This window comes from Arthrobacter sp. Bi26 (assembly GCF_918697925.1).
Lineage (GTDB): Bacteria > Actinomycetota > Actinomycetes > Actinomycetales > Micrococcaceae > Arthrobacter.
This window is the reverse complement of sequence record NZ_CAKKMF010000005.1, coordinates 1-57,671: the sequence shown is the minus strand read 5'-3', so window position 1 is coordinate 57,671 and position 57,671 is coordinate 1. Positions and strand designations below refer to the sequence as shown.

At 63.7% G+C, this 57,671-nt stretch carries 48 protein-coding genes and 4 pseudogenes (1 of these 52 running past the window's edge); 27 read left to right on the top strand and 25 right to left on the bottom strand.

Annotated elements, in window-relative coordinates; translation table 11 throughout:
* Together LQV16_RS02185 and LQV16_RS02175 are read left to right on the top strand one after the other, a co-directional pair.
* A protein-coding gene (locus tag LQV16_RS02185) for a wax ester/triacylglycerol synthase domain-containing protein (protein ID WP_229992301.1) crosses the window boundary here: on the top strand, positions 1-691 show its 3' portion. Its footprint begins 653 nt before the window's first position; only the last 691 of its 1,344 coding nucleotides appear in the window; its start codon lies beyond the left edge, outside the window; the stop codon is at positions 689-691.
* Positions 692-1,570: 879 nt separating this feature from the next.
* Positions 1,571-2,746 carry a glutamate--cysteine ligase gene (locus tag LQV16_RS02175; protein WP_229992299.1) on the top strand — a complete coding sequence of 392 codons (1,176 nt, stop codon included), beginning with the start codon at positions 1,571-1,573 and terminating at the stop codon, positions 2,744-2,746.
* Positions 2,747-2,897: 151 nt separating this feature from the next.
* Here LQV16_RS02175 and LQV16_RS02170 read toward each other — a convergent pair whose 3' ends face one another.
* The 8 genes and pseudogenes from LQV16_RS02170 to LQV16_RS02135 form a co-directional block, all read right to left on the bottom strand.
* Positions 2,898-3,779 carry a response regulator transcription factor gene (locus LQV16_RS02170; RefSeq protein ID WP_229992298.1) on the bottom strand — a complete coding sequence of 294 codons (882 nt, stop codon included), beginning with the start codon at positions 3,777-3,779 and terminating at the stop codon, positions 2,898-2,900.
* 286 nt (positions 3,780-4,065) lie between these two features.
* Positions 4,066-4,848, bottom strand: coding sequence for an SRPBCC domain-containing protein (locus tag LQV16_RS02165; protein WP_229992297.1), 783 nt, complete (start codon positions 4,846-4,848; stop codon positions 4,066-4,068).
* Between the two features lie 151 nt (positions 4,849-4,999).
* Positions 5,000-5,386 (bottom strand): PLD nuclease N-terminal domain-containing protein, encoded by a 387-nt coding sequence (locus LQV16_RS02160; RefSeq protein WP_229992296.1) that lies wholly within the window; start codon positions 5,384-5,386, stop codon positions 5,000-5,002.
* Positions 5,387-5,482: 96 nt separating this feature from the next.
* Positions 5,483-5,929: a hypothetical protein gene (locus LQV16_RS02155; protein WP_229992295.1), complete on the bottom strand. Its 447-nt coding sequence runs from the start codon at positions 5,927-5,929 to the stop codon at positions 5,483-5,485.
* A gap of 380 nt (positions 5,930-6,309) precedes the next feature.
* Entirely contained in the window at positions 6,310-6,468 is a 159-nt protein-coding gene (locus tag LQV16_RS02150; RefSeq protein ID WP_229992294.1) for a hypothetical protein, read from the bottom strand.
* 20 nt (positions 6,469-6,488) lie between these two features.
* Complete coding sequence (locus tag LQV16_RS02145) at positions 6,489-6,764, bottom strand: hypothetical protein (RefSeq protein ID WP_229992293.1); 276 nt, start codon at positions 6,762-6,764, stop codon at positions 6,489-6,491.
* A gap of 167 nt (positions 6,765-6,931) precedes the next feature.
* Positions 6,932-7,093 (bottom strand): annotated as a pseudogene (locus LQV16_RS02140) (IS110 family transposase); the annotation flags it as partial.
* Positions 7,094-7,753: 660 nt separating this feature from the next.
* Positions 7,754-8,452: a maleylpyruvate isomerase family mycothiol-dependent enzyme gene (locus LQV16_RS02135; protein WP_229992292.1), complete on the bottom strand. Its 699-nt coding sequence runs from the start codon at positions 8,450-8,452 to the stop codon at positions 7,754-7,756.
* Positions 8,453-8,760: 308 nt separating this feature from the next.
* On the opposite strand from LQV16_RS02135, the gene LQV16_RS02130 reads away from it, so the two are divergent.
* The 4 genes from LQV16_RS02130 to catC all read left to right on the top strand — a co-directional run bounded on the left by LQV16_RS02130 (position 8,761) and on the right by catC (position 12,620).
* Positions 8,761-10,146, top strand: a complete 1,386-nt coding sequence (locus LQV16_RS02130; protein ID WP_229992291.1) for an aromatic acid/H+ symport family MFS transporter — start codon at positions 8,761-8,763, stop codon at positions 10,144-10,146.
* Between the two features lie 130 nt (positions 10,147-10,276).
* Entirely contained in the window at positions 10,277-11,179 is a 903-nt protein-coding gene (locus LQV16_RS02125) for a LysR substrate-binding domain-containing protein (RefSeq protein ID WP_229992290.1), read from the top strand.
* 33 nt (positions 11,180-11,212) lie between these two features.
* A complete protein-coding gene (locus LQV16_RS02120; RefSeq protein ID WP_229992289.1) occupies positions 11,213-12,316 on the top strand; it encodes an enolase C-terminal domain-like protein in 1,104 nt (367 codons plus the stop codon).
* A 25-nt stretch (positions 12,317-12,341) separates the two neighbouring features.
* The gene (gene catC / locus LQV16_RS02115) at positions 12,342-12,620 is read left to right on the top strand and encodes a muconolactone Delta-isomerase (protein ID WP_229992288.1); all 279 of its coding nucleotides are present in this window, start codon (positions 12,342-12,344) and stop codon (positions 12,618-12,620) included.
* 39 nt (positions 12,621-12,659) lie between these two features.
* Here catC and LQV16_RS02110 read toward each other — a convergent pair whose 3' ends face one another.
* Genes LQV16_RS02110 through benA form a run of 5 tightly spaced genes read right to left on the bottom strand, consistent with a single transcriptional unit; the run spans position 12,660 to position 19,994 of the window.
* The gene (locus tag LQV16_RS02110; protein WP_229992287.1) at positions 12,660-15,491 is read right to left on the bottom strand and encodes a LuxR family transcriptional regulator; all 2,832 of its coding nucleotides are present in this window, start codon (positions 15,489-15,491) and stop codon (positions 12,660-12,662) included.
* A gap of 59 nt (positions 15,492-15,550) precedes the next feature.
* On the bottom strand, positions 15,551-16,378 hold the full coding sequence (locus LQV16_RS02105; RefSeq protein WP_229992286.1) for a 1,6-dihydroxycyclohexa-2,4-diene-1-carboxylate dehydrogenase: 828 nt from the start codon (positions 16,376-16,378) through the stop codon (positions 15,551-15,553).
* On the bottom strand, positions 16,378-18,015 hold the full coding sequence (gene benC / locus LQV16_RS02100) for a benzoate 1,2-dioxygenase electron transfer component BenC (protein ID WP_229992285.1): 1,638 nt from the start codon (positions 18,013-18,015) through the stop codon (positions 16,378-16,380). The genes LQV16_RS02105 and benC overlap by 1 nt, the downstream gene beginning before the upstream one ends.
* 23 nt (positions 18,016-18,038) lie before the next feature.
* On the bottom strand, positions 18,039-18,575 hold the full coding sequence (gene benB / locus LQV16_RS02095) for a benzoate 1,2-dioxygenase small subunit (RefSeq protein WP_229992284.1): 537 nt from the start codon (positions 18,573-18,575) through the stop codon (positions 18,039-18,041).
* 36 nt (positions 18,576-18,611) lie between these two features.
* Entirely contained in the window at positions 18,612-19,994 is a 1,383-nt protein-coding gene (benA, locus tag LQV16_RS02090; protein WP_229992283.1) for a benzoate 1,2-dioxygenase large subunit, read from the bottom strand.
* A gap of 326 nt (positions 19,995-20,320) precedes the next feature.
* Here benA and catA point away from each other — a divergent pair, with 326 nt between their 5' ends.
* Entirely contained in the window at positions 20,321-21,205 is an 885-nt protein-coding gene (catA, locus tag LQV16_RS02085; protein WP_229992282.1) for a catechol 1,2-dioxygenase, read from the top strand.
* Between the two features lie 108 nt (positions 21,206-21,313).
* Positions 21,314-22,600, top strand: coding sequence for a benzoate/H(+) symporter BenE family transporter (locus LQV16_RS02080; protein WP_356815657.1), 1,287 nt, complete (start codon positions 21,314-21,316; stop codon positions 22,598-22,600).
* Positions 22,601-22,765: 165 nt separating this feature from the next.
* Here the strand turns inward: LQV16_RS02080 and LQV16_RS02075 are convergent, their stop codons facing one another.
* Together LQV16_RS02075 and LQV16_RS02070 are read right to left on the bottom strand one after the other, a co-directional pair.
* Positions 22,766-22,915, bottom strand: a complete 150-nt coding sequence (locus LQV16_RS02075; RefSeq protein WP_229992281.1) for a hypothetical protein — start codon at positions 22,913-22,915, stop codon at positions 22,766-22,768.
* Entirely contained in the window at positions 22,912-23,589 is a 678-nt protein-coding gene (locus LQV16_RS02070; RefSeq protein WP_229992280.1) for an iron-containing alcohol dehydrogenase, read from the bottom strand. The genes LQV16_RS02075 and LQV16_RS02070 overlap by 4 nt, the downstream gene beginning before the upstream one ends.
* Here LQV16_RS02070 and LQV16_RS02065 point away from each other — a divergent pair.
* Both LQV16_RS02065 and LQV16_RS02060 read left to right on the top strand, forming a co-directional pair.
* A pseudogene (locus LQV16_RS02065) lies at positions 23,539-24,831 on the top strand (glycoside hydrolase family 32 protein); the annotation flags it as partial. The gene LQV16_RS02070 and the pseudogene LQV16_RS02065 overlap by 51 nt on opposite strands.
* Before the next feature lie 234 nt (positions 24,832-25,065).
* A pseudogene (locus tag LQV16_RS02060) lies at positions 25,066-25,131 on the top strand (DUF1097 domain-containing protein); the annotation flags it as partial.
* 16 nt (positions 25,132-25,147) lie between these two features.
* Here LQV16_RS02060 and mmuM read toward each other — a convergent pair.
* Positions 25,148-26,125 carry a homocysteine S-methyltransferase gene (gene mmuM, locus LQV16_RS02055; protein WP_229992279.1) on the bottom strand — a complete coding sequence of 326 codons (978 nt, stop codon included), beginning with the start codon at positions 26,123-26,125 and terminating at the stop codon, positions 25,148-25,150.
* 326 nt (positions 26,126-26,451) lie between these two features.
* On the opposite strand from mmuM, the gene LQV16_RS02050 reads away from it, so the two are divergent.
* Genes LQV16_RS02050 through LQV16_RS02040 form a run of 3 tightly spaced genes read left to right on the top strand, consistent with a single transcriptional unit; the run spans position 26,452 to position 28,458 of the window.
* Entirely contained in the window at positions 26,452-26,901 is a 450-nt protein-coding gene (locus LQV16_RS02050; protein ID WP_229992278.1) for a hypothetical protein, read from the top strand.
* A complete protein-coding gene (locus LQV16_RS02045) occupies positions 26,898-27,650 on the top strand; it encodes a cyclase family protein (protein WP_229992277.1) in 753 nt (250 codons plus the stop codon). Before LQV16_RS02050 ends, LQV16_RS02045 begins: the two co-directional genes overlap by 4 nt.
* 31 nt (positions 27,651-27,681) lie before the next feature.
* Positions 27,682-28,458 (top strand): IclR family transcriptional regulator, encoded by a 777-nt coding sequence (locus tag LQV16_RS02040; protein ID WP_229992276.1) that lies wholly within the window; start codon positions 27,682-27,684, stop codon positions 28,456-28,458.
* On the opposite strand, the gene LQV16_RS02035 is transcribed toward LQV16_RS02040, so the two are convergent.
* The 3 genes from LQV16_RS02035 to LQV16_RS02025 form a co-directional block, all read right to left on the bottom strand.
* Positions 28,455-29,255 (bottom strand): IclR family transcriptional regulator C-terminal domain-containing protein, encoded by an 801-nt coding sequence (locus tag LQV16_RS02035; protein WP_229992275.1) that lies wholly within the window; start codon positions 29,253-29,255, stop codon positions 28,455-28,457. The genes LQV16_RS02040 and LQV16_RS02035 overlap by 4 nt on opposite strands.
* Positions 29,256-29,292: 37 nt before the next feature.
* Positions 29,293-30,456, bottom strand: a complete 1,164-nt coding sequence (gene alr / locus LQV16_RS02030; protein WP_229992274.1) for an alanine racemase — start codon at positions 30,454-30,456, stop codon at positions 29,293-29,295.
* A 68-nt stretch (positions 30,457-30,524) separates the two neighbouring features.
* Positions 30,525-31,964, bottom strand: a complete 1,440-nt coding sequence (locus LQV16_RS02025) for an amino acid permease (protein ID WP_229992273.1) — start codon at positions 31,962-31,964, stop codon at positions 30,525-30,527.
* Positions 31,965-32,265: 301 nt separating this feature from the next.
* Here LQV16_RS02025 and LQV16_RS02020 point away from each other — a divergent pair, with 301 nt between their 5' ends.
* The 3 genes from LQV16_RS02020 (at position 32,266) to LQV16_RS02010 (ending at position 36,234) form a co-directional block, all read left to right on the top strand.
* A complete protein-coding gene (locus tag LQV16_RS02020) occupies positions 32,266-33,318 on the top strand; it encodes a homoserine dehydrogenase (protein WP_229992272.1) in 1,053 nt (350 codons plus the stop codon).
* The gene (locus LQV16_RS02015; protein WP_229992271.1) at positions 33,311-34,723 is read left to right on the top strand and encodes an aldehyde dehydrogenase family protein; all 1,413 of its coding nucleotides are present in this window, start codon (positions 33,311-33,313) and stop codon (positions 34,721-34,723) included. The genes LQV16_RS02020 and LQV16_RS02015 overlap by 8 nt, the downstream gene beginning before the upstream one ends.
* A 101-nt stretch (positions 34,724-34,824) precedes the next feature.
* The gene (locus LQV16_RS02010; protein ID WP_229992270.1) at positions 34,825-36,234 is read left to right on the top strand and encodes an aspartate ammonia-lyase; all 1,410 of its coding nucleotides are present in this window, start codon (positions 34,825-34,827) and stop codon (positions 36,232-36,234) included.
* A gap of 6 nt (positions 36,235-36,240) precedes the next feature.
* On the opposite strand, the gene LQV16_RS02005 is transcribed toward LQV16_RS02010, so the two are convergent.
* Entirely contained in the window at positions 36,241-36,708 is a 468-nt protein-coding gene (locus LQV16_RS02005) for an Lrp/AsnC family transcriptional regulator (protein ID WP_229992269.1), read from the bottom strand.
* A 127-nt stretch (positions 36,709-36,835) separates the two neighbouring features.
* On the opposite strand from LQV16_RS02005, the gene LQV16_RS02000 reads away from it, so the two are divergent.
* Together LQV16_RS02000 and LQV16_RS01995 are read left to right on the top strand one after the other, a co-directional pair.
* Positions 36,836-37,513 (top strand): HAD hydrolase-like protein, encoded by a 678-nt coding sequence (locus LQV16_RS02000; RefSeq protein ID WP_290369311.1) that lies wholly within the window; start codon positions 36,836-36,838, stop codon positions 37,511-37,513.
* Positions 37,514-37,902: 389 nt separating this feature from the next.
* Positions 37,903-38,466, top strand: a pseudogene (locus tag LQV16_RS01995) (dihydrofolate reductase family protein).
* Positions 38,467-38,864: 398 nt separating this feature from the next.
* Here the strand turns inward: LQV16_RS01995 and LQV16_RS01990 are convergent.
* Together LQV16_RS01990 and LQV16_RS01985 are read right to left on the bottom strand one after the other, a co-directional pair.
* Entirely contained in the window at positions 38,865-39,764 is a 900-nt protein-coding gene (locus LQV16_RS01990) for an EamA family transporter (protein ID WP_229992327.1), read from the bottom strand.
* 44 nt (positions 39,765-39,808) lie between these two features.
* Positions 39,809-40,345: a TetR/AcrR family transcriptional regulator gene (locus LQV16_RS01985; protein ID WP_229992268.1), complete on the bottom strand. Its 537-nt coding sequence runs from the start codon at positions 40,343-40,345 to the stop codon at positions 39,809-39,811.
* Positions 40,346-40,855: 510 nt separating this feature from the next.
* Between LQV16_RS01985 and LQV16_RS01980 the strand changes: the two genes are divergently transcribed.
* The gene (locus LQV16_RS01980; protein ID WP_229992267.1) at positions 40,856-41,257 is read left to right on the top strand and encodes a hypothetical protein; all 402 of its coding nucleotides are present in this window, start codon (positions 40,856-40,858) and stop codon (positions 41,255-41,257) included.
* Positions 41,258-41,560: 303 nt separating this feature from the next.
* On the opposite strand, the gene LQV16_RS01975 is transcribed toward LQV16_RS01980, so the two are convergent.
* Positions 41,561-43,123 (bottom strand): amino acid permease, encoded by a 1,563-nt coding sequence (locus LQV16_RS01975; RefSeq protein ID WP_229992266.1) that lies wholly within the window; start codon positions 43,121-43,123, stop codon positions 41,561-41,563.
* A gap of 1,194 nt (positions 43,124-44,317) precedes the next feature.
* Between LQV16_RS01975 and LQV16_RS01970 the strand changes: the two genes are divergently transcribed.
* The 5 genes from LQV16_RS01970 to LQV16_RS01950 all read left to right on the top strand — a co-directional run bounded on the left by LQV16_RS01970 (position 44,318) and on the right by LQV16_RS01950 (position 49,389).
* Positions 44,318-45,721: a DUF6421 family protein gene (locus LQV16_RS01970; RefSeq protein WP_229992265.1), complete on the top strand. Its 1,404-nt coding sequence runs from the start codon at positions 44,318-44,320 to the stop codon at positions 45,719-45,721.
* Positions 45,718-46,476, top strand: coding sequence for an SDR family NAD(P)-dependent oxidoreductase (locus LQV16_RS01965; protein ID WP_229992264.1), 759 nt, complete (start codon positions 45,718-45,720; stop codon positions 46,474-46,476). Before LQV16_RS01970 ends, LQV16_RS01965 begins: the two co-directional genes overlap by 4 nt.
* Positions 46,477-46,546: 70 nt before the next feature.
* Positions 46,547-46,930 (top strand): SDR family oxidoreductase, encoded by a 384-nt coding sequence (locus LQV16_RS01960; protein ID WP_229992263.1) that lies wholly within the window; start codon positions 46,547-46,549, stop codon positions 46,928-46,930.
* Between the two features lie 545 nt (positions 46,931-47,475).
* A complete protein-coding gene (locus LQV16_RS01955; RefSeq protein ID WP_229992262.1) occupies positions 47,476-48,474 on the top strand; it encodes an NADP-dependent oxidoreductase in 999 nt (332 codons plus the stop codon).
* Positions 48,475-48,522: 48 nt separating this feature from the next.
* Positions 48,523-49,389 (top strand): alpha/beta hydrolase, encoded by an 867-nt coding sequence (locus LQV16_RS01950; RefSeq protein ID WP_229992261.1) that lies wholly within the window; start codon positions 48,523-48,525, stop codon positions 49,387-49,389.
* A 305-nt stretch (positions 49,390-49,694) separates the two neighbouring features.
* On the opposite strand, the gene LQV16_RS01945 is transcribed toward LQV16_RS01950, so the two are convergent.
* Both LQV16_RS01945 and LQV16_RS01940 read right to left on the bottom strand, forming a co-directional pair.
* On the bottom strand, positions 49,695-50,408 hold the full coding sequence (locus LQV16_RS01945) for an SDR family oxidoreductase (RefSeq protein ID WP_229992260.1): 714 nt from the start codon (positions 50,406-50,408) through the stop codon (positions 49,695-49,697).
* Between the two features lie 67 nt (positions 50,409-50,475).
* Positions 50,476-51,549 (bottom strand): alkene reductase, encoded by a 1,074-nt coding sequence (locus LQV16_RS01940; RefSeq protein WP_229992259.1) that lies wholly within the window; start codon positions 51,547-51,549, stop codon positions 50,476-50,478.
* Between the two features lie 169 nt (positions 51,550-51,718).
* Between LQV16_RS01940 and LQV16_RS01935 the strand changes: the two genes are divergently transcribed.
* The 3 genes from LQV16_RS01935 to LQV16_RS01925 all read left to right on the top strand — a co-directional run bounded on the left by LQV16_RS01935 (position 51,719) and on the right by LQV16_RS01925 (position 57,460).
* Entirely contained in the window at positions 51,719-52,321 is a 603-nt protein-coding gene (locus tag LQV16_RS01935) for a TetR/AcrR family transcriptional regulator (RefSeq protein WP_229992258.1), read from the top strand.
* Between the two features lie 390 nt (positions 52,322-52,711).
* Positions 52,712-55,978 (top strand): BTAD domain-containing putative transcriptional regulator, encoded by a 3,267-nt coding sequence (locus tag LQV16_RS01930; RefSeq protein ID WP_229992257.1) that lies wholly within the window; start codon positions 52,712-52,714, stop codon positions 55,976-55,978.
* Between the two features lie 75 nt (positions 55,979-56,053).
* A complete protein-coding gene (locus LQV16_RS01925) occupies positions 56,054-57,460 on the top strand; it encodes an FAD-binding oxidoreductase (RefSeq protein WP_229992256.1) in 1,407 nt (468 codons plus the stop codon).
* Positions 57,461-57,671: the final 211 nt, after the last annotated feature.

The window sequence follows — 57,671 nt, the reverse complement described above, 5'->3', positions numbered from 1 at the left end:
GACCAGGGCTGCCCGCACTTCACTCAACCGCCCGACGGGTCCGCAACGGACGCTTGCCGTCCTCCACTGCGAGGTGGAAGAAGTCAAAACCGCCGCACACCTGCAGGGAGCGACAGTCAACGATCTCATCCTCGCCGCCGTCTCGACCGCCCTGCACCGCCTGATGCTGGGACGGGGCGAATATGTCGAAGAGTTCGTGATCTCCGTATTATTCTCGGCACGCCGCCACACATCAGTCACCTACCTGGGCAACCGTAGCGGAATAATCCCTGTACGCGTTCCCGCGGTCGGTCCGGCCAAGACACAGCTGGCGGCACTTGCCGCAACAATGAGGATTGCCAAGCAGCAGCCTCCCGGAGCCTCCGCTGCACTCATCGGCCCCATATCTCGGACCCTCGCCCGCCTTGGCGCCTACCGATTCTTCATAGACCACCAACACCTTGTCCATACCTTCGTCACGAATCTGCGGGGGCCCGAACATGCCTTGGTGATCGCGGGCAGGCCGGTAACCGGGATCATTCCGGTCGGAGCGATCAGCGGTAACGTAACGGTTGCGTTTGCAGTCCTCTCCTACGCCGGCGTGCTGACCATCACCACAATCGCCGACCCCGAGACATGCCCGGACCTGACAAGACTGCATGAGGAACTTGCCAGGGCCCTCCACGCTCTGACGGTGACTGGACCTCCATGAACTTCGACCCGAGAATTCCGCCCTCAATCAATTCGATTCAGGTCGATCCATTCTGCGAGAGCAGACGGTTTCCGTCGGCGTCGATCACGACGCAGTGGTGGTGGGCTTTGCCGGCGTCGATACCGGCCCACAATTTCGCCAAAACAGCCTCCAGTCTGTCGGATGGGTTAGGGCCCAGCAGATAACCGCGCCGTCGTGTCCTTATCCGGCGATCATGTCGCGTCTCTCAATCAGCGGTCGGGTCATCGCGGGGCGGCGGGCGGCCAATCCTACGGAGCCCTCACGACACGAGTCTTCCGGCCACAGCAACAAATTCATACCCGCCCCTCCCCCGGGCAGCACGACCCTACAACGGCCACGGAACCACCCGTCAACACCATAAGGACAGCAACCAAAAAACGTCGTAGACATAAAGGGCCAGGGATGGCCGGAGCCCTGCGACGGACAGCACTGGACCCAACAGCCGGCCGCGCCAGCGGACGCCCGAACGGGTGCGAGCCCTGTAAGCAGGCTCTGCCCAGCTCTTCCCAAGATCCACGCATACGACCCGGGGTGGGGGTTTTCAGTCTGTTCGTGTCCTCTGTCAGGACCCGCGGCCGGTGCGGAGGGACGCCCCTCCGGCAATCCCGCATCACTGCCCCGCCCGCGCTACGCGTCCCGTTCCCCGGAAGGTATGGGCGATGGGGCACGTGTGTCTGGATGACCGTCTTATAGGCTTTTCCTTCCGGCAGGCTGTTTTCGGGGATATTCTGGGGAAATCAGCAGCGCGAGCGGGCCGGTGATCATGGCTCGTTGAGGGGGCTGTATAGCTTCATTGGCAGCCGCCCTGCAGTGGCAGGGCTGGAGGCCTTCCGGTTAGGAGCTGCCTTGAATTCTTCAATGACGAGACCACCCAACCGTTCTGGCGGCGGGGTTCAAAGGACGTTCGGCGTCGAGGAGGAATTCCTGCTCGTCGATGCCGCGACGGGCCAGCCCGTACCCGCCGCGGAAGCGTGCTTGGCCAAGGCCCCGCAGCGCCCTGAACCCAGTGGCGGCCCATTCTTGGCTTTGGAGGTCCAGCAAGAGCAGCTTGAGGCCGTTGGCCCTGTCTGTTCCACGCTGCAGGAAGTGATTGCGGGCGTCCGAGAGGGCCGGCGGCTTGCCGATGAGGCGGCCCGTTCGGTGGGCGCACGAGCGGTCGCCGTGGCCACCAGTCCCGTCCCGGCCACTCCTACCCTCGTACCGCAGCCCCGTTTCCTGAGCATGGCAACACGGTTCGGTTTGACGCTCCGGGAGCAACTCACCTGCGGCTTCCATATTCATGTCCGTATCACCGACGGTGAGGAAGGAGTGGCAGTCCTGGACCGAATCCGCGTCTGGTTGCCCGTGCTGCTGGCGCTCAGCGCGAACTCCCCTTTCTGGCAGGGTGCCGACACCGGATACGCAAGCTTCCGCTACCAGGCTTGGACCCGCTGGCCGACCGCCGGGCCCTGCGAAAGGTTCGGATCGGAACGGGAATACCTCCGGTACGTGCAATCCCTGCTGACAACGGGCGTACTCCTCGACGAAGGCATGGTGTACTTCGACGCGCGCCTCTCCCGGAACCATCCGACGGTGGAGGTGCGCATTGCCGACGTGTGCATGGAGGCCTCACATGCGGCCGCGATTGCCGCGATGGTGCGGGGACTCGTTGAACGGGCCGCCCAGGAATGGCGCGCCGGGATTTCTGCGCCCCGCCTGTCCGCCGGTCAACTGCGCCTGGCGGCGTGGAAGGCAAGCCAATCAGGAGTCGACGACACCCTCCTGCACCCCCTGTTGAACATTCCATGCCCGGCCGGAGAAGCGGTCCAGGTCCTCCTCTCACATGTCCGGCCAGCCCTGGCCGACAGCGGGGACGAGGAGCAAGTGACCGCGGAAGTGGCCCGGATCCTGTCCTCCGGCACAGGTGCGCGCCGACAGCGCGAGATCATGATGAGCACCCAGAGCCTGCCCGCCGTGATGCTCGAGGCCGTCGGACACACCCACGGGACCGCCCCGGCCCCGCATCGCCGGTCCCGGCGCCTGCAAACTAGCTGACTGACCCGACAGTACAGCCACGACAGCGTTCGGTGGACGCCCTATTGGGTGCGGGCCCTGCGAGCATGCACCACCCTGGGCTCTCCCCGGGGAGATGGCGGGCTCACCAGCTTTACTGAGCCGGGAACGCCGTTCCCGGGATCCGGGGTTCTTAAGTCCGGCCGGGCAGCAGGTGGGGTCCCATCCGGTCGGTCCGGGTCGCGGTGAGTGCGTCGGTAAGCCGCCGGACGTCCCTTGCCCGCACTTCGTCTGTGGGTGGCACGGTGTAGGACTCGCTTGTGCAGGTCAGCAGCGCTGCCGTGACCTCCGCGATCAGAGCCGGGGATGGGCTAAACCGGTATCCGCCGTCGGCAGGGTCTTCAGAAGAATTCAGCGCCCTGGTGATGAACACGGCGGCCTGAGTCCTGCTCGCCATGCCGAGTTTCCTCGGAACGGTTGAGGTCAGATTCTTCACGGTCTTTTCCGCCAGCGACATCTCCTGGCTGATCTGGCGGTTGGTCAGCCCTCTCCCCAGTCGGATGGCGGTATTCATTTCCTGTCTCGTGAGGGTCAGGAGTCTCCTATCCAGGGACTGGGTTGCGGGCCCGACGAGCGGGGTCTGGAACCGGCCGCTGTACGCGGTGTGCCCGGCCAGGGCGCGGCGGATGAGCCTGAGCTGTTCGCTGCTGCCATCCTGTTTGGACAGGCACCCCCACGCGCCGGCCAGAATGGAGTTGATCAGCAAGGCTTCGTCGGCATCTCCGGTCATCAGCAGGCACCGGATGGTCGGGTCCGCCGCGGCGATGGCCCTGCACACGTCGGCACCGGAACCGTCGGGGAGGTCATCGTCAAGGATGACCAACTCCGGGCGGAGGGCAGGGATTCGCCGGAATGCTCGGTGCGCGGACCCTGATTCTCCGGCGATGCTGAGACCATCGGACTCCAGCAGATGGCGCAGGCCCCGTCTCACGACCTCGTGGTCGTCCAGCAGATATACGCCCCGGCCGGCCAAAGGGTGCCGCGGGTGGATTTTCGGTTCAGCCATCATCGCCATGAAGTTCCTTCGCATTTCAGGCACCGAAGGCGTGCTGGATGATGCCGTCCGGTCCCCATCCAGCGCGCATTCATGCGCACGCTGCCCGACAGACCCCAGAGTAAACCGATAGTGTCCACCCAACAAGAGCCCGCGGGGATGCATCCGTGGCATCTCTGAAGGTGTCCCGCAGACAACCGGTGTCGCAACCTCAGGCCGCCGCTAGAGGCCCGTCGCGAAGCATGGCCCAGAACACGCTCAGGCGGCGTCGGGCGCTCTTGTACGCTGCGCGCTGCTCCGATGGCGCTCATGACCCCGTGGTTCGAAGGTGTCGGCCGAGGATTTCAGCGCGTTTCCTGACAGCGCTAACGTAATCGATGAAAGCCTGCTGCGTGTCGGACACGAACTCCCACAGCAGCAGCCCGCAAAGCGGGCCAGTGAACTCTTCTTTTACGAGCAGGTGCGTCATGCCGCCCAGCGGTTCAAGCCTGAAGGTGCGCACCCCGGTGAGCAGGCCCAGAGGCAGGCCCTGGGTCCAGGTCATCACCTCGCCGGGCATCTGCTGGACGCGCAGCCGGAAGGTGCGCTCCCCTCCGATGTGAGTTCGGATTCTGATGGTGCCACCGTTGCGCAGCTCGCCCCGGATGCGCGTGATGCCGGATTCCCAGACGGTGAAGTTCCGTGCATCGGTGATGACGTGCCAGACAGTGGAGCTTCGGGCGTTGATCAATGTCTCAGCCTCGACGGAGCGCATGGACCTAGCTGGTCCCGCGCTTGGAGGGCGTCGGGTTATCGGCACATGGTTCGTCGACAACAGCCCGCAACCCGAGGCATTTGCAGCGGGACCGGCCCGCCGCTGCGACCATTCAGGCTGCGGCCGGCCCTCATGACCGATGGCGCCGGCCAGGCGCAGCGCCGGGTTCTGGACGCCCCTGACGCTGCAGCCCTCCGCCGCCGACAGGTCGTGCATCACCGGCACGACGTTCCTTGCTGATTCTTCGGACAACAGGTTCTCCCTTTCAAAACGGAAGTACGAGCCGGACACCAGCCCGGCTCCCAGCGCGCAGCCAGAGACCATTTGACGGTTCACGCCCCTCAGCCTCCGACCGCCGAATGGGACATCCAGCGACAGCCCGGGAGGTGTTGCGCTGAATGACACCGAACTCCAAGCGAGGACTAAAACAACGCTGCGTCCAGAGTCATTGCGTCTGCTGCCTCGCGGTACCGGGTCCCTGGCGCTCTCAGACCAGTGCTTTGCTCTTGATCCTTTCAAATTCGTCAGCGCTGATGGTTCCAGAGTCCCGAAGAGCCGTGGCTTTGGTGATCTCCTCGCTTAGACTGGTTGTCGCGACGCTGCGGATGTACGCATCCGAGGCTTCGCGGTGCGCCCGCGCCCGATCCATGGACCGCTCAGCCATGCCCTTACCCCGGGCAATGAGGTACACCAGCAGACCCAAGAAGGGCACGAAGGCCAGGAAGAGGATCCAGAGGGCTTTCCGCCAGCCACTCAGCTTGTCATCGCGGAACAGGTCGCCGATGACGGCGAACAACAACCAGAGGAAGGCGACGAATGCATACACGAAGAAGAACCACCAAAAAATATCCCAAAAGTTTTCCCAGAAACTCATGTCAACTTCCCTGCTTTCGATAGGAGCGATGTTGTAGGGGACAGCAGCCTGGGCAGACCGAGGCTGGCTGCAGGCCTGCCCGGAGGGTCCTTGAGGTCAGCATTTGGTCGCCGTCTGGAGGTCACTGACCGCGGCCTGGACGTTGGCGGCGTCGTCCCGCAGGGAGGCGGCCGCCTGGGTCAGGGTGGCGTCATTCGGGACGGCTCTGACGGCTGCGTCGAACTTGTTTTCGGCCGTTTTTACGGCGTCCATCTCGTCTTTGGCTACGTCCTGGCTGGCCTTGACCAGGTCGTCGTAGGTCTTCGCGACCTGTTCCCGTGCCGATTTGATCTGTTCTATCGTGGCACCAGGTTTAAGTGTCTGTTTGAAATTTGTCAGGGCTCCGGCGAAGGCGCTGGCAGCAGCGCATGCTTGTGAAACGTTCTTCTCGGCTCTGGCGCTGCTGACGCTGGTGCCGGGGGTGGAGGGGCTGCAGCCCGTGAGCAGTGCGATGGCTGCCCCGGCTGCGATCGATCCTGCAAGGATCGGGTGTGGTCTGGACACTGGAGGCCCCTTTCCGAAATGGATTGCGGCAGGGAACCCTGCCACCCGCAAGTCCGACCATTGTCTGCCCGTACCGCGGGTGTGGGCCTCATCCGGGGAAGGTGATGCGTAGTGCCAGCACCCGGAATCCCACGGCGCCCCGCCACGAAATGGCCGCCAACCGCGGGACCTCGTACCGACAGTTGGCTGCAGCAGCAGATCCCGGCCATTCTGGGCTGACCGTCCTTCAAACAGAACGGGGTGCTGGTCAGCCGGCCCGGCGCTACCCGGGGATCCGGCACTCCTCGGCCATGAGGTGCCAGGCCTTGCCGGTAGTGCTGACCGTGAGCGCGTACGTACCCGGATTCAGCGTGACGCCGGTCATCCCGGCACGCGCCTTGTCAGGGAAAGAACTGTAGGGCCGGCCCCTTCGCCGGTTGAAGGTAGACGCCGGTAGGCCCGGTATAGGCGTACTCGATGTGGAGCTTGCCGGTGACGGTCACGACGGGGCCCGCGGGTTTGGTGCCGGCGGCCTCCGCGACAGTGATCCACTCGTTCATCGGTGCCGGCGGCGCCGGGTTCAGCAGTCATTCATGGCAGTGACGGTGGCGGTGAGGGTCCCGGTGACAGGAGCCGCGATGGCGCAGAACACCGCACCCCCGAGGGCGGAGGCCAAGACGGTCGAAGCCATACGCAGGCCGCGGCGCAGGGAGTCGGTGCCGGCGGCCAACGGCATGGAAGCACCGTCAGCGGCGTATTCCTTGGTGATCCGGAACAGGTCAGAGAGCCACCAGATCCCAAACCCGCCGGGCGTCAGCAGGCCGGCGGAGGAAGGACCGGTCCGCGCCGGTGACACCCAGGAGCAATGCCAGCAGCCAGGCGGTGCGCATGGAGCGCATCAGCAGCAGCCCACCTTCGAAGAATGCCTATACTGCCCGTCGGGGGGCACATTCCGATTCTCGAACAGCCACGCGGGGATGCCCACGGTCTTTCGGCGCAAGTGGAACGCCGCAAGCGCCCTGATTAGGCGGCCATGGATGGCGCCCCGGCGGACACGCGGATGAAGGTGTTGCCGTCACGGAGCACGGCCCAAAGGACGTTCAGGCGGCGCCGGGCCACGGCAAGCATCGCCTGGATGTGAGATTTGCCGTCGGTGCGTTTGCGGTCGTAATAGGTCCGTGAGGCGGCAAGGACATGACGAGAGTTTCCCAGGAGTTCCGGCCGCCGACCGGGATGAACACGAGGATTTGATCTCCAAGTCGCAGCAAGTCATGCAGTTCCAAACGCTCCCAGCCATGAAGGTGTACCCAGCAACACCGCTGTCCACGTCAAAAGAAGGAGCCGCCAGACCGCAACGGCCACCAACAAAAATGGGCCCGCAGGGGCCCATAAGAGGAGATTTGTACACATTCAGAGGCTCACAAGCCCCTGAACAGTGAAAACACGTGCCCGAGGTGGGACTCGAACTGCATTCCAGCCCTTGCAAACACTGGGCTCCCGCGGAAACATGCGGAATCCGGGCCAGTCCGGCCCCAGTACGACTCGATCCGCAGCCCAAAGTGCGCACAATGTACACACGCCAAATTGCCCAGTTCAAGGGATTGCGGCCCCGCCCCCCAATCCGGGGTGCAGCTGTTCTGTATTCTGCGCCAGGAGCCGTCCGGAACGGAATTACGGTCAGCCGCAGCATCAGGCGCCTCTGCCGCGGCGGACAGAAGATCCGTCATCGGCGTTCAGGAACGACGTATGGCGCGGGTCACCGTCACGGGCTGCCTGCCTTCTATTTGCAGCACCGTGACATGAAGGCGCCGCGGTCGCTGGGATGAATTTGCCCAACTTCGCCGTTCACCAGGACGGCAGTGCCGGCACCGGGCCGTCCATTTCAACATGCTCGGCGTCCCCACGCGCCAACCACTGGAGCAAGCCCTCACGATCAGACACAACCCGCAGGGCGCCGTTGCCAATGACCCACTCGTCACGCTCTTCGGTCACCAGCGTCATTCCCGGGGCGCCCTTAGCCCGCAAGGACCGCACCACAGCTTCGAGGGCATTCAAGAGCGAATCCGGGTCCGCCTCCTCGATGGTCCAAGCGGTGCCGAGGTCCTGGTGATGCACCACCACCTCGGCAATTCGAAGCGCCACGATGGATGTGGCGGGGAGGCCCTTGCCGTTCACCTGGACTTCCGGGGCCGCGAGGTCCCCGCCCAGCCGCTGGGCCTGTTCGGCAAAGTTTCGGGCAGACTCCCGGAGTTCCCCAATGAGCTCCTGACGGGGAAGGGCGGCGACGGCCGAGATCGCTTGCGAGCGGGCTTCGCGTGATGCATATAGGGGCCGCTCCTCGCCGGAGGCAGCCCATTCGATGAGGTTTACCAGTGCCCGGCCGCTCGAAGCAACGTGGGCGATGACATCGGCCCGTGTCCACCCCTCGCACAGTGAGGCGACGGTCATCTCATCGTCGGACAGGGAATCGACGGTGGCCAAGAACATCTCGGTTTCCCTGCCCAGGCGGGACAGGTCCGAGTGCAGGCGTGCGGCGTTGATCATCCTGCCAGCCTATCCGCGGGCCCGGGGCCGAACCACTCTTAGGTGCCTGCTGGTCGATATCCAGATCATATGGATTGAGACGGCACCTTCGCTGCCCGATGCTCCCCTGACGCCTTGCACCGCGGGGAACCACATATGTGGCGCTTTGATACTTCAGGAATATGAATCCCACCCGGGCAGGAACCCGGGTATTTGCCGTATATGGCTCACGTCACACCTCTGTAAGGCTGGGAAGCAGCTGGAGGACGGCCGCCTCGTCCTCCCGAGGCACAGCCCCTCCACATACTGTCCAGAGAGGACTTGGGATCATGACACAACCACAAACCGTTATCGCCGAAAATCCGCGAAAGGAGGCCCGCACGGCCAACTGGGTGGCATTGATCATCTGCACCGCCCTCGTGTTCGACGGTTACGATCTCGTCGTTTACGGCACAGTGCTACCCGGGTTGCTCGCGGACCCCAGCCAAATCGGGTCGTTTGATGCAGCCGCAGCCGGCCTTCTCGGTTCATGGGCCCTCATCGGAGTACTCGTGGGCTCGCTCACCTGCGGCGCCGTGGGCGACTTTTTCGGCCGGCGCCGGCTGATGCTCCTGGGCATCGCCTGGTTCTCCCTCGGAATGTTCGTTACGGCGCTGGCCACCACCGTCCCTGCCTTCGGTGCCATGCGCTTCGTCACCGGACTTGGCCTGGGAGTGGTCATTGCCACTGCCGGCGCCACCATGGCGGAGTTCGCACCCGCGGGACGGCGGCAGTTCTACAACGCAGTTGTGTACTCAGGCGTCCCAGCCGGCGGTGTGCTGGCTTCCGTCCTGGGCATCCTGTTCCTTGACAGCACCGGCTGGCGTGGGCTCTTCATCATCGGCTCCCTGCCGCTCGTCATTCTCCTGCCTCTTGCCTGGCGCAAGCTGCCGGAATCACCGCGGTGGTTGCTCGCCCGGGGCCGTGAACAGGAAGCCGTGGCCGCTGCAGAGCGCACCGGCGTTCCGCTCATCGAGGAGCGGGAAATCTTGCAGGCCGGAGCGGCGCCGCAGAAGTCAGGCTTTGCAGCCGTCTTCTCCCGTCAGTTCGCGGTGGCATCCATCCTGCTGGGCCTGATGTCCTTCTCAGGCCTCCTGCTGACCTATGGACTCAACACGTGGCTGCCGAAAATCATGGAGGGATACGGCTACGGACGGACGTACGCCCTGTTTTTCCCGCTGGCACTGAATCTCGGAGCCGTGGCGGGCGGATTGCTCGCCTCCCGTCTGGCGGACAGGAGCGGTCCCCAGCGCATCATCGCCGCCACATTCGGGCTAGCCACCATCTCCCTGGCGCTCATGACCTTCAGCTTTCCGCTGCCGCTGCTTTTTGCCTTCATCGCTTTGGCCGGCGTAGGCACCCTGGGCACCCAGGTACTGGTGTACGGGTTCCAGTCCAACTATTTCACCACCAATGCCCGGGCAGCCGGTGTCGCGTGGTGTGCCAGCGTGGGGCGGTTGGGCGGGGTGCTCGGGCCGATCATCGGCGGCTGGCTGGCTGCTGCCGGAATCGGCGGATCCACTGCTTTTTACATCTACGGGGCTGTTGCACTGGTCGGCGCCGTAGTCACTGTCCTGGTCCCCCGTCAGCGCAAGCTGGAGGAGGCGGAGCACAAAGTCGAGCAGATCGCGGAAGGCCTTACCGAGAAAGCCCTTTCCGCTGCCCGGCTTGAGTAGCCGGCGCGGATTTGCCCGGCCCAATTCTGTCAGCAAAATGTACTAGTGGAGCCATTTGTGGTTATTCTATGAATAAATCATCGGCTCTGGGCAGCACGCACGGACCTGACCGGGCGAAGGGCGGCACCGTATGGAAATCCGGCAGTTGAACTACTTCATTGCGGTCGCGGAGGAGCGTCACTTCGGCCGGGCGGCGAAGCGGTTGCACATGGCCCAGCCGCCTCTGTCCCAGCAGATCCGCCAGTTGGAAGAGCAGTTGGGAGCCCGATTGCTTAACCGCACCACCCGCCGGGTTGACCTCACAGCGGCGGGCCAACTCCTGCTGGACCGCGGACGGCAGATCGTCAACGACGTCGAAACGCTCCGGGCCGACGTCTATCAGGTGGGCAAAGGCGCCACCGGGGTGCTTCGCGTGGGTTTCTCGGGCTCAGCCACGTACGGCCTCATGCCCCAGATCGCCCGCCTTGCCAAACAAGTCATGCCGGGCCTGTCCCTTGCCCTGAACGGCGAAATGCTCACGCCCTCCATGGAGGCGGGGCTGCGGGACGGAACCCTGGACGCCGCGTTGCTGCGCCCGCCCGTCGCATCACAGGAGATCGACTACCGCGTCGTGACCCAGGAACCGCTCGTCGTCGCGATCCCGTCGTTCAGCGCCCTTGCCGTGGATCGGACCGTGGCAATGCACGAACTGCAGGACCAGGACTTTATCGCCTACGCGCCCGAATCCGTGCTCTACCGCACCACCTCAGACCTCTGCCGTCAGGCGGGCTTCCAACCCCGCATCACCCAAGTGGTCGGCGAGACGTCCACCATGCTCGCCTTCGTGGCCGCCGGGGGCGGTGTGGCAGTCATGCCGGCCAGCGTGCGGGCCTTCCAGCTCGAAGGCGTCGCTTACCGCGAGATCGAAAACGTCCCACCGGTGGAACTCGCTGTGGCCTGGATGCGCGGACACCCCTCGGCCCTCTTACAGAACTTCCTGGACGTTGTAGATACGGCAACTGCCGTACCCCCGGCGCCAGCCCCCGGCCGCTAGCCCGTTTCCCCTTGATGAAAGGCTTCCCCAGTCATGAAGATCGCAGCCATTGAGGCCATTCCCTATTCGATCCCGTATCTCCATCCACTGCACTTCGCCTCCGGTTCCGTGCATGAGGCGGACCATGTACTCATCAGGGTTCGCACGGACGATGGCGTGGTGGGCACCGCCGACACCCCGCCGCGTCCCTACACCTACGGTGAAACGCAGAAGTCCGTCGTTGCGGTTGTGGAGGATATTTTTACTCCCCAGCTGATCGGCGTGGACATTTTTGATCGCGAGAAGATCCAGATGATCCTGCACCGGACCGTCCACAACCAGACAGCCAAGGGTGCTGTGGACATAGCGGTGTGGGACGTGATCGGCAAGACGCTCGGACAGCCTGTGACTAAGCTGCTGGGCGGGTATTCCGACTCGCTGCGGGTCTCCCACATGCTCGGCTTCAAGCCCGCACAGGAGTTGCTGGCCTTGGCCCTGGAATTCCGTGAGACCCATGGCATCAACACGTTCAAGCTCAAGACCGGCCGCCGTCCGCTTCACCTCGACATCGAAGCCGCCCTGGTCCTGCGGGAGGGCCTTGGCGACGACGCCGAACTCTACATGGACGCAAACCGCGGCTGGTCCGCCAACGAGGCCGCCGAGGTACTGCGGCGGACCGCGGACCTGGGCCTGCAGTTCCTTGAGGAACCCGACGATGCCCGCGAAGTCCTGGGCAGGCGCCGCCTGGTGGAAAACTCCCCCATCCCCATCGCCGCGGACGAATCCGCCGCCAACCTTGGTGAGGCCGCACGGGAAATCCTGACCGGCGGCGCGAACCTCCTGGCGGTGAAAACGGCCCGATCCGGTTTTACGGAGGCCGCCAAGATCGTCGGGATGGCGGAGGGTATGGGCATCGACGTCTACATTGGCAACCAGATCGACACCCAGGTCGGCACGGTCGCCTCAGTGGTCTTCGGTGCCGCATTTGCCCACACAGCCAAGCGCGCAGCGGAACTATCCAACTACCTGGACATGACCGACGACCTGTTGGCCGAACCGCTGGAGATCACCGGCGGGCGCATCCACGTGCCTGAAGGCCCGGGCGTGGGGACCGCCGTTGACGAGGACAAGCTCGCGCACTACCGCACTGACCGCTAGCCATACCTTCCACCGAGAGGACACCATGAAGTACCTGGTCCACATGGACGTCAAACTTCCCGCCGATCTGCCCGCCGCTGAGGCCGCCGAGGTCAAGTCCAAGGAGAAGGCCTACTCGCAGCAGCTGCAGCGCTCCGGCAAGTGGCCGGAAATCTGGCGCGTCGTGGGGGAATATGCCAACTACTCGATTTTCGACGTTGATTCGAACGACGAGCTCCATGAGATCCTGCAGAACCTGCCGCTGTTCTCCTACATGGACATCTCGGTAGTTCCCCTCGCCAAGCACCCTTCCGACGTCAAGTAGCACCGGCGGCAGCGGCCTAAGCGCCGGCCGTGTTCCGGGTCAATCCTTGGCCCGGAACACGGCCGCGAGTTCGCTGCGGGAGCGGATCCCCATTTTCCGGTAAAGCCGAGTCAGGTGGTACTGCACCGTCTTCTCCGCAAGGAACAGGGCCCGGGCCGCCTCCTTGTTGGTGGCCCCACCCGCCACCAGCTCGGCCACTGCCCGCTCTTGGGCGGTGAGCTGGGCGTGGTGGTCACTGACGGCAGTCAGCACGGGGTCGGCCGGGTCGGGCAGGTTGCCGACGTCGAGGCCCGTCGCCTTGAGCTCCCGGTCGCACCGCTCCACATAGGTGGCTGCCCCCAGGGAGTCGTACAGGTCACGGGCCGCACGCAGCACCGAAGATGCGAGGCGCCGCTTGCCGGCCCGGCGCATGCTTTGCCCGAATGCAAAACTGATCCGCGCGCGCAGATACGGCCGGTTAAGCCCCCGGAGGTGTCCCAGGGCCGCCTCGAAGTGTTCCCTGGCCGTCTCAGGATCCCCCTGTGCAGCCAGGAGCCGGCCCCTCGCCCACGCCATCCGCGCCGAGTCGGAGGGAACGTCCCGCTGGCGCGGCACGCGCTCGAAAGCCGTGAGGAACGACTCGGCGGCGTCGAGCTGGTCGGTCATGACCAAGGCGTTGACGTACGAATCCTGCCACGGCCAGAAAGACACGCGTTCCTCGGTCCACGGGTCCAGCTCCGTCAGTGGCTGCAGCACAGCCAGGGCGCTTTCGTAGTCCGCCCTCGCCTCATGGAACCGGGCCCGGGCGAGGCTCGCCGGAACCTGCATGGCACGGTAAGTGCCCGGTTGCACCGCGGCCTGGGAGACGTAGTAGCGGGCACGGTCCCAGTCGCCCCGCATGGACCAGAGCTCGGCCGCGGTCCAGTACAGCAGCGGGCGTATCAGTGGCATCCGAGATGTCTCGAGGCGCACGGAAGCACGCGTGATGGTGGCTGCGGCCGCATCCCAGTTGCCGAGGACGAGGTGGGTACGGGCTAGCCAGGCCTCCGCCCACAGGGAAATCCGCAGCGATCCGCCGCGATACTCGGTGGGAGCGGCGGACTCGAAATTCACCAGTGCCGATTCAGCGTTGTCGAGCCGCAGCGCCAGCCAGCCAGCACCCATCTGGACCCGCTGCTTCTGGGCGTTCTCGGCAGCATGGGCAAATGCCCGCTGGTAGGAGGCCTCCGCTTCTGCCGGCCTTCCCTGGGCATACAGGCCCAGGCCGTAGATCGCTTCTGATTCAACATGGGCGGGGGTTCCCGGCGCCGTGAGGGCCATGGCGCGCTCCGCCCACCCGGTAATCAGCGGACCGTCCCAGGAAGCCACCCCGTGCAGGACGAAACGCTGCGCCACCTGCGCTGCGGCGGCAGGTTCGCGCTCCGGGTTGCTGGTACGCCATGCCATCTCCAGCTGGGTTTGCGCGCTGTCGTTCTGGCCTGACACCGTAGACAGGTAGCCCAGCACCGAGGAGCGCAGCGGCGAGGAGGGCAGGGCGTCCACCGCACCGGCCCACATCTGCGCCCGTGCGATGTCGCCCGACCCTACGAGGGCATCGACGGCCCTCAGGAGCCTGTCGTTGCGGGAGCGGATGTCCAAGGAGAGCCGGGACGCGGAGAACAGCGCCGTTGAGGCGTCCTGCCATGCGCCCACCGTGGCCTGGCGGCGCGCAAACTCCTCCAGCTCTTCGGCCAGGGCCTCGTCTGGACCGGGTGTGGCCGAGACGCGGTGGCCCAACTGTTCACCCTCAGGCTGAACAGCCTCGGCGGCCAGCCGGTGAAGCGCGATGCGCCGGCTGGGAAGGATCTGTTCGTAGATGGCCTCAGCCGTGCCGGGGTCATGGAATACGACGGCGGAACTCGCCTGGTCAACGGACAGCCGCAGCAGCCCGGCGCGGTGTCCTTCGTCGAGGACCTCCATGAGGGAATCCACCCCGCTGACCCGGGAGAGCTCGGCCAAGCCGGCGCTGCGCCCAAGCACGGACGCAGCCTCCGCAATGGAGATCAGCCCGGGGGACGCGGCGTCCAGGATACTGCGCACCCTGGCCCTGATGCGGGAGGTCGGAGGCAGGGTCGGAAACCACGCCTGCCAGGTCTCCGCCGGCAGTTCCTGCAGCAGCTCCACGATCAGTTGCGGAAGCCCTTCCGTGTGCCGGACCAGCCCATGGGCCGCAGTCGCGCTGAGGTCTATACCGAACAGGCGCCGGGCGAGGTCCTGGACCTGCTGCGGGGAAAGCGGCTCCAGCGGAATCCGCACCACTTGGTGGCCGGTGAGGAAGTCGAGCACGCCTGCGGGGACACGCGCAGCGTCAACCAGGTTGAGTGTCAGCAGGAACAGGACCCTTTTTCCGTGCAGCCGGCGCATGACGAACGTGAGGATGCGCAAGCTCTCCACGTCAAGTTTATTGACGTCGTCGACGGCGACAACCACACTGCCGTGGGACTGCAGTCCTTCAAGGTGGGTGCTGAGGGTCGCGGCATAGTTGACCACTTGGGCCGCCGTGAGCGCTGCGACAGGGGCAGCGGCCAGGGCCGGGCCGCCGTCGTAATCCTTTGCCGAGCGCAGCGGCAAGGTGAGCATGAGCTGGGAGTAACCGGCGAGGGCAAACTGTGCCTCCCATTCATCCCCCATGGCGGACAGCACCCGGACTCCACGGGCCACAGTGCGGCAGTGCTCCAGGAAGTACTCCAGCACGGCAGTTTTCCCGGACCCGGAAGGGCCGGTAAGAACAACGGTGCCCACTTTGCCCTTGCGGACCGTGCGGAGGATTTCCAACAGCTCCGCGACGACCTCGGCGCGCCCCACAAGCGGTAGGTCCTCTGCCATATTCCCCTGGCTGGAGCCTGCCGTCATAGCCGCAAGTCTACCGCGGCGGGCGGCGTGGCTTTGGCGGCGGGCATCCAGCCAGACACTTAGCCCAGGTCCCCGCCGGCGACTGGAAGGATGCTCCCGGTCAAGTAGGACGCTTCATCCGATCCAAGGAACACAATGGGCGCGGCCTGTTCATCCAGGGTGCCGTAGCGCTTCATGAAGGAGGACTCCATGGTTTGGTCGACGATCACCTGGTACCAGGCCTTCTCCGTAGCGGATTCGGTCTGCGGCCCCCGCATGACCTTGCGGGGCGGAGCCTCGGTGCCGCCTGGAGCGGTGGCGACCACGCGGATGCCGCGCCCGGCGACTTCCATCGCCAATGACTGGGTCAGGGCATTGACCCCGCCCTTCGCCGCCGCATACGGGACGCGGTGCAGCCCGCGGGTGGCCACGGAGGAAACGTTGACAATGGTACCCGAGCCCTGTTGCAGCATGGACGGAAGCACGGCCCGGCAGGTCCAAAGGGTAGGGAACAGCGAACGCCGGACCTCCTTCTCGATCTTGTCCTCGTCGTACTCTTCGTAGGGGCGGGCCCAGATGGTGCCGCCGACGTTGTTCACTAGCACGTCGACCCGGCCGTGGGCGGCAAGCGCCGCCTCGACGGCCTGCTGCGCTCCAGAGAAGGTCTCGAGATCAACGGTCACCGAGGTGGCCGAGCCTCCGGAACCGGAATCTTGGGCCGCTGCCACGATCCCCCGCGCCACGTCGTGGACCACGTCGGCCCGATCTACCAGGACGACGTTGCCGCCCTCGGCAGCAATGCGCTGGGCGACCTTCTGGCCGATGCCCTGGCCCGCTCCTGTCACCATGGCCACCTTGCCAGCGTACCGGCCCGGGGTAAGGAACTGTCCCGCGTACGGTGCTGCCATTAGTGGGCCACTTTGGCGTCGATGGCCCCGGCCATGGTTTCCTTGGCGTCACGCGCATGGGCCGTGATGACTTCCCGCACCCGCTCCCTGTCCTGGCGCTCGAACGCCTCGACAATCTCGAGGTGATCCTGCGTAACCCGCTCGAAGATCGGGGTTCCCGCCTCGAACGCAGCCGCCATCTGCGCGTGGACGTCAAGCCGGCGGTAGGACTCCAGCAGCATCGGGTTGTCGCAGATCATAAAGAGGTATTCGTGGAACTCCTCATTGGTCCGCGCGAACTCCTCCGGCTCCTGGATGGTGCCCCCGGCGACGGAGCGTTTGGTGGCCTCGGCGAGGCGCCGGAACTGTCGCAGCTGCTCTTCGCTGAGGCGGCCCAGCAGCAGCTCGCTCACGGCCAGCTCCAGGCCCATGCGGGCGTCCAGCTGTGCGAAGCTGTCCTCCTTGCGGAAATCCAGCCGGCCCGTCTCAAGCGACGAGACTGCCTCGCCACGGCTCATCCTGTCGCCTTCTGCCGCGATCTTTGCGGCGTCCGCAGGCGCCCCTGTCTCAGCGTCGCCGCCGGTGGTTTCCTTCGGGGCGAACCGCTCGAAGTAGAAGTTGGCGGGCTTGATGCCCTCGGCGTCCAGCCACTTCGAAACAGCATTGACCATCGGAGGCGGACCGCATAGGTAGATGTCAACATCACCGTCGTTGAGGTGGGCGGGCGCGATGATCTGTGTGACGTATCCCGTGTGCGGTGCAGACGTCCCCGGCTCGGAGGCAATGTAGTCCCAAGTAAAGCCGGGGAGCTTCGCCTCGTATTCCCGCAGCCAATCCAGGCCCACAATGTCTGCCTCGCGGGTCAGGCCGTAAATCAGATGGACAGGGGTGGACGGTGGGTTCTCGGAGAGTTTCTCAAGGATTGACAGCAACGGGGCCAGGCCGGTGCCGCCTGCCAGGAGCAGCAAGGGCCGTTTGGGCTCGCGCAGGAAGAACGAGCCGTAGGGACCCGAAAATTCGATGGTGTCACCCACGGCTGCCCTGTCCCGCAGGTATTCCGACATGGCACCTTGCGGCGTCACCCGCACCATGAACGCAGCGTCCTGCACCTCTGGGCCGCTACTGAAGGAATAGGAGCGCTCCGCATCGGTTCCGAGGACCTTGAGGTTGACGTACTGGCCCGGGAGGAAGGCCAGGGCGTCCCGGTTTTCGACCTCCAGGGTGAAGGAAACAGTGGTTTCCGAGTGCCTGTTCAGTTCCTTCACGGTGGAAGTGAATGTGCTGGCGGCCGTTTTGGCGGATTCCGAGGTGGCGGGGATCTGGATGGCCAGGTCGGATTCCGGCACCGCCTGGCATGTGAGCATGTACCCCTTGTCGAGCTCTTCCTCCGTCATGGCGTCGTCAATGTAGTCTCCCGGATCAAAGGAGCCGGAATCGCAAAAGGCCTTGCAGGTGCCGCAGGCACCGTCCCGACAGTCTGATGGAATGTTGATGCGTGCCTTGTATGCTGCATCCATCACTGTCTCGTAGTCGCCGACCTTGATGACTTTAGTGACGCCGTCCTCGAAGCTGAGGGCTACCTTGTGGCCCATGATTTCCTCCTGGCTGTGGGTCGCGTCGTCGCGGCCCGGGAATGTGCGGATCTGCCCGGTGGGCACGGATTTCTCAACGGCCGGGGCCGTCAGATCATGTAAACGTCCACCACGTGGTGGATGTAGTCGTTCTTCAGGACGACCTTCTTTTTGAGGATCACCGGCTCCCCGCCGGCCAGATCGATGGTGTAGAAGCTGGTCCCGAAGTATGTGTCCGTGGTGTTGTAGCGGAAGTACAGGGTGAACCAGTTGAAACGGACCTTCACCTGATCGCCGTCGTGCTCCTCGATCTCGATGTCGGTGATGTTGTGCCCGGTACGGGGCTCCGGGAGGGATGTGGCTGAGGACCGGTCCGTCTTGATTCGGAACACGCGGTCCTCGATGCCACCGCGGTTGTCGTAGTAGATGAGTGATATCTCGTTCTGCGGGTCCTCGGTGAGCCGGTCATCCACGTCCCACGCAGGCATCCAGAATTCGGAGTCCGGGTGGTAGCACTGGAGCCACTCGTCGAACTGGCGGTCATCCAGCAGGCGGGCCTCCTTGTATAGGAAGGCACAGACAGTTTCGAGGGTGGCGATCTCCTCGGAGGTCTTGAGTGACGGGGCCGGTTTGGTCAGGTTGGTCATGGCGTTTTGCACTCTCTTTGTTCCAGGTGGTTTCGGTCAGGCAGTGACGGGAACGGCATCCAGTGCGGAGCGTTCCTCCACCACCAGGGCCCGGTCCATGACTTCCTTCCAGTACCCGTGCTGGATCGGGTAAAGCCCCTCGTCTTCCGTGCGCACGCCGGAAGCGATCACCCTGGACATGCCCAGCGCCTTGGCCTGTTCGTCCGGGCCGGCTATCTCATGGGTGGATCCGCGGGTCATGTCGTTCCAGGGCGCCGCTGTGGCCCAGTAGGTCTTGTTGCAGGACCGGAACTCCTCGAGGTCGTCAGGAGTTGCCATGCCGGTGGCGTTGAAGAAGTCTTCGTACTGGCGAATGCGCTTGGAACGGTTCTCCGGCGACTCGCCCTTGGGAGCGATGCAGTAGATGGTGACCTCCGTCTGGTCCGCCGAGATGGGGCGGAAGTGGCGGATCTGCGAAGAGAACTGGTCCATGATGTACACATTCGGGTACAGGCAAAGGTTCCGCGAGATGTTGATCATGAAGTTGGCCTGCTCCTCGCCATACTTGGCCACAAGCTCATCGCGGCGGTCCCACAGAGGGCGATCCTCCGGGTTGGTCCATTCCTGCCACAGGAGCAGGTGTCCGTGGTCGTAGGAATAGAATCCGCCCTTGACCTTGCCCCACTTACCGGCATCCATGGCTTTCGTCGTGTTTGCGGAGTCGCCGGCGCTGCGGCGGGCTGTGGTGGCAGCATAGTTCCAGTGCACGGCCGTGACGTGGTAGCCATCGGCGCCGTTCTCGGCCTGCACCTTCCAGTTGCCGTCATAGGTGTAGGTGGACGAACCCCGCAGCACTTCGAGTCCCTCCGGGGACTGGTCCACGATGGAGTCGATCACCTTGGTGGCGTCACCCAGATGCTCTTCGAGCGGGAGCACATCGGCCTTGAGGGAACCGAAGAGGAAGCCGCGGTAGGAGTCGAAGCGGGCAACCTTGGTGAGGTCGTGGGAGCCTTCTTTGTTGAACGACTCCGGATAGCCGGCGTTACGGGAGTCTTTAACCTTCAGTAGTTCACCGGAGTTCTTGAAGGTCCAGCCGTGGAACGGGCAGGTGAAAGTGGTGCGGTTGTCCGTCTTGCGGCGGCACAGCATTGCGCCGCGGTGGGAGCAGGCGTTGACGATGCAGTTAAGGTTTTCGTCCTTGTCCCGGGTGATCACCACGGGTGTGCGGCCGATGTTGGTGGTGAAGTAGTCCCCCACGTTGGGGATCTGGGACTCGTGGGCCAGGTATACCCAGTTGCCCTCGAAGATGTGCTTCATCTCCAGTTCGAAGATTTCCTCGTCGGTGAAAATTTCGCGTTTGGCCCGGATCACGCCGTTCTCACGGTCGTCGATCACGGCGTCGGCAAGGACCTCGCGGACATGGGTCAGGTTCTCGGTCATGCGTGCTCCTTCATTGGAGAGTGCTGGACGAATGGGCGGCGGGTCCGGCTGGCGGGGTGCCCGTAGCGGACGTTAGGAGACCAGTCTTGCCGCTCGTGACCCCTCTCACATCAGGTAAATGCCTAGGTTCAACCAAGGGTGGTTTTATGTACGCATCATGACTAAAAAGCGGCCAAATCGATATTTGTAGCGTCCTTATTCGGGACCTACGATGAGACAGACATCACGCGATTACTGCGCCGCAGACGAGAAATACTGCCCCAGTGCTTCGCAGCGGGCGCGGGAGAACTTCCTGGCCCTATTCAATGAGGAATGTGGAGATCACCATGACTGAGACCCAAACGGACGCCCGCAAAGAGAATGAGGGCACTGCCATCGAGGCCGGCTCGAAGGCCACGGAGCGCTTCACCGCCTCGGGAAAGCTCTCGCGGCTGGATGTGCCGAAGGAAAGGGTGAGCCTGCTGGCGGGGGCACTCATTAAGGCCGCTAATGACATCGTCGTCGAACACCAGGTCACTTACGAGGAATACAACGCACTCAAAGCCTGGCTCATCAAAGTGGGAACTGACGGGGAGTGGCCGCTGTTCCTCGACGTGTGGCTGGAGCACACCGTGGAGGACGTCAACTCCCAGGATCGTCCCGGCACCGTGGGTACCATCGAGGGGCCTTACTACGTGCCCGGGTCCCCCGTACTCCCGACCCCGGCCACCGTAGAGATGCGTGAGGACGAGGAGGGAACGCCGCTGCACTTCAGCGGCCACTTCACCGATACGGAAGGTAACCCGATCCACGACGCCCAGGTGGAGATCTGGCATGCGGACAGCGCCGGGTTCTACTCCCAGTACGCCCCGGGCCTCCCCGAGTGGCTCTTCCGTGCCACAGTCAAGGCAGACGACGACGGCCGCTTCGAAATCAACACGATGCGCCCGGCTCCCTACCAGATTCCCACGGACGGGGCCTGCGGGCAGCTGATCAGCGCGGCAGGCTGGCACGCCTGGCGCCCGGCGCACATCCACATCAAGGTTTCCGCGCCTGGCTTCCAGCCTGTAACTCAGCAGCTGTACTTCCCCGGTGACCCGCACAACGCGGACGACATCGCCTCGGCAGTCAAGCCTGAACTGATGCTGGACCCCAAGACGCGCCTGGATGGCGGGGCTGGCGAAGAAGTGGTCTATGACTACGTGCTCGCCAAGGAAGGCCAGCACAAGTAAGAAGCGACCGCTGACCGATCGGTGCCGGCGCCTCGGCCCGGTACCGGAGGCGCTCTGGAGTGCAAGCTCCAGGGCGCCTGCCTTTTGCCGCCGTTGTCAGGAGCCCGAATGCCGTCATCCCGTCAGGACCTACCCGCCGCCGCCCATGTGGAGGCCGTTGAGGCTCCGATGCCTCAACCGCTGCTGGAACGTCCGGGCGTTCGCCCCGCCAGCGTACGCCGGGTTCTCCGTGACCTCGGCCTGCCCTATGTTTCCAACGGGGTGATCGGCCTCATCTTCTCCGCATCCGGCCCGATGGCCGTTACCTTGGTCGTGGGAACGGCGGGAGGACTAACCGAAGGTCAACTCGCTTCTTGGGTGTTTGGCATCCTTTTTTCGGGTGGCGCGGCGACTCTGGTCATGTCTCTCCTCTATCGGCAACCCTTGGGCTTTGCCTGGTCCATTCCCGGGACGGTGCTGCTGGGTCCGTCCCTGCAGCACTTGTCCTTTCCGGAGGTGGTGGGGGCCTTCTTCACGTCCGGATTGCTCATCCTCGCGCTGGGTGCCACCGGCTTGGTCCGCAGGACCATGGCAATGGTTCCCATGCCGATCGTCATGGCCATGGTGGCCGCGGTGTTCCTGAAATTCGGCACAGACATTGTTGGTTCAACCCAGGCTAACCCTGTGGTGGCTGCCCCGATGGTGGTCGCATTCCTGGTCCTCACGGCCGTGCCCGCCCTGGGCAGGTTTCTTCCGCCGGTGCTCGGTACTCTTGTGGTTGGTTGTGTCGCTGTGGCGGCAAGTGGCCAATTTTCCATCCAAAAAGGCGGACCGGTTCTGGCCACCCCGGTCTTCACCCTTCCTGAGTTCACCTGGGCCGCCCAGCTCGAGCTGGTTGTTCCCCTGGCACTGACTGTGTTGTTCGTTCAGAATGGCCAGGGCATCGCGGTTCTCCGTGCTGCAGGCCACAATCCGCCGGTCAACGTCTTCGCCATCGTTTCGGGCGCGTTTTCGTTGATCAATGCCGGCTGCGGTGCTGTCTCAGCCTGCGTGACCGGTCCGACGAACGCCCTCATGACGTCCTCAGGAAGCAGGCAGCGTCAGTACACAGCGGCCGTGGTGTTCGGCGTCCTGGCCATGGCCTGCGCCGTCTTGGCTCCCACCCTCACCCGGCTTATGCTCGCCACGCCCAGAGAGTTCATCCTTGCCCTCGGCGGCATTGCCATGCTGCGCGCTCTCCAGCAAGCGTTTGTGAGCGCCTTCGCCACGACGTTCACACTGGGGTCCTTGGTGACATTCGTGGTGACCATGTCCGGGACGAACCTCGCCAACATTCACCCGGCGTTCTGGGGCCTGGTCATCGGCTACACGGTGTCCCGGGTGCTGGAGCGCCCGGACCATCAGGCAAGATCCTAGCCCGAGGTTTTCATGACCCTTCCGCCCCGGAATTCTTCAAGTTGAACGGTCCCAACGGGCGTTAGGCGCCTGACTGGTCGGTGGTTTACTTGGGTGGACGCCGATTCCTGAGTGTTGGTGGTGAGGGTGAGTTGCCGAAGCGTTGCGTTCGACCGGCGATTTGCGTCAGGCCACGGGGTCTTCTTCGTACCAGCCCACCCAGGCCGATGACGTCAGCTTGATAGCGGGCGTCGCCAGGTCCTCCTCCCAGAGGACCAGATCCTGTTTGCGGTTGAGATGGAACAGCAGTGCCAGGTGGTGTACCAGTGAAATCATGGGGTGTTTTCCTTCCAAGCAGCGTGCAGCAGCCGCTCCAGATCCGCAGCGTCGATGCTGCGGGGATTCGACGGCGGCACATGGGGCAGTATGAGGTCCACAGCTTCGGTGATGTGGTTTTCGCGAAGTCCGAGTTCCCGCAGGGTGCGCGGGGCGTCGAGTGATTTGTAAAGGCGTTGCAGCCCGGTGACGGCGCCCGCGCTCTCCAGCGCGGCGGCGATGCGTGCTGCCGCTTCCGGCGCTGCGGCCACGTTGAGAGCAGTAACGTGCGGGAGTATCACGGCGTGCGTCTGGGCGTGCGGAAGATTGAAGGTTCCGCCCAGGACGTGGCAGATCTTGTGGTGCAGCCCCGATCCGGCCGAGGCGAATGCCGTCGCGGCCAGGAACGCTCCGCTCAGGGTCTGTTCCCTGCCAGCCGCGCCGAAGGGGTCTGCCTTGATAGCCGGCAGTCCGCGGGCGAGCAGGCGCATGGCCTCACCGGCGAGCGCCGCGTTCACGGGATCGGCGCGGGGTGCCCAGAGGGCATCGATGCAGTGCGCCAGGGCGTTCAAACCGGAGGCCACTGACAGTGCCACTGGCAGCGAAAGCGTCAGCCCGACGTCGTAAATCACCGACGCCGGTGGTCTGGCGACGAGGAAGAAGACGTCTTTTCCGGCAGCATCGTGGTGGACCACGGCAATACCTCGGGATTCGGCACAGTGGAAGATCCAGCCTTGGTGGCCATCTACACGAGCGCCTTCAAGGAAGGCTCGGTGCACCAAGGGACACAAGCCCAGTCTCTCGCTTTCTCCACGGACGCCGGCATGACGTGGAGCAAATACGCAGGCAACCCGGTGCTTGGCCGCGGCTCGGCCCATTTCCGGGACACCAAGGTGTTCCGCTCCGAGGGACCAGCCGGTTCCTGCTGGGTCATGGTGGCGGTGGAGGCCCAGCACCAGCAGGTTGTGCTGTACCGCTCGGCCAACCTCAAGGACTGGCAATACCTGAGCACCTTCGGCCCTGCAAACGCCACAGGAGGCGAATGGGAATGCCCCGACCTGTTCCCGCTCCCCGTCGACGGAGACCCGGACAACGTCAAGTGGGTCCTGGTGGTCAACATCAACCCGGGTGCCGTGGCCGGCGGCTCCGGAGGGCAGTACTTCGTCGGCGACTTCGATGGGGTGCAGTTCACCGCCGACTCTGATTCACTCGTTCCAGCGGATGCCGACGGGACCACGGATCTCAGACACTGCCTGTGGCTCGACTGGGGACGTGACTACTACGCCGCCGTCTCCTTCAGCAATGCTCCCGGCGGCAAGCGCATCATGATCGGCTGGATGAACAACTGGGACTATGCCAACTCCTTGCCCACGTCTCCGTGGCGCTCCGGGATGTCGCTTGCCCGCGAGGTCGAGCTCGCGACGGTGGACGGCTTGCCGCGCATGGTGCAGCGCCCGGTGCTGCCGTTGGACTGTGGGGAGCCGACCCGCACCATCCACGACGTGGAACTTCACGACTCCATGTTGCAACTGCCCCACGCGGCGCCCGGATCAGCCCAGCTGATCGAGGCCGAGATCCTGCCCGGGACGGCCCGGACCGTTGCTTTCAGGCTTCTCGGTGCATCGGGCGGGAGCGCCGCAACGGTTCTCAGCTTCGATGCCGTTACGAGCCGGCTCACCCTGGATCGCCGTAACTCCGGAAACACCGCCTTCCACGGAAAGTTCGCGTCGGCTGAGTCGGCGCCGGTGAAGCTCGACGGCCGCGTGCTAAGGCTCCGTGTAATCGTCGACCAGTGCTCCGTGGAGGTCTTCGCCCAAGACGGCTGGGTGGTCCTGAGTGATCTGGTGTTCCCCCTGTCCGGGAACCTCGGCACCGACGTGTGCGTAGAGGGCGGCACGGCCATTGTGCGGAAACTGGCCGTCACGGCCTTGTCCTAAACACAGCACCGCACTGCAGTGCCCACCCAAGGCCTGCCGGAACCAGGGCCAGCCACCGGCAGGGCCAAGACCGCACAGCACGCGACGCTGTTTAGCCCGGCGGCTTTGTGCCGTATTTCCCTTACAGCTGCTCGTCTTTTTTCATGCGCGTGCTGATACTGGCCACAGCAAAATGCTACGCCGTAGTTTTGTACACGGTCAGCGGCTCATAGGTCGCTGACCTGCGCAAACAATGTGCCCTTCGGCCTCATCATCTGGTTCGGGTTCCTCTCCTGGGCATGCTTCTTCGCCGCCGGCGGCCAACGCGCCGGGCTGCTCAAGACCGTCCCCGCCAACCTCTCCGGCGTGCTGTGGGGCGCGCCGTCACGGCGGCAATATCCTGTGGGGTCGTTCGACAGCACCCGCCAACGAGCCGGGCACCAAGTTCACGCCAGATTGGCGTTCCCTCCGCAAGGCTTGCGGGTTGTTTGCTATCGGGGCTCGCCGCGGCCGGCCCCCACGTTTTGGTGACTGCGTCATAGCTTTCGCCCGAATTCGGATATGCGATCAGGGGCGTATCAGTGGCTCTGCCCAGGGCCTCCAGCGATGGGGAGACCAGCTCCAGCGGCACGCAGTTCACGCCGATAGCCGCCACGAGCGGCTCCGCCGTAAAGAGCTTTGCCGCCTGAGCCAGCGGCGTACCGTCGCTGATGTGGCCGCCATCCCGTAGCGTGAAGGAGAGCCAGGCTTCGACGTCGAACTCTTTCATGAGTGCCAACAGGGCCTCGGCCTCCGGCAATGAAGGCAGCGTCTCACAGGCAAGAAAGTCCGCTCCGGCCTCCACCAGCGCTGCGATTCGAGGCCGGTGGAACTCCAAAAACTCGTTTCGGCCGAGGACATAGTCGCCCCGGTATTCCGATCCATCGGCAAGGTACGCGCCGTAGGGCCCGACTGATCCTGCAACCAGCAGGGGTCCCGCATCCGGGTTTTCGGCCAGGTACTCGCGGCGTGCCTCGTCAGCCAGGCGCACACTCAGTGCCACCCGTTCCAAGGCCACTTCCTCGCCGATGCCGCGGCGCGCAAATCCCAGGGGTGTGGCTTGATAGCTCGCCGTGATGGCGACAGTGGCTCCGGCGCGGAAGTAGTCGTGGTGTACGCGCTTGACCAGTTCCGGTTGTTCCAGAAGGACTTTGGCCGACCACAAAGGGTCTTCCAGATCGCAGCCGTGCGCTTCAAGCTCGGTGGCGAGTGCACCGTCCACGGTCAGGTTCGCTCCGGCGTCGAGCATGCGGGAAAGCATCGTGTTACTGGGCATCGTTCAGGGCTCCAAGCATTTCGGTTTTGTTCTTTCCTGCCGGGCAGTTGCGGCGCCTCGTGGCCCGGCAATGCAAGGTAGCACAACGTGCAGTGCCAAAAGCGCAGTGCAGCCCCGGGCTTGCAGATGACGGTCAGCAGCCGCTTGCAGCGACCGGTGTTCCGCGGCACAGTGACGCCCAAAGTCCGGCGGATGTGCCGAGTGAACGCGAATGCCTCCTCTAATTTTGTGCGTAATAAGCATTTTCTCATGCTTGTAATGAACATCACTCTATGCCACCATGGCATTCAGACACCATTTGCGAGCTGCCCAGGAAGAGGCTTCCCTTGAAAATTGCAATGAAATCAGTCCGCAAGCTGCGCGTGCATTGGCCCATAGCTTCGGAAACTTTCTCGCGGCTCGCCAGCGGCGACGCAGAAGCATTCAAAGATGAGGCCGGCATCGCGGCCCTGCTCCAGGCCTCGTCGGAGTCCCCTGACTTAGGGGATTTTGGCAACTACAGGCATGTATTCGAATCCGGCCTGGGTTTCGAGGGGTTCACATGCAATGAAGGCGCTAACCCTACGCTGGGGCAGGTGGGCCAGCGGACAATTTCACATACCTTGGTCTTCACGACGTATTTCGATGTGGCGACCCCTGACGCCGCCGTGGAACGCTTCCTGCAGCACATCGTGGATGTCCATCCGTGGGAGGTACCGGTCATCGAACTGACAGGGCCAGTCAGCGTCTCCAGCACAGCCCTTCCGGCAGTCTTTGAGAGCGAGGCCGCATCATGATTGAAACCACCACGACCCGGCTTTGGGACGATCTGCAGCCGTTGCTGGCGGGCAGGTCATTCACCGACCTGACGCACGCCTTCCACCCCGGCCAGCCTCATTTCCCGGCATTCCCGGACGAAATCAGGGAGGCGGTGTTCGATCTGGAGAAAGGCGACGGTTTCACGGCTCACCGTTATTCGATCATCGGCCAATGGGGGACGCACGTTGACCCTCCCTCGCATTTCATCCGCGGGGGACGGACCTTGGACCAGATTCCTGTGGAGGATATGGTCCTTCCGCTGGCCATCCTCGACATCACCGCGCGGGTCACCGCAAATACGGACGCCACTCCCACGATGGAGGACGTCCAGGCATGGGAGAGCCGCAACGGTGCCATCGCCCCCGGGGCCTTTGTGGCGTTACGGACAGGGTGGAGCCATCGTTGGCCCGACGCCGACGCCATGGCGAACAGGGACGATAAGGGGGTCAGCCACACGCCTGGCTGGTCGCAGGAAGTCCTCTCCTTCCTGATCGAGGAGCGGTCGGTAACTGCCGTCGGCCATGAGCAGACAGACACAGACCCGGGACTGGCTACGTCCCGCCAGGATTTCAGCTTGGAGACCTATGTTTTGGCGCGGAACCGGTGGCAGATCGAGCTGATGGCGAACCTGGACGGGCTTCCAGAAGCCGGCGCGATCCTCATTGCAAGCTGGCCGAAGCCCCTGCACGGCAGCGGTTTTCCAGCCCGGGTCTTCGCCATCCACTAAGACACGTTCTCCAGGGACTAGAATCGGATCCATGTCTAAGACGTCCAGCATGGGCCGGGGAATCATGGCTGTCCTCGCGGTGGGCTCCCGCAACGCAGAAGGCCTGTCTGGCGGAACGGTCGCTGATATAGCAGCCGATCTGGGCAGGGACCGCAGCCAGGTTTCGCGCAGCCTCCGGACCGCCGAGCAGGAGGGGTTTCTGGCACGCGGAGACCATCGGTCCTACACCCTGAACTGGTCGCTCCTGACAGACGCACAGCTGTTGACAGAGCAACGGCTGCAGACCGACGGCGTAACCGCCTTGGAAGGCTTGGCCGGTGAAACTGACGAAGGATGCTTCCTCGGAGTTATGAGCGGAAACAGTACTGTCACCATCGGTGAGCGTGTTCCGGCAAGTAGCAACATGGTCGGTTCGTGGCTGGGCCGGCCCTACCCGGCGTTTTGTAGTGATGCCGGCCAGGCCCTGCTGTGGGAAGCCTCGGACGCCGAGGTCCGAACCATTTTCTCCGGCGTTCCCTTCGTGCGCCATGGCCCCAATACACCGCTTGACGTCGAGGACTTCCTGTCACGACTGCGCGGGGCGCGGGCACGGGGGTACTCCATTGTCGATGAGGAAGCCGAACCAGGACTTTACTCCCTGGCCGTTCCGATTCGCGACTTTAAGGGCGATGTGGTGGCAGCGCTTCAGGTCGTAGGCGCCAAGACACGTTTGGAGCCGCGGCTGGGGCTATGCGCGACGGCTCTCGTGTCCTGGGGCAAGTGGCTTGAGTCAACGTTGGGTCACGCGTCGCCGCAGAACCGGCTCTAGCTGGCAAGGCCCTTCCGGCCCGCGTCGCCCCGGGGACGGCCCTCAAAGGACCCCAGCCGTTCGGCTGCTGCCGTAAGGGCCTTTGCAATGTCATTGGTGCTGGGTTTGATCTCGGCCCGGCTGCCGAGGACGCTAAGCGCGGCAAGAATTGATCCATCAGCGTTGCGGACGGGAACGGCCAGTTCGTAGATTCCGTGCTCGAATTCTTCCTCCGCGACAATGAAGCCCCGCGCCCTGTCCCGGTCCATCAGTTCGGCGACTTCTCGCGGCGAATGGGCCGCCCCCGGACCGCCTACGCCGATAAAGTTGACTTCCTGGAGAAGGACTTCAACGGCTGGATGCTGGTGGTCCCACAGCAAGGCCCGTCCGGAGCCGGTACACCACACGGGCGTCACCATGCCGGGTTTCACGAAGCTGCCGGGAACCGCATCGTTACTGGAGGCCCGCAGGAGAACGACCCGGAAGCCATCACGGACGGAAACTCTGGATCTAAGGCCGAAAGAAGCCACCAAAGCCTCAAGTTCGGCTCTTGATTCGCGGACCCAGCCGGTATTCAGCGCTGCGGCCAGGCTGAAAAAACTTGGACCGGTTCGGAAGGGACCGCGTTCGACTCGCTCCAGCAGTCCCAACTCACACAATTCCTGCGTCAGCCTTGAGACGCGGCTTTGTTCCATATCCAACTCGGATGCGAGCTGGGAAACGCCGAGAAGCCGCCTGCCCCGCTTCTCCCGGTCTGCGACCAGGCGAACAATTCGAAGTCCTTGGGCCATAGACGACGCTTCCGAGGAAGAATCCATGCTCCGTGCTCCTTCCGCCCGATGACTACGCCTATTCTCACATGTCTTCATTGTTGACCAGGACGCGATTTCCTTGCGCCCACGCAGTGTAGAGGTCAGCGAGTATCGCTGAATTCGCTGCTTCCAGTTCTGCGGGAGCGATTTCTGCGCGTCCCTGCCGCCCGAACAACACGACTTCGTCTCCAGGGAAAACTCCCACCACGTCGGTGACGTCGACAACCATGGAATTCATCGAAACGATGTCGACTATGGCAGCGCGACGGCCGCGGACAAGTACGCTGCCTTGGCTGGCCAGTGCCCTCCGGTAGCCATCTCCGTAACCTGCTGTCACTGACGCCAGCCTGGAGTCCCGGTCCAAGGTATGGGTGAGCCCGTAGCCGACCTTAGTGCCTGCTGCATAGCTATTAATGGACGCAATCCGGGCTTTGAAGGCCAAACACCGTTGGAAGTGCCCTGTTGCAGGTTCCGAATCGCCGTAGAGGACTGCCCCGGCACGGACCATGTCCAGCCACGAGCCGCGTACGTGCAGCGCGGCGTAGGAGTTGGCACAGTGGAGCAGCACGTCTTCCCGGCGCGTTCCGGTCAGTTGGAGCAGCGTCAACGCCTGACTGCGGAAACGCAGTAGAGCCGTTTCGATATGGCCGGTATCGTCTTTGGGAAAATGCGTCATGATCCCGGCCAGTAGAAGCCCAGGGTGGCTAACGATCCCTACCGCGGATGCCCGCCCAAGCGTGGATGAGACGTCGAGGCTGTGCCTGCTGATCCCGGAAGCATTGATATCGAGGTGGATGCGGATCGCCGTCCCGGCCTCGGCAGCGATCTTGTGCATCTCCCAGGCGCTCTGCGGGTCGGCAACAAGTTCTTCGATGTCGTGACGCATGCCAGCCTTGATCTCCTGCGGCGCCGCGGCACGGACACGCAGAATCCGGCCCGCAAAACCGCAGCGGCGTGCAATGGCTGCCTCCTCGTTACTTCCTACGCCGACGAAGGGAACGCCTAGGCGAACAAGGGAAGGGAGCAAAAGGTCAGCTCCGTGTCCGTAGGCATGGGACTTGACCACTGCGCACAGGAGCGCCCGGTTATCGATCATGGACAGGAGGTTCCGGACGTTTGACTCGAAAGCTGCGGCGTCAATCTCCAGCCAGCTGCCGGCGTCGAGGGCCGAACTGCGCACGCGTTGTATCAGGTCTTGTGAATTCATGGATTATCCGTTGAACAGCTTCTCGGCCGGGGACGAAAGTCCCCGGTAGGCGATAGTTGATGACGGCGTTAGGACACTTGGTTTGCGCGCGCCTTGCGTCCGTACTTGAAGTAGAAGAAGGCGTAGCAGGCGCCAACAAAAGTAACTCCGAAATAGAGGGCTGCTACCTGGTTCGGGTCATAAGCGATGCCGATCAGCGAAATAAGGCAGAGCGAAAAGGCCAGGATCGGCACAAGCGGGAACAGCGGTGCCTTGTAGGGAAGGGCGGCGACATCGCCGCCGTTCTTGACGAAGGATCTCCTGTGGAAGAAGTGCGAGGCGGTGATGGACATCCAGACCCCGACGACGGCGAAACCTGCCACTGAAACAAGAGCCAGGTAGACCGTTTCGGGCGCAACGACACTGCTGATGAGCGACGCAAGGCCTCCGAGCATGCTGACTGAAAGCGCGATTATGGGGATACCGCCTCGGGTCAGTTTCTTCAGCGCCCGGGGGGCGTGCCCCTCGTCGGCAAGGGAGTAGAGCATCCGTGCGCAGGAGAAGAGGCCGCTGTTTCCAGCGGAGAGGAGTGCGGTGATGATGACGAAGTTCATGATGTCGGAGGCAAAGGGAATGCCTATGGATGAGAAGACAGTCACGAACGGGCTTTCATCCAGGCCGACCTGATCGAAGGGGATGGTAGCCGCGATGACAGCGATTGCCCCGACGAAGAAGATCAGCAGGCGGATGACTGTGCTGCGCATCGCCTTGGGGATGCTGGTGGCGGGGTCAGCTGTTTCGCCCGCTGCCACACCGATGAGTTCCGAGCCGGAGAAGGCGTAGAACACTGCAAGTGCAGTGACGAGAACGCCGCTGAAACCGTTGGGGAAGAGACCGCTGGAGGTGTTGAAGTTCTCAAACATGAACGGGTGGCTGCCCGCCTCGCTGAGCGGGTGGATGCCGAACAGCGCCGCGCCACCAAGAACGATGAGGACCACGATGGCACCGACTTTGACGATGGCAAACCAGAACTCGGACTCGCCGAAGAACTTCGAGGAAACTGCATTGAAGCCGAAGAGGACCGAGGCGAAGATGACGCACCAGACCCAGACGTCAACATCCGGGAACCAGCGCTGCATGAGGAGACCGGAGGCAGTGAACTCCGATCCGATGGCCACTGCCCAGCAGAGCCAGTAGAGCCAGGCCGTGGCGAACCCGGTGGCCGGCCCGATCGACCTCGCCGCGTAAATATGGAAGGCGCCTGAGACCGGATAAGCGATGGCAAGCTCGCCGAGGCAGGCCATCACCAGGTACACAACAAAGGCGCCGATCAGATAGGCGATGACCGCCCCGAGCGGTCCGGCTTGGGAAATGGTGTAGCCCGAGCTCAGGAACAGCCCTGAGCCGATCACCCCGCCCATGGCGATCATGACCAGATGGCGTGCCCCCATGGACCGCCGGAGCCCGGAGTCGGTCGACGGGGGAATCGTGGGCTGTGGGTCTAGCTGGACAGGTGATGAGGGTTCCATGGTTTCTCCCAGGTGAGTGGATAGGTCTGATGCGAAAGATGCGCACATCGCCCCGGCATGGGGGACAGGGCGCCTCGGGCTGTGCAGTGGCGGTAGTGATGAAAGTAACACGAAAACGGCGTTTGGGTCATTAAAAACATTTCAACATGCTTATGTTGCACCTAAGTTACCTCGAGGCGCTGCTGTCGAATCGGCAGACAGATGGTCAGTTCGCCCTGTTTTTCAGTCACAATGACATGCACTGACGGACATGGAATGCGGTGAGCATTGGAGGACCGATGTAACTGACTGAAGGAGCACCATGACCACCTATGACATTGCGCTGATCGGCTTCGGCGGCGTCAACAGGACGCTGGCCGAACTGGTCGCAACACGCGGTGACACACTTCGTTCCGAGCTGGGCTTCGGCCTGCGTGTCGTGGCCATCACCGACCTGCGCCTCGGCTCGCTGGTCCAGCCCGAGGGGATCGACCTGGGCATCGCACTCAACTTGGACGGTGGAAGCGAAACCTTCGCCGCCCATGGCGGGTCCGCGGACACCAATAACGAATCAGTTATCCGTGACTGCACCGCCGACATCATCTGCGAGGCCACTTTCACGAATCCCGACGACGGCGAGCCAGCAGTTTCGCACGTACGCTGGGCCCTCGAATCCGGCAAGAGCGTCTGCACGACGAACAAGGGCCCGGTTGCCCTCCGCGGCGCCGAACTGACTGCCCTGGCCGAACAGAACGGCGTGCACTTCGAGTTCGAGGGTGCCGTCATGAGCGGCACTCCCGTCATCCGCCTGGCCAAGAAAATGTTCGCGGGGCTGAAGCTGAACGGGTTCGAAGGCATCCTCAACGGCACCAGCAACTATGTGCTCGGGCGGATGGAATCCGGACTGGACTTCGAAGAGGCCATCAGCGAGGCACAGGAACGCGGCTACGCCGAAGCCAATCCCGCAGCAGACATCGAGGGATACGACGTTCAGCTCAAGGTACTTATCCTCGCCAACGAGCTGCTCGACGCAGGCATCGAACTAAAGGACGTTCAGCGGGAGGGGATTTCGACTGTGACGCCGGAGAATATCCAGAAGGCAACCCGCGAGGGACGCCGCTGGAAGCTCGTGGGTTCAGCGCGGCGGAACCCGGACGGGTCAGTGACCGCAGGCGTCTCCCCCGTAGCGCTCCCCCTCGGCCATGGGCTGGCCGGGGTTTCCGGCGCAACCAATGCCGTGTCCTTCGACACCGACCTTCTGGGCCCGGTAACCGTCTCCGGGCCGGGAGCCGGCCGTGTGGAGACCGCCTATGCCCTGCTCTCCGACATCATCGCAATGCACGCAGCCAGGACGGAAGTAGCCGCAAATGTCTGAATCCACGCTGTGCTCGACGGAAACGGCGCTGCCGCAGTTCCGCGACGTGTTGAGCCCCTACGACGGCAGAGTGGTCGGCGCGGTTTCGCTGACCGAGGCCACCGCCGGCAAAGCCGTGATCGAAACGGCCCGCGTCGGCGCCCGGAAGGCACGGGCACTGTCCCGCAACGCACGCGGGAAGATACTGGACGGCGCCGCAACGGAGATCGAGCAGCGCAACGAGGAGTTCGCGCAAACGATTGTGTCCGAGGCCGGGAAAACGATCCGCCAGGCACGGAAGGAAGTACTGCGTGCGGTCAACACGCTCCGCCTCTCGGCTGCCGAAGCACGCCGGAACGCCGGCGAAGTCATACCCTTTGACTCGTACGAGGGCTCAGAGGACCGCACCGGATGGTACTCCCGCGAACCACTGGGAATCATTGCCGCGATCACTCCTTTCAACGATCCCCTGAACCTGGTGGCACACAAGATCGGCCCGGCAATCGCCGGAGGAAACGCCGTGATTCTCAAACCCTCTGCACTGACTCCCCTATCAGCCCAGCTGCTCACGGACGCCCTCGTGAGCTCCGGGCTCCCGGAAGAGGCCCTCACGATTGTTCATGGCGACCGGGATGTGGCCGAAACTCTTATTCGGTCCCGGGACGTACGAATGGTGTCCTTCACCGGGGGGTTCTCCACTGGTGAGAGTATCGCCCGCACCGCGGGCCTGAAGAAGCTCTCCATGGATCTTGGCGGCAATGCAGCCGTGATAGTCCTGGACGACGCCCACATCGAGAACGCCGTGGAATCCTGCGTCTCCGGAGCGTTTTGGGCCGCAGGCCAGAATTGCGTGGGGGTGCAGCGGATCCTGGTAGCCGCCCCAGTGTACGGCGCTTTCCGACAGCGTTTCCTGGCGGCAACGGCACAGTTGGTTACCGGAGATCCATCGGATGAACGGACCGACGTCGGACCCATGATCAGCCCCACAGCATTACAGGAGCTCCAGACCAAGCTGGACGGGGCCCTCGACGACGGCGCTGTCCTGCTCTCAGGCAATATCACGGACGGCAATGTGCTTCAGCCGACCGTCCTGGAAGCCGTCCCGGCGGAAAGCAGCCTGTGGAGGGAGGAGGTCTTCGGCCCTGTGGTCATGCTTCGTAAATTCAACACCTTCGAAGAGGCCATCGACGTCGCCAATGCCATCGAGTTCAGCCTTCATGCAGGTATATTCACCGACTCCCTGGCCAAGGCCATGGACGCAGCCCGCCAGCTCGAGGCAGGCGGCGTCATGATCAATGATTCCTCTGACTACCGCTTCGACGGCATGCCGTTCGGCGGGGCCAAGTACGGGAGCATGGGCAGGGAAGGCGTCCATTTCGCGTATGAGGAGATGACCCAGCCCAAAGTCATCTGCATCAAGAACTGATCGAAATGGAGGGGCGCCGCCGGGTCCTGCGCCCCTCCAGCTCCCTCGGAGCGGCCCGCTGCTACGCCACACCCAAACTTCCACTCAGAGAACGGAAAACCATGACCACCCGCATCGAGACGGATTCGCTAGGGGACGTACCTGTACCGGCCACAGCCTACTGGGGAGCACACACCGCCCGGGCCTTGGAAAACTTCACCATCAGCGGGACACCTGTCTCCCGCCACCCGCATCTGGTGCGTTCCCTGGCCATGATCAAGAACGCTGCGGCGCAGGCCAACTGCGAACTTGGTATCCTCAACCCGCGGGAAGCCACGGCGATCCGCGAAGCGTGCCTGGAAATCCAGGACGGAAATCACCACGAACAGTTCTGCGTGGACGTCATTCAGGGCGGCGCCGGCACGAGCACGAACATGAACGCCAACGAGGTAATCGCGAACCTTGCGCTGGAAAAACTGGGCCACCGCCGCGGCGAATACCAGCACTTGCATCCCATTGATCACGTCAACCGGTGCCAATCCACCAATGACACCTATCCAACGGCGATCAAGCTGGCACTGATTTTCGCTACCGCAGAGCTTAACCGCGAGTTGGGCAAACTTGCCGAATCAGCCCGGAGCAAGGGCGCTGAATTCGCCGACGTTGTGAAGATGGGCAGAACCCAGCTTCAGGACGCCGTCCCGATGACCCTCGGGCAGGAGTTCAATGCCTTCGCAGCGATGCTGGAAGAGGACCGCTCCAGGCTTATGGAATCCACAGCGCTGATGCTCGAGTGCAGTCTGGGCGCCACCGCCATCGGGACCGGTATCACTGCCGAACCCAGGTATCAGCAACTCGTACTTCGGGCGCTGTCCGAGATCTCCGGCGTTCCGGTCTTTCCGGCCGCTGATCTCATCGAAGCGACCTCCGACGTTGGCGTTTTCATGCACATGTCGGGCATGCTGAAACGCACGGCCATCAAGCTCTCCAAAATCAGCAGCGACCTCCGGCTGCTGTCGAGCGGGCCACAGAACGGCTTTGGCGAGATCATCCTGCCCCCGCGCCAAGCCGGGTCATCAATCATGCCGGGAAAGGTCAACCCGGTCATTCCGGAGACCATGAATCAGATTGCCTTCGCTGTCGCCGGAGCTGACACCACAGTGACGATGGCTGCAGACAACGGGCAACTCCAGCTCAATGCCTTCGAACCTGTCATTGCCCATGTCCTTCTGCAGAGCATTTCATGGCTCGAACAAGGATCACGCGCACTTCGTCGATACTGCATGGAGGGCATTGAAGCGAACACCGGACGCCTCGCCCGCCAGACGGCAGTCTCGGTGGGTCTTGCAACGGCCCTAATACCGGCCATCGGGTATGCCGCCGCAGCAGCGGTGGCTAAGGAAGCCCACCAGGACGGGTCAACCATTCTGGACATCGTCACCAGAAGGAACCTATTGGACCGGGACACAGCTCAGTTACTGCTTGAATCCGCAGTGCTGCCCGTCAGAAGTGCGGACATGTCCGGGGCCTGATCACATTTACTCCGTGGCGCGGGCCCCTCCGGTTCCCCGCCTGATGTAACTGGAAAGCGTCATGGCCGTCACCGTGTCCGTGACTCCGGGAATGGCCGCGATCTGCTCCCAGATCTCCTGAACCCTCTCCAGCGACCGTGCCTCGACCCTCACCAGAAGATCAAAGTCACCGCTCACTACATCGCACAGAACCACTTCCGGAATCGACCGCAACACGGAGATGACGTCCGCCCCCCGCACCCGGTCCTTCCGGTAAACCATCAGGAAGGCGGACACAGGGCCCTGGCCTGGAGGGCCGGCAACAATTGTGTACCCCTGGATGTACCCCTGCCGCTCCATCCGTTCGATCCGCTGGCGCACAGCATTCCTCGACAGGAGGACTTTGGTCGCCAGCTCTGCATGGCTCATGCGAGCGTTCTTCGTGAGCTCCGCAAGAATCCTCTGATCTATCTGATCAAGACTCACCCGATCCATGCCTACCCTTCACAGCAATAATCCTCCGGACCCAACCGGAACGGAACCAACTTCAAGACCGAAAGCCCTTGAAAAAATGACACTTCTGCACCAGGTCCGGCCCTCTCTCACTGGCATTAGCTGCATCTTGTTCGACATGGACGGGACGCTCCTGGATTCAGCACCCGGCGTTACAGCAAGTGCTGCCCAAGCCTTGGCAGCGGTGGGCGCGCCAGTGCCCGCGATGGAAAAACTGCGCCGATTCGTCGGCCCGCCGATGATCGAATCCTTCAGAACAGTCTCACGACTGGACGAAAAAACCGCCCAAAAGGCCCTCCAACACTACCGCAATGCATACGCCGATCACGGGGCTGAACAGTCCAGCCCATACGACGGGATTATGGACCTGCTCAAACACCTGCACTTGGCCGGAATTCCAATGGCTGTCGCCACTTCCAAGGTGGAAGACCAGGCAAAAAGGCTCGCACGAAGGTTTGGAATGAAAGGCTACTTCATCAACGTATGCGGTGCGTCGGACTCCGAAGGAAGAGCGAGCAAGGCTGAGGTCATCGCCGAATTGTTGCACCGGCTCCAGTCCGAAGGCGTGGACATCTCCAACCCCGCAATGGTCGGAGACCGAAGCTACGACGTTGCGGGAGCAGCCGAACACGGAATCCCTACGATATTCGCACTCTGGGGCTACGGGGAGGTCGAAGAAGGGTCGCATGCGGCCGCCGTTGCCCCCTCCCCCGCGGCCCTGCTGCCGTTGATCCTGAACAACAGCCTTCGGTCAGCCGCCCAGCATGACAGTCCCCCCGTGCGATGAGTCCACGAATGCGACCAGCAGGCATTCACAACCCGCCCTTTGCTAGAGACTGCGGTTGGCCCCAGATCTAATCCATTGCCTGAGGTTTGCCGCTTAAGCCGGTCCCCCACGGCGACACCGTCAGCCCGCTCCCGCGGCGCGAGATATTCCATACATGTGAATCGCAGCGATAAATGGCGGCGTTTCAGTAAATGTCACCCGGCAGCCCTTGATCCTCCACCGGGCTGGGCGTGCTCATGTTCGACGGGACGTCGCGGCGGGAGGCTGTCGAGTATGCCACGCTGGGCCCCGAGCACGAGGACTACCTGCGAGTCAGATCGCGCACCGATGGGTTTCCCGCGCCGCGCCCGATCTATACCCTGGAGACCGACTGACGGAAGGCTGGCGCCGTGCGGAAACTGATCTACGGCATGAATCTGACCCTGGACGGCTACATCGCCGCGGCCGGCGACGACATTGGCTGGGGCGGGCCGAGCGACGAATTGTTCCAGTGGTGGCTCGACCAGGAGCGGGCGAGCGGACTGTCGCTGTACGGGCGCAAGCTCTGGGAGACCATGAGCTCCTACTAGCCCACTGGCGACCAGCAGCCCAACGCCACCCCGGCGGAGATCGAGTTCGCGCGGAACTGGCGGGACACGCCGAAGGTGGTGTTCTCCTCGACGATCGACAGGGTCGACTGGAACACCCGCCTGGTCAGCGGCGACGCGATCGCCGAGATCACCCGGCTCAAGGCCGGGGACGGCGGCCCGACGAGCGTCGGCGGCGCAACGCTCGCCGGGGCGGCCATGCGGGCCGGGCTGATCGACGAGTACGCGCTGGCCACCCATCCGGTCCTGGTCGGCGGCGGCACTCCGTTCTTCACCGCGCTGGACAGCTGGGTGAACCTGGACCTGGTGGAGACGCGGACGTTTCCCGGCGGCGTGGTCCTGACCAGGTACGAGACGAGGCGCTGAGCGCAATTCCTCCGGGCGGTGGGGGGAATAGATCCACCGCCCGCGGGCGACCGAACGCCCCGTGCGGGACGCCATCGGTGTCGGTTACCGGTCCGTCGACACCCCTCGCTTCCGCGGCGGCCAAGGGTCCCCGGTACCGGAAATGGGAAAGCCCCTCAGGTGAGGGGCTTTCCAGGAATTTGACAGTAGGTTGGCGGTCTTGGTCAGCGGTGATGCGCGCCTCCTCCCGGGGCGTTGTGTGCCCCTGCCAGAATTCGATACTGCAAGACATTAATAGCTGATCAGCGGATCGTCCAGCCGCAGGCCGGGGTGTCTTAAGGGCCGGTCCTTCTGGCCGGGAGCATGCTTCGCCAATCGAACAGCGTATGGTGCGGGACTCCTCGAGGCCCGACCCTGTATTACCGGGCGGCCATCTGAGGGCTCGCGCGCTTGGGGTCGGATTTCGGCAGTGCACCAACCGTGTTGGTTGGCGCGATCGCCAGAACCGCGAGAGCCACGGCAATGATGCCAAGCCCTACCCAGCCAACAGTGCTGAGGCGTTCACCGACGATGGCCACGGCCAGGACCGCGGCAATGGCCGGCTCACTCAGGGTGATCGTGGTTGCGGTGCTGGCAGTGACGCGCTCCAGACCATATCCGAAGAGCAAGTAGCCCAGAAACATCGGGATTAGAGCCATGTAGGTTGCGACGGCGAACGCATGCGAGCTCGCGATCAGCGGCGCGCCGGTCAGAAGCAGGACCGGCACAAGCAGAATGCCGCCGGCCCCGAACACTGCCCCCATCGAGGCGGCGCGACTAATGCCGCGGCTCATGAGGCGTTGGGCGCACCACGAATATGTTGCGTACGTGGCGCCAGCGACCAGACCGAGCCCGATGCCGGCAAGCGTCGAACCGACATCGCCGGGGTCGTGGGCCATCTTGGAAAGACACAGCAAGGTGCTGCCAGTTACGCCAAGCCCGGCGGCCAGCATCCACCACCGGCTGAGCGGGGTGCGTTGGACGAACCATTCCAGCACACCGGAAGCCAGCGGTGCCGAGGCCAGGGACACGACGGTGCCGAGCGCCACCCCGGCCAGGTGCATCGAGCTGTAGAACGCCAATGGGTAGATCGCCACCGCCACCGCGCCCAGAGCGGTCAAGGGCAGGTTGGCGCGTAGTTGCCTGCGGCTGGCGCGTAGCGCAGGGATCGCGATGAGAGCCTGTAAGACGCCGCCGATCCCCAGGGCGGCGGCTCCGATCGCCAGCGGGCCGGCACCGGGCGCGAATGTTGCGGCGGTACCCGTGGTGCCCCACAGCATTGAGGTGATGGTGATCGCCGCGATGGCGATCAACCTCTCGCGCCTCACGGCGTATCCACCAGCGAGGCGGCGATCGCGCGGGCATGGACCAAGCGCTCCACAGAGCCCTCCAGGCCGGCGCGGGCTACTGCACCTTCGAGCACGAACGCCAACTGCTCGGCGAGTTCTGCGGCCCGATCGGCGTCGACGATCCCGGCCAGACCAGCGGCAAGGATCGCCTCGACCTGTTCCTTGTGCTCGCGGACCGCCACCCGCCCGGGCGCGCCCGCAGGCAGCTCGGCGGCTGCGTTGAGCAGCCCGCACCCGCGAAACCCGTGGACGTAGGCGGCGCCGGCATGGTCGATATACGCATCGAACACCGCCAACACCCGATCGCGCGAAGTCTGTGCATTGACGACGCGCAGCTCGTACAGCCCCAGCCACTCCTGGTGGCGTTCCCGGATATAAGCGAGCACCAGATCGTCCTTGGACGCGAAGTTGTTGTACAGGCTCTTCCGCGCCACACCCGCCCTCTCGGTGATCGCATCAATCCCGGTAGCGGCCATCCCATGCGCATAGAACAACTCAGCGGCGGCCGTCATCAACCGATCACGCGCCGGCCGCTCCCGGCCCACACCATCACCCACAACATCACGCCCTTAAGTAGGTAGCCCAGTCTACCTACTTAAGACGAAGAACACCATACTGATCCGCCACGAAAGGGGAATGCCCGTTCTCGACAGATCGAAACTGGTGTGCGCCGCGCCGCCGGCGCACCCCGAACAATTCACCAGGACTCATTTGCGCGCTTCGCAAACGACCGGTCACAAGACAGTGTCGCGCCGGCATCCTGACTCGCCGCGCCGTTTCTCATGAGTCGTGTCAGCGAACTGTGTATAGGAATCGGCGTTTGCGCGGCTGGCCAAGTGTGACTTTTCGGTGGGAATGGCGGTTTTTTCACAGCCCGGTTTGGCGGTTTGGCTGAGGCCGAACGGTGTGCGGGAAACGACCCTTATCGGGCAGGCCGTGGAACGGGCAAACGGACTAAGCGGAGCGAAGGGAACTCTAAGCGGGCAGGAGGGCGGTCCGGGCGCTATCGATATACTCGCTGGATGCGGATCCGCCCAATAGATCTCGTCGACGTGCTGGTCTATCTCGTGGTGCTGGGAGCGTTCATCCAGCTGTTTCCCGACGTCATATCCGAAACATTCCTGTTGGCGCTCTTGACGGCGATCCTACTGAAGGTCGTCCTTGAAGTCGTGCTGTGGGCGAAGAAGAAAATCGTTGCGCGGATCCGGTCGGCTGATACTCGGCGGGTTCGTATCGTCAGCGCGATCACCCTGTTGCTGGTGCTGCCGGGGAGCAAGTTCATGGTGCTCGGACTGGTTGACCTGGTATTCGGCGACGCTGTCCGTCTCGGCGGCTTCTTTCAAGTGACTGCACTGATCATCGTTCTGATGCTCGCGCGAGGCGGCGTGCGATGGGTGTTCAGGCGGCCGTTGGGCAATCCGTAAGGACGTCCTGTCCTCGACTTCTGCAACTGCCCCGCCTGACCGCCCGCTGCACGATCGGCTAACGGGGCGGCCGGGGTGACATTTAGCGCTGTGAAAACGCCGCCACTTACCGCTGCGGTTCACAGTCGTTTTTCGGAGGCTTGCCATGGGCGGGTCAGAAACAACGGTCGTTATTGACTTGGGGGGAAGAGCGAAGCCGGGTGCAGTTCTCACCCGGCTTCCCTCTTTCTGGTCTTGATCCCGCGTTCTAGCCCTCGGCTACCGCGGGGCCCCGCAATGCGTGGGGTAGCCCGCGCAGCATGGTTACTGGGTGCCGCCCCAAGGTTCGTCCTCGAGGTCCTTAGGTGCCGTGAGATCCATCTCGAGCAGCGGCACCACTTTGGACTTGGTGATGAAGCGGTGAGCCAGCCACAGGATGATGAAGACTGGCAACCCGATGTAGGAGGAAAGCACCTCCATGCCCCGCCCGGCAAGCACAGCCTCGTAGTTCTGTCCCGCGATTACCAGTATCAGCAGGGCGAAGGCCAGCAGTGGGCCAATGGGGAACAGGGACGCCTTGTACGGCAGGTCACTGACTTTGTTCCCCTGGGCCAGGAAGCCGCGCCTGAAGCGGTAGTGGGAGACCGCGATTCCCGCCCAGACGATGAAGCCGCATAGGCCTGACATGTTCAGCAGCCAGGAGTAAGCTGCGCCCTGACCGACGATCGCGGAGAGGAACCCGAAGAGTCCCACGGCCGCGGTGGCCAGCAACGCCGGAATCGGCACGCCACGCGCATTGGTTCGGCCGAAGATCTTCGGTGCCATGCCGTCATGGGCCATGGCGTAAAGCATCCGGGTGGAGGCATATAGTCCCGAGTTGCCCGCAGACAGGATTGCGGTCAAGATCACGGCGTTCATCAAGGCCGCTGCGAAGGCAATTCCGGCGCGCGAGAAGACGAGGGTAAACGGCGATGTTGCAATATCGGACTCGCCGGAAGCCAGCAGGCTCGGATCGGTGAACGGGATCAGGCAGCCGATGATGAAAATGGCACCAATGTAGAAGAGCATGATGCGCCAGAAGACAGTGCGGATAGCCTTCGGCACTTCGCGGCGCGGGTTCTTGGCTTCGCCTGCGGCGACTCCCACGAGTTCGGTGCCCTGGAACGAGAACCCGGCAACCATGAAGACCGAGATGATCGAGACCCATCCCCCGTGGAACACGTCATCGCGGTTTTCCCAGTTGCTCAGTCCCGAAGAGTTATCCCCGAGGATGCCGAAAATCATCAGCACGCCGGCGATCAGGAAGAGCACCACTGCGCTGACCTTGATCAGGGAGAGCCAAAACTCCGACTCTCCGAAGGACTTCGCCGAGAGGGCATTGAGCCCGGTCAGCACCAGCAGGAATAACCCAGCCCACATCCATCCTGGGACCCCCGGGAACCAGAAGTCCATGATGATTCCGGCCGCGACCAGCTCGGCGGCCACGGTGATGGCCCAGTTGAACCAATAGTTCCAGCCGATCGCGAACCCAAAGGACGGGGACACGAAACGGGTGGCAAAGGACTGGAAGGATCCGGCGACCGGAATTTTGGCCGCCATCTCGCCCAGTGACTGCATCAACAGGAATACCATCAGCCCGACCAGCGCGTAGGCGACCAGCGCACCGCCGGGACCCGCCTGGGAAATGGTGGCGCCCGAGGCCACGAACAGCCCGGTACCGATCGCACCGCCGATAGCGATCATCTGCAGATGGCGGCTGCTTAGCCCGCGTTTGAGTTCGTTGCCGGTTTCGCCCGAGGCGCGGACTGCCGCTGTCTCGGGGGATGAACCGCGTTGTGCCACTGCATCGGGTGTGATTTCTACGGATGTTTCACTGACTGGCGTCATGCAACACCACCAAGGTGCATCGCTGCCATCCGGCGTGAGTTCTTGGTGCCGGTGACGGCTCGACCGGTGCAGGCGTCTACGACTGCCGTGGCGAGCTGGTAGGAAAAAATGGTCCCGACAGGTCTCGCCTCCGCGGTGCTGTCTCCCGAGCTGAGGAAGAGTCCCGCACCGAAACACAGATCGGTTTCAGGGATGCGGGGAGCGATAGCCCGATCGTTTTTTTGCGTGTGGGAGCTAAGTCCCATGGTGCCTCCGAAAAGGTAGCTGCGGTGGATTTAAGCCTTCCGGAGCCCCCGGGCCGGGAAGGATGGTGATCAAGCTAACACACGTGAAGGAAGCGACCTTTGGCGTGGCGAATGTTGCACGTCCGACGGGTCAAGTACTTACGCATAGGCATGGGTTACCCGATTTGAGCGTAAGAGTTGCTGATTTGATTTCGCCGGGCGAGTAAGCAGCTCTGACGACCTGCTATGGCAGGCGGCCGGCGTTAGGCAAATGATGCCAGGGGTAAAGATGCACAAGAGGTGTCGGAGCATCTCGTCAAGCGGGGCGTGCACCTCGATGAACTTACCGGTTCGACCAGCAAGCGCCTCACAAACTCGCCCCGGAGGATGCCCTTTCTGCTTTGCAACGACCTGCCGCGTCGATAGGCGGCGAGTAAGGCCATCACACCCAACTTGTCGAGTTGGATATCCAGGGGCGGCCGCACGGGCCCCGCTGATCAGCAAACACTCTGGCCGTGCCGGGCGCAGAAGGAGCCGTCATCACGTAAACCAGGAAGATCGCCAGGAACCCGGGGCTGCCGCACTTCGTCCGCGAGCCGCCCGAACAACGCCGGAGCCCCCCGACAGATGAGCAACCGGTCAACGCTGTTGTCCCACTGGGAGTATCAGCGGGAATTTGAAGCAGAGACAGACGCAGCAGCGCCGGTGCGGTCTTACTGCCAAGGCATCCACTGATCGGCACGAGTGGCAGGAGCTGAACGTCGGATCATCCCGATAGTGCGGCTTCTTCAATCGTGATGCGCCGTTTATGGGATGTCCTAAAGACACCCGACCTTAAGGTCAGGCGCAGGCATAGCAGTGAAGAGACGGCACCGAGCAAAAGAATTTCTTATGCATGATGGAATAACCCTTCACGTATGCTTACGCAGTGCTAGCTTCTTCAGGGATCCCCTCAACGGAAGGAACGAGCATGTCCGTAATCGCAAACCCGGAAGTGACAACCACCCGGGCAGAAGACCTCAAGTCGCTCCCGGCATGGCAGGCTCTGAAGGCAGCCGTCATCGGACTGCAGCAGGTTCAAGTGCAGGACGGTTCCGTTCCGGAACCCGCTGACCATGACCAGGCCCGCCAGAATGTCGGCATCATTACTGACTCAATCAACGACCTGCGCCCCCACCTCCCCCACGACACGGACTACCTTGAACTGCTCGTGCAGGACTTCCAGCTGTGGGCGTCCGAGGGCTTCGTCGTACCGGATTTCCTCGACTCATTGGTGGCCTTCCACCCCGAGCAGTGGCGCATCGATGGGTTGGCGCACTTGGTTGTGTTCCCTATGTACACGCAGAACGGCAGCACCAACCGCTACTTCGAGGCCGTCCTCATCGAGGTCATTTGGCCTTCTTTCGTCGCTGAACTGGAGGCAGCAAACTACTCCAACAAGCTGTTCGTCCCCATCAGCTTCGTCGATTTCACGCCCGGCTATGACACGAACTCCGCGGTTCTCTTCCCCGAGAGCGTAGCGGTCCGGAGCACCCCCTCCTTCACTTGGGGAGGCATTTTCGCGGACCGCGAAGCTGCCCGGTTCCGTCGCGTCCTAAAAGCTGCTGCCGACATCACTTCCCTGGACCTGCCGGCTGACGCCGCGGAATTCATCGAAGACCAGCACCTCACGGAGAAGACCTTCGTGATGTGGGATCTGATCCATGACCGGACCCACATGCGCGGTGACCTGCCCTTTGACCCGTTCATGATCAAGCAGCGGATGCCGTATTTCCTGTACTCCCTGGAGGAGCTCCGCTGCGACCTGACCGCCTTCCGCGAATCAGTCCTCATCGAGCGGGACGAAACGGCTTCCGAGGACGCCCGCAAGCACGCCAAGCTGGTCCAGTACGCCGTGATCTTCGACCGCATTTTCCGCTTCGCGATTACCGGGAACCGGGTCCGTAACTACGACGCCGTGGGCGGCCAATTGCTGTTCGCCTGGATGCACCAGCACCGGGTCCTGCACTGGACCGATGGAAAGTTGAGCATCGACTGGAAGGACGTCGCCGGCGTGGTCGTCGAGCTGGGTCTCCGCATCGAGGAACTCTACTGGCGTTCAATCGACCGGCCGAAGACCGCACACTGGCTGGCTGCCTACGAGCTCGTCTCGGAAACCCTCACCCCCCACCCGGCCTCCGTGTGGGCCAAGGGACCGGAGGCCCTTCCGCTCGACGGCCCTCCCCGGGGTCTGACGGACCAGATCCTTGATGACGAATTCCCCCTGTCGATGTTCTACGAGGCACTGGAGAAGAAGATGTCCTCGGTCATTGAATCAACTGCCGGGATCACCGGTAAGAGGCCTGTGAAGACTGAGGGCGAGGCGGGCGCATGAGCCAGGACCTCTCGGGGCGTACGGTCGTCGTCGCCGGTTCGACAAGCGCTGCCGGCGTCGCGGTAGTCCGCACCCTCTCGCAAGCAGGGGCACGCGTGGCCGCCGTGGACATTCTTGAGGACCGAGTGCAGGAGCTCTCGGTAGCGTACGACAACGTCACGGGCTATGTCTGCAACCTCGCGGACCTGCAAGCCGTTGAGGACTTGGCGACGTCTGTCCGGAACGATCTGGGCCCCGTGGACGGCCTTATCCATCTTGTAGGAGGGTGGCGAGGCGGTACCGGCATTAAAGGCCAGGCGGATGAAGACTGGGACTTCCTGCACACCAGCGTCCTCACCACCCTGAGGAACACCAGCCGCGCGTTTTACCATGACTTGGCTACCTCCCCGGTGGGTCGCCTGGCCATCGTTTCCGCACAGTCCGCTTCCTCGCCGACAGCGGACGGCGCCGCCTATGCCGCCGTCAAGTCCGCCGCCGAGGCATGGACCCTGGCCGTGGCCGACGGATTCCGGCACCTGCAGGGAGGAACCGAAAGCCCCCTCTCCGCTCAGCACTCAGCCGCCCTGGTCTTCGTCGTCAAGGCTCTGGTCGATGACCGGATGCGCGCAGCCCAGCCGGAACGGAAATTTCCGGGCTTCACCGATGTCAGTGTCCTTGCCGACGCTGTACAGCGGATCTTCGATCTGGAGGCAGAACAGATCAACGGGCAGCGCTTGCCCCTCACGGCCGGCCAACTCGTGGGCGCACCGGCATAAGCGTCAGCGTTGATACCAAAGCAGGCGTCCCGCAGGTACTGGCGGGGCGCCTGCACGACCCGTCGCCACCATGCGCGCCTTCGTGCCCGGGATGGTCGAACGCCGGTGGGGACGCGTCGTGAATTTCGCGAGCATGGCCGGAAAAGACGGAAGCCCCAACTTGTCCATCTACTCCGAATCAAAAGCCGCAGTCATTGCCCTCACGAAATCGTCCGGCAAAGAACTCGCGACCACCGGCGTCCTAGTCAACGCCATCGCGCCCGCCGTGATCGCGACGCCAATGAACGACAACACATCATCAGAAGTGCTCGCCCGCATCACCAGCCTCATCCCCATGAAACGAGTGGGCAAAGCGGAGGAAGTCGCCGAACTGGTCGCCTGGCTCTCATCGGAAAAGGTCAGCTTCTCGACGGGAGCGGTCTACGACATCAGCGGCGGACGGGCCACATATTGATGGTGTAAAGCCCTGTTTAGGGCGGGCCTTGCCTGAGCCGACTGGTCTATTGCTAGCCCAGACGGCAATTTCCTTATTTGTTCTGCCCGCTCAAGCACGGCAAAGGTCTGCCCAGTTCGGTAGTGCCCCCTGTTCCGCTGCGGGGACTTTGCCCTGGTGTAGGCATCACCGGTCCAGCGCAGGGTTTCCTGATAAGGCTGCGTAGGGCTGGCGCACCATAGGACCCAGTCACGACTCGGCGAGGCACTCCCTGGCAGGGGTGTGCCTCGCCCCTGGCAATAGCGGTACGTGCGCCCGGCGGCCCGCCAACCGCCTTGCTAGCGACGCCGATGCGCCAGCATCAGTGGAGATTGCATGCGCTCTCAAGATCCATCGCGGGAACGTGGCCCCGGCGATGGACACCCGAAACTCCCCATCTCACGTCTTCGGGAACATTCAAATGAACGCGCGCATCTAACGGTCCTACTTGACAATGTTACTGAGTGCACTCAATATTGAGTAGTCTCATTTTTAGGCTACCGCACGTCATAGAGGAGCAGCACGCCATGAGGGCATTCGTCGTCACCAAGTACAAGGAGCCGCTGCGCGCAGCAGACGTCCCTGAGCCGACCGTCGGCGACCGCGATGTGCTGGTCCAGGTCCAGGCAGCTGGCCTCAACCAATTGGACGAAAAGATCCGCCTGGGTGAGTTCAAGCAGATCCTCCCGTACAAGCTCCAGCTGATCCTCGGCAACGATGTCGCCGGCACAGTCATCCGTGTCGGGGCGAAGGTGCGCGGCTTTAAGCCCGGTGACGAGGTCTATGCCCGCCCCGACAAGGACCGCATCGGCACGTTCGCCGAGCGCATCGCCGTCACCGAGGCCGACCTGGCACTGAAACCCGCATCGATCAGCATGGAGGAGGCCGGCTCGCTGCCGCTGGTTGCACTTACGGCGTGGCAGGCCCTCGTTGAGCAAGGCCACGTGCGGCCGGGGCAGAAAGTTCTCATTCACGCCGGGGCGGGCGGGGTCGGTTCGATCGCGATCCAACTCGCCAAGCACCTCGGCGCCACCGTCGCGACCACCGCCAGTGCCTCCAACGCCGACTTCGTGCGCGACCTCGGCGCGGACACTGTGATCGACTACCGTACGCAGGACTTCGAACAGCTCCTCGCCGGGTACGATCTGGTGCTCGACAGCCTCGGCGGGGAGAACCTCGTGAAGTCACTGCGCATCCTCAAGCCCGGCGGGAAGGCGATCGGAATCGCCGGTCCGCCGGACCCGGCGTTCGCGCGCAAATCCGGCCTGAACCCTGTGCTGCGCCTTGCCATCGCGGGGCTCAGCAGCAGGATCCGGCGGCAGGCGAAGAAGCTCGGCGTCAGCTACGAGTTCCTCTTCATGCGTGCCAGCGGCGACCAGTTGCGCCAGATCACCGCCCTGGTTGACGACGGCGTGCTGCGCCCGGTCGTTGGGGAGGTCTTCGACTTCGCCCAGACCCCACAGGCGCTCGAGTCGCTGGCCAAGGGCGGCCTCCGCGGCAAAGCCGTCGTCACCCTTCCCTCCTGAGCCGCCGGCAGCCATTCACCTCACAGACCACTCAGGAGGACTACCAGCATGAGCAGCACCGACACCCCGAACGGCTCCGTCGTCACCTCGTACGCGAAGGCCGCCACACGCTCCATCACCGCCGGTGGCGTCACCTACGCTTACCGACAGCTGGGGCCCAAGGCCGGCATCCCCGTCGTGTTCTTCGTGCACCTTGCCGCGACCCTGGACAACTGGGACCCCCGCATCATCGAGCCCATCGCGAAGAACCGCCACGTCATCACCTTCGACCAGCGCGGTGTCGGAGCCTCCACCGGGCAGGTTCCCGACAGCATCGAGGCGATGGCCGACGACGCCTACACCTTCATCAAGTCCCTCGGGTTCGACCAGGTCGACGTCTTCTCCTTCTCAATGGGCGGCATGATCGCCCAGGACCTGCTCCTCAAACATCCCGACCTTGTCCGCAAGCTCGTGCTGGCCGGTACCGGGCCGCGCGGCGGCAAGGACATGGACAAGGTCGTCAGCACGACCTACTGGGACATCCTCCGCGCGACCCTGACGCGCGCGAACCCGAAGGAGTTCCTGTTCTTTAACCGCAACGCGACCGGCAAGCCGGCCGCGAAGGCGTTCATCAAGCGCCTGCAGGAGCGCACTGTCGGCCGCGACAAGCCGATCAGCACCAAAGCCTTCCAGACGCAGCTGAAGGCAATCCGGAAGTTCGGCCGCTCCGCGCCGTCGGACCTGTCAAGGCTCACCCACCCCACCCTCATCGCCAACGGCGACAACGACCGCATGGTGCCCTCGGTCCTGTCCGGGGACTTGCACCGGCGCATCAAGGGATCCGAGCTGATCATCTACCCCGACTCGGGCCACGGGGGAATCTTCCAGTTCCACGACCGGTTCTCCCCCGTCGCCGTAGAATTCCTCGCCCACTGACCAGCACGTACCTGACAAGATCCCGCCAACAGAGCAGAGAGGTACTGTGGCTCTGCCCGCCCGTGAATACGGGCGGGCACAGCCATTGGCGTGGGGCCTCGTCGCGCTGGCCAGCTCGAAAAGGGCCCGCACAAACGCGTCAGCAGGGTGATCAAACGTATCGCCACCCCTGACGCGGCCCCTGGCTCGTGACTACCCCGGCGTGTCAGGCCACCCCCGGATCCACCGTTGTTCAGACACTCCCCACGGCAGGGGTGGTGCCACCGCGCCCACTTTTGGTGAACGCGGTGGCGCCGGTTGTTCGCTTACGCGTTCGTCGCCGCCAACTGCGGGTAGACAGCTTCGAGGGGTGCGCTGAGTCCGGCCTTGAGCTGGACAGACGTGTCGTCGGCGAGGACCTCGTACTGCCCTGCCTCGGTGGCGTCGAACACGGTGCGCACCAGTACGGCCGGGTCGAGCTTCGGGTCGGTGGCGTGCGCGGCCATCGCGGTGTCGACGTATGCGACGTGGACGCCGACGACGTGCACGCCGGCGGGGGCGAGTTCGAGGCGGAGGGAGTTGGTCGCGGACCAGAGGGCGGCCTTGGTGGCGCTGTAGATGCCGGCGACGGCGTACCAGCTCAGGGCCGAGTGGATGTCGATGATCATCGCTCCGTCCTTTGCCGACAGGACCGGAGCGAACGCGCGGGCTACGAAGAGCGGACCGAGGAAGTTCGTCTCGACGTTCCTGCGGATCTCCTCGTCCGTGTGGGTGAGGATCCCGGGGCTGGAGACCGACGCGCCGGCGTTGTTGATCAGCACGGTCACATCCGGTGCCGCCTCGACCGCTGCCTGGATGGAGGCCGGGTCGGTGATGTCCAAGGCGAGCGGAACGATGCGCTCGTCGTTCCAAGTGCGGGGTGTGCGGGCGGAGGCATAAACCTTTGCAGCTCCCCTGGCGAGGGCTTCGTGCACGAACTGCGTGCCGATTCCGCCGTTGGCTCCGGTGATGAGGACGACAGCTCCGTTGAGTGAGGGCATGGCTGTTTCTTCTTTCTGAGGGGTGTGGGTTGGGTGAAGTCGGTGGCGTGCGACCTGCGGCAGACGATTAGGCGTGCGCCAGGGCGGGGTAGTCGGTGTACCCGGCCGCGCCGCCGCCGTACAGGGTTGCCGGGTCCAACTCGTTCAGCGGCGCGCCGGCGCGCAGGCGCTGAACAATGTCGGGGTTTGCCAGGGCGAATCGGCCCAGCGGCGCGATGTCCGCGAGCCCGGCGTCGATGTCGTCGGCGATCTGCTCGCGGTCGCGCCCGTACCGGACGACGAGGATGGCAGCAGGCCACGTGTCGCGGAAAGACCGAAGCAGATCGTCGTCACCGAGGTGGTGCACGTGCAGGTACGCAAGGTTCAGGGTGGCGAGTTCGCCGACCAGGTGGCGGTACTGTGTCCGGACGTCCGCGGGGTCTCCTTCGTTGATTCCGCCCAGCGGGAACGCCGGTGAGATGCGGATGCCGGTCCGGTCTGCCCCGATCTCCTCGGCCACCGCGCGGGCGACCGCGACGACGAACCGGGACCGATTCTCCACGGATCCGCCGTATTCGTCCGTGCGGTGGTTCGAGTTTGGCGAGAGGAACTGGTGGAGCAGGTACCCGTTCGCGCTGTGGATCTCCACCCCGTCCGCTCCCGCTGCGATAGCGGAGGCTGCGGCGTGGCGGAACCCGGCGATGGTGGCCTGGATGTCTTCGGCAGTCAGCTCACGCGGCACCGGCGTCGTCTGCGGGCCCGTTGGAGTGAACATGTCCTGCTCGGCCGAGATCGCCGATGGGCCAACGGGCTGACGGTGGTGCGGGGTGTTATCCGGGTGCGACATCCGGCCGACGTGCATCAGTTGGATGAACAGGGCTCCGCCGCCTGAGTGCACCGTGTCGGCGATCTTTCGCCATCCCTCGATGTGTTCGGGAGTGTAGATGCCGGGGGTGTTCAGGTAGCCCTGGCCGTCCTCGGACGGCTGTGTGCCCTCGGTGATGATCAGCCCGAGCGAGGCGCGTTGGCAGTAGTACTCCGCGGCCAGTTCCCCGGGGGTGCCGTCAGGGTTTGCGCGGCTCCGGGTCAGCGGTGCCAGCGCGAGCCGGTGCGGCAGCTCCACATTGCCGAGGGTGAAGGGTTGCCAGAGGGAGGAAGTCATGTGTGCGGTCCTTTGCGTCGCGGGGTAATAGCGCCACCACTGTGCCGGGCGGAACACTGGGGTTCGGCCCTTGCGTGGGAGAATGAACGAAGGAACATTCGAACCCACACAGTAGTGACTACACTCATAACTGAGTGCAGTCAGAATATATTCCGGAGGATCCATCATCATGTCTCTCGCCTCCCAGCCGGTCGGACGGCGCGAGCGGAACAAGCAGCAGAAGATGGACCGCATCACGGCCGCGGCCAGCGAACTGTTGGCCGAACACGGCATCGAGGACGTCACGACCCAGCAGATCGCCGACAAGGCGGACATCGGCACCGGGACCCTTTTCCTTTACGCGAAGACCAAAGGCGAACTCCTCCTCCTCGTGCAGAACGCCCACTACGCCGAAGCGCTTCAGCAAGGTCGGGCTGATGCCGAAACCACCCCGGATATCCTCGATGCGGTGCTGGCAATCGTACGGCCGATCGTGGAATGCAACCGCGTCCAGGTCGACAACGGACGCACGTACCTGCGGGAAATGGTCTTCGGTGATCCCGCGGAGCCCCGTCACGCTGAGGCCCTCTCCATCGTCGCGCAGACCGAGGAGGCCATCGCTGCCGTCCTGGGCAGGCACGAGCTGGTCAGCGCTGGTGATGCCGCTACGACGGCACACATCGTCACCGCCATCATGTTCCTCAGCATGGCAGCGACCGTGAACGCCGCATTGAGCATCGACGAGATTGTTCAGGACATCCGGACCCAGGTCGGTGTACTGCTGCCTCACTGACCTGGGCCCAGATTTGAGGCGGCCGCCGGCATTCGTGGATCGGCAGGCGCAAATCGTCAACGACCTTGTCGCCGGACCATTATCCGACCAGTGCTATCCCCTATGCCGTTGCCCCCGGCCCGACGGTGACTAACATCGAGGCCCGGTTCGGTTCCGAACTCGGCGCGCAGCGCGTGCGGACCGCGATGGCGGTGATGCCGGAGGCTGCGGAAGCCGACGCGCTGGCCGCATCCATCACGTTCCTACTCAGCGACGACTGCGTGAACCTAAACGTGGTTCTGGTGGTCTGCTTGCTAGTGATGGGCCGCTCACAGAGTGCGCCAAGGCAGCGAGCGTGTGGGAAATTTCGTTGTTCGACAACGCCGGTTGGCGAGCGGATACTGAAGAACCATGAAGCCCACCCAAAGCGGGTTGCGCATCCAGCTTCTCGGCTCGTTCATCGTGTACGTCAACGGGAACGCCGTCGAGAACAGCCACTGGCGGCTGCAGAAGGCAAAGTCCGTGGTGGCGATGCTGGCGTTGGCGCGTGGTCAGCGTAACCGTCGCGAGCAGGTACTGGACCGCCTGTGGCCCGACATGGAGCCGGTGGCCGCCGCACGGAATCTGCATCAGACCCTGTACGTCGCTCGCCGTACGCTCGCTAGCGCTGGAGCCGGCAGCGACGGGCTGCTCGTCATCCGCGGTGAAGTGGTCGTGCTGGATGACACTGGCCCGGTCGATGTCGATGTCCTGCAGTTCGAGCGTTCGGCCGTGGCAGCGTTGGCTGCAGGTGTCGAGGCAAGCCTGCGCGATGCGGCCGACTTGTACAGGGGTGATCTTATGCCGGAGCTGCCGGATGCGGATTGGCTGACGACACGCCGCGATGAGCTCCGGGAAATCCATCGCGAGGTACTGGTGAAACTGGCGTCCACGGTGGCGCAGCGTGCACCGGAGGAAGCGTTGGTCATCCTCACCCATGCGCTCGAATCCGATCCCATCCACGAGGGGGCCGTGCGCGCGCAGATGGTGGTGCTGGCTGGGATGGGCCGGCGGTCGGAAGCATTGGCACGATATGAGCGGCTGGTCGACGAACTCCTCGACGCGTTCGGGACCGACCCGGACACCCGGACGATGGGACTGTTTCGCGAGTTGTTGACCGGTTCGCCGCCCGAGGAGCGCCTCCACCAGCCCGCCGGCGTGACCGGCAAAGACGATGCCATCGGTTATCTGCCATCCCCGTTGACAAGCTTCATCGGGCGCGAGCGTGAGCTCGTGGACGTCGAGCGGCTGATGGGCCATGCTCGCCTGCTCACCCTCACCGGGGCTGGCGGCAGCGGCAAAACCAGACTGGCATTGGAGGCCGCGAAGACAGTTCGTCCTGAGTACGTGGACGGAGTCTGGTTCGTCGACCTCGCGGCCGTTGGGGAGTCGCTGCTGGTGGCCGATGCCGTAGCCGAGGTCCTCGGGTTGGATTCCGGCGCGGCATCAAGCCGCGTGCAAGCGCTGGTCGACCAACTGCGGCGACGCTCGCTGCTCCTCGTGCTGGACAACTGCGAACACCTGCTCGCGGCCTGTGCGCAACTCGTCGTCGCGTTACTCGACGGATCCCCTGGGGTTAAAGTGCTGGCCACCAGCCGGGAGCCACTCCATGCCGACGGCGAGTACACCTACCGGGTGCCGTCATTGCCCCTGCCCTCGCCCCTGCGGACCGACGCTCTCGACCTGGCCGTGCTGGGCCGTCTGCCCTCTGTCCGGCTTTTCGTTGAGCGGGCAGCGCAGGTCCGGCCGGGTTTCGCGCTCGACGCCGACAACGCGCAGGGGGTCACAGAGTTGTGCCGGCGGCTCGACGGGATGCCGCTGGCCCTGGAATTGGCCGCGGCCAGAACCGCCGTACTCGAACCCGCCGAGATCGTCCAGAGATTGGGCGATGCTTTGTCCATGCTCGGCGGGGGAACCAGCGGCGTCACACGGCACCAGACGCTGCGTGGCACCTTGGAATGGAGCCACGCACTGCTCACCAAACCGGAGCAGGTTCTGCTGCGCCGGCTGTCTGTGTTCGCTGGTGGTTTCACGCTCGACGCTGTGGTGGCAGTCTGCGCTGACGCGCCCCTCCAGCAGATCGAGCTGCTCGACCTGTTGGCCAAGCTGGTGGACAAGTCTTTGGTGGTCACCGAAAGGAGAGGCGCCGGGACCCGATACCGGCAATTGGAGACGGTCCGCCAGTTTGGCCACGAGAATCTCGATCATGCAGGTGAGGCGGCTCAACTGGCGGCTGCGCATTGCGCCTACTTCCTTGCCGTCGCCGAATCCCACAATCCCGAACGCGCCACCGGGGTGGTCATCGAACAGCCGAAGGTGCTCGACCGCGAGCACGACAACCTGCGCGCTGCGCTGCGCTGGTCGTGCGCCCACGAGCCCGAGACCGCGCTCCGGCTCGCCGCCAGCCTGTGGCGGTTCTGGTTCGTCCGCGGTCACGCGGTCGAGGGAGCACGTTGGGTCGAGCGTGCATTGGCGGTGGCTCCCGACTCGACCCGGCCTCGCGCGGCCGCTCTGATCGGCCTGACCGGGCTGGACAGCCGGCAGGGCCGCGGCGATCGGCATCGGGCGCTCGGCGCGGAGGCCCTGGCAATTATGCGGGAGATCGGCAACCCCGACGAGGTGGCGATGGCCCGGCTCATTGAGACCTCGCTCGCATGGAGCACTTTCGACTTGGACGAGGCCGAACAGCTGGCAGCCGACGTGCACACCGAGGCAGTCGAGGGTGGCAGACCCGAACATTGCGCTGCCAGCAGTTGGCTGCTCGGCCAGTGCGCGTTGTCGCGGGAGGACGGACCACTCGCCGCCCGTCACCTAAACATCTGCCTGAGCGAACTCGCACAGTCTGAGACCAGCACTCCACCCTTCCTGCCGGTGATCACGCCCAGCCTGCAACTGGTCCCGATCGCCGGACGGTTGGTCCCCTGCGTCGAGGAGACCCTGCTGTTGGGCCGGCGGGTTGGCGTCGTCCAAGCCAAAGGCTACGTGCTGTCCGCAATCGGCTACGCGGCCAGGCTTTCGAGAGACACGCAGTCTGCGATATCCGTCATCACGGATGCAGCCGAACATTTCGCCGAGTTAGGAGATGACCTGGCTAGGGCGCAAACACTTCACCAACTTGGCTGCATTCTGCGCGACTGTGGCGACCACAGCGCGGCCGATGAGGCCCTGTCCTTGGCGCGGGAGCTTCGGCTCGGCCTGGGCGACCGACGCGGCGAGCTGCTGACCGAGATTAATATCGCCCTGCTCCGCGCCATGGGTGGTGATATCGACCGCGGCCTGACAGACGCTCGGCGTTGCCTTTCAGGGTTCGAGTCCGCGGGAGATCAGGTGGGGATGGGCGCTACGCTGACCATCCTCGGTGCCGCCGAACTGATCTCCGGGGAGGTCCGGGCAGCGCGGGAAATGTACAGGCAGGCAGCGGAAAAGGTCGCCCCATGGCGGCGACACACTGGCTGGCAACGGTTGATGGTGGCAGAGCTTTCCAACGAGCTCGGCGACCCGCATCGGGCGGCCCGCGAAATTGACAGGGCTGGGGCGATTTTCGACCGAACGAGATGCCTCATCGCCGGTCAGCGGCTGGCCGCACTGCGTAGGCGGGACTCGGATGATGATGTTGAGACGGCGTTGAGTGCTCGTTGAGTACGGTTCACTAGCGTGATTCCTGGATCTGACAAATGGATCTGACAAACAAACAGCAATCAGGAGGAACGCATCGTGACAACGACGCAGACTAGGCCGACCCGCATCGGCGAGGCCACCATCGCCGAGTTCGCCGCCGGCCTGCGCGGCAAGGTCGTCCGGCCAGGGGACGCGGACTACGACCACGAACGCAGCATCTGGAACGGGGCCCACGACCGGCGCCCGACGCTCATCGCACGCTGTGCGGGTGTGGCAGATGTGATACGCACGGTCGATCTCGCGCGTAGCGAGGGGTTGCCGTTGTCGGTTCGCGGCGGTGGCCATTCGATCCCCGGGTTTTCCACCGTCGACGACGGTATCGTGCTGGACCTTTCGCTGATGAAGGGGGTCCAGGTGGACCCTGCCCGCCGCCGCGTCGCGGCACAGGCAGGGTGTACCTGGAAGGACGTGGATGCAGAGACCCAGCAATTCGGGCTTGCGGTGACCGGTGGCCTGGTGTCCTCGACCGGCATCGCCGGCTTCACCACCGGCGGCGGCATCGGCTGGCTCGTGCGCAAGCACGGGCTGGCCAGCGACAACCTGGTCGGCGCCGACGTCGTCACCGCCGACGGGCAGTTTATTCACGCCAGTGCCGACGAGCACCCCGATTTGTTCTGGGGACTGCGCGGCGGCGGCGGCAATTTCGGTGTGGTGACGTCCTTCGATTATCAATTGCACGAAGTGGGGCCCATCGTCCTTTCCGGCCTGGTTTTCTACCCCGCAGAAGAAGCGGAGCAGGTGTTGCGCGGCTATCGGGCGGCCTGCGCGGCGGCCCCCGATGAGCTGACCACGCTGGTCAACATGACCATGGCGCCACCGGTCCCGTTCCTGCCAGAATCAGTGCACGGCAAGCCAGTCATCGCTGTGGGAGGGTGCTGGTCCGGCGATCTCGATGACGGCGAGGCCGCCACCGCGCCCTTCCGGTCATTGGGCACGGTCATCGCCGATGTGTTCGCGGCCAACCCGTACGCGGGGTGGCAGCAGGCGCTCGATCCGCTGTACCCGAGGGGCGTGCACAACTATTTCCGCTCGGCATTTCTGCGCGCCGCCGACGACGCGTCCGTGCGCGTGCTGCTGGACTCGTTTGCGGCATTGCCCAACGCCATGACGCAGATTCACCTGCACCACCTTGGCGGCGCGGTCGGCCGGGTTCCGGCCGAAGCAACGGCCTTCGCACTCCGCGACCAGGAATTCATCGTCAATGTTGTGGCGCGCACGCCGACGGCGGAAGGCTTCGCGGATGTCGTCGAATGGGCCCGGCGCGTGACGTCCGCGCTCGGTCCGGATGTGGCATCCTACGTGAATTTCACAGGTGAAGCGAATACGACGCTCGTCCGGGCGTCGTACCCGGCGGATACATACCGGCGGCTCGTGGAACTGAAGAACGAATACGACCCCACCAATCTATTCCGGTTGAACCAGAACATCGCCCCCACGGTGTGACAGCACTGCCTGCGTGAGAAGTGGATGATCGACCGAGGAGCCGGAAGCAACCTGACAGCCCGCGCCAGATGCACTGGGCCGCCACGGAGTTCTCGGACAGTGGACCCCCTTAAAATCGGGGGACTACTGAAATGAGGAATGTGCAGAATGCCTGCATCACGTCGCCGGTTCAGCCAGGAGTTCAAGGACCAGCTGTGCGAGGAAGTCGTCT

Coding starts and splice junctions, on each gene's coding strand:
- LQV16_RS02175 (WP_229992299.1), top strand. CDS start 1,571: ATGACGAGACCACCCAACCGTTCTGGCGGCGGGGTTCAAAGGACGTTC.
- LQV16_RS02170 (WP_229992298.1), bottom strand. CDS start 3,779: ATGGCGATGATGGCTGAACCGAAAATCCACCCGCGGCACCCTTTGGCC.
- LQV16_RS02160 (WP_229992296.1), bottom strand. CDS start 5,386: ATGAGTTTCTGGGAAAACTTTTGGGATATTTTTTGGTGGTTCTTCTTC.
- LQV16_RS02150 (WP_229992294.1), bottom strand. CDS start 6,468: ATGAACGAGTGGATCACTGTCGCGGAGGCCGCCGGCACCAAACCCGCG.
- LQV16_RS02135 (WP_229992292.1), bottom strand. CDS start 8,452: ATGATCAACGCCGCACGCCTGCACTCGGACCTGTCCCGCCTGGGCAGG.
- LQV16_RS02130 (WP_229992291.1), top strand. CDS start 8,761: ATGACACAACCACAAACCGTTATCGCCGAAAATCCGCGAAAGGAGGCC.
- LQV16_RS02125 (WP_229992290.1), top strand. CDS start 10,277: ATGGAAATCCGGCAGTTGAACTACTTCATTGCGGTCGCGGAGGAGCGT.
- LQV16_RS02120 (WP_229992289.1), top strand. CDS start 11,213: ATGAAGATCGCAGCCATTGAGGCCATTCCCTATTCGATCCCGTATCTC.
- catC (WP_229992288.1), top strand. CDS start 12,342: ATGAAGTACCTGGTCCACATGGACGTCAAACTTCCCGCCGATCTGCCC.
- LQV16_RS02110 (WP_229992287.1), bottom strand. CDS start 15,491: ATGACGGCAGGCTCCAGCCAGGGGAATATGGCAGAGGACCTACCGCTT.
- LQV16_RS02105 (WP_229992286.1), bottom strand. CDS start 16,378: ATGGCAGCACCGTACGCGGGACAGTTCCTTACCCCGGGCCGGTACGCT.
- benB (WP_229992284.1), bottom strand. CDS start 18,575: ATGACCAACCTGACCAAACCGGCCCCGTCACTCAAGACCTCCGAGGAG.
- benA (WP_229992283.1), bottom strand. CDS start 19,994: ATGACCGAGAACCTGACCCATGTCCGCGAGGTCCTTGCCGACGCCGTG.
- catA (WP_229992282.1), top strand. CDS start 20,321: ATGACTGAGACCCAAACGGACGCCCGCAAAGAGAATGAGGGCACTGCC.
- LQV16_RS02080 (WP_356815657.1), top strand. CDS start 21,314: ATGCCGTCATCCCGTCAGGACCTACCCGCCGCCGCCCATGTGGAGGCC.
- LQV16_RS02075 (WP_229992281.1), bottom strand. CDS start 22,915: ATGATTTCACTGGTACACCACCTGGCACTGCTGTTCCATCTCAACCGC.
- mmuM (WP_229992279.1), bottom strand. CDS start 26,125: ATGCCCAGTAACACGATGCTTTCCCGCATGCTCGACGCCGGAGCGAAC.
- LQV16_RS02045 (WP_229992277.1), top strand. CDS start 26,898: ATGATTGAAACCACCACGACCCGGCTTTGGGACGATCTGCAGCCGTTG.
- LQV16_RS02040 (WP_229992276.1), top strand. CDS start 27,682: ATGTCTAAGACGTCCAGCATGGGCCGGGGAATCATGGCTGTCCTCGCG.
- LQV16_RS02035 (WP_229992275.1), bottom strand. CDS start 29,255: ATGGATTCTTCCTCGGAAGCGTCGTCTATGGCCCAAGGACTTCGAATT.
- alr (WP_229992274.1), bottom strand. CDS start 30,456: ATGAATTCACAAGACCTGATACAACGCGTGCGCAGTTCGGCCCTCGAC.
- LQV16_RS02025 (WP_229992273.1), bottom strand. CDS start 31,964: ATGGAACCCTCATCACCTGTCCAGCTAGACCCACAGCCCACGATTCCC.
- LQV16_RS02020 (WP_229992272.1), top strand. CDS start 32,266: ATGACCACCTATGACATTGCGCTGATCGGCTTCGGCGGCGTCAACAGG.
- LQV16_RS02015 (WP_229992271.1), top strand. CDS start 33,311: ATGTCTGAATCCACGCTGTGCTCGACGGAAACGGCGCTGCCGCAGTTC.
- LQV16_RS02010 (WP_229992270.1), top strand. CDS start 34,825: ATGACCACCCGCATCGAGACGGATTCGCTAGGGGACGTACCTGTACCG.
- LQV16_RS02005 (WP_229992269.1), bottom strand. CDS start 36,708: ATGGATCGGGTGAGTCTTGATCAGATAGATCAGAGGATTCTTGCGGAG.
- LQV16_RS01990 (WP_229992327.1), bottom strand. CDS start 39,764: ATGCTGTGGGGCACCACGGGTACCGCCGCAACATTCGCGCCCGGTGCC.
- LQV16_RS01985 (WP_229992268.1), bottom strand. CDS start 40,345: ATGACGGCCGCCGCTGAGTTGTTCTATGCGCATGGGATGGCCGCTACC.
- LQV16_RS01980 (WP_229992267.1), top strand. CDS start 40,856: ATGCGGATCCGCCCAATAGATCTCGTCGACGTGCTGGTCTATCTCGTG.
- LQV16_RS01975 (WP_229992266.1), bottom strand. CDS start 43,123: ATGACGCCAGTCAGTGAAACATCCGTAGAAATCACACCCGATGCAGTG.
- LQV16_RS01970 (WP_229992265.1), top strand. CDS start 44,318: ATGTCCGTAATCGCAAACCCGGAAGTGACAACCACCCGGGCAGAAGAC.
- LQV16_RS01965 (WP_229992264.1), top strand. CDS start 45,718: ATGAGCCAGGACCTCTCGGGGCGTACGGTCGTCGTCGCCGGTTCGACA.
- LQV16_RS01960 (WP_229992263.1), top strand. CDS start 46,547: ATGCGCGCCTTCGTGCCCGGGATGGTCGAACGCCGGTGGGGACGCGTC.
- LQV16_RS01955 (WP_229992262.1), top strand. CDS start 47,476: ATGAGGGCATTCGTCGTCACCAAGTACAAGGAGCCGCTGCGCGCAGCA.
- LQV16_RS01950 (WP_229992261.1), top strand. CDS start 48,523: ATGAGCAGCACCGACACCCCGAACGGCTCCGTCGTCACCTCGTACGCG.
- LQV16_RS01945 (WP_229992260.1), bottom strand. CDS start 50,408: ATGCCCTCACTCAACGGAGCTGTCGTCCTCATCACCGGAGCCAACGGC.
- LQV16_RS01940 (WP_229992259.1), bottom strand. CDS start 51,549: ATGACTTCCTCCCTCTGGCAACCCTTCACCCTCGGCAATGTGGAGCTG.
- LQV16_RS01935 (WP_229992258.1), top strand. CDS start 51,719: ATGTCTCTCGCCTCCCAGCCGGTCGGACGGCGCGAGCGGAACAAGCAG.
- LQV16_RS01930 (WP_229992257.1), top strand. CDS start 52,712: ATGAAGCCCACCCAAAGCGGGTTGCGCATCCAGCTTCTCGGCTCGTTC.